Raw genomic sequence first — 57,671 nt, 5'->3', positions numbered from 1 at the left:
CCAACGGGGTGCGGAGGGCGACCAAGTCGATCCCGCTGAGGCCCAACGCTGTCGATCCCATCACCCGCGAGAACAGCGGCGACAATCTCGGGCTGGGCATGCCCATAATCCATTACATGCCGACCGACGACGAGTTCACCGAGATCACCGTCCTCCCGAAAGGGGCCGGCTCGGAGAACATGACCCGCCTGGCGATGCTGAACCCCTCCGATGGGATCGAAGGCGTGAAAAGATTCGTCATCGACGCCGTTCTCGACGCGGGCGGAAGGCCCTGCCCCCCGACCATAGTCGGAGTCGGCATAGGCGGGACATCCGACAGATGCGTGGAGATGGCCAAGGAGGCTCTTCTCGCTCCGATAGATTCGGAGAATCCAGACCCGGATCTGGCGAAGCTGGAGGAGGATCTGTTCACGGCGCTCAATTCCTCCGGTCTCGGGCCGATGGGATTGGGCGGATCGACGACGTCGTTCGCGGTGAAGGCGAAGAAAGCTTACTGCCACACGGCCAGCCTTCCAGTTGCCGTCAACATCGGATGCTGGGCGACCCGCCGCGCCTCCGCCAGGATAACAGAGAACGGTGTCCACTATTCTCAGGGGGCCATATTATGAGGTCGTTCACCGCCCCTCTCACAGAAACTGATGCAAGATCGCTGAAGCTCGGGGACACCGTGTATCTCTTCGGTTCCGTCATAACCGGCCGCGACGAGATGCACATCCGCGCCCTGGAATACGCAAAGGAAGGCAAGCCTCTGCCTCAGGGGTTGGAAGGCGCCACCCTGTTCCATTGCGGTCCGATAATGGCCAAGAACGACGCCGGAGAATGGAAGGTCTTGGCAGCAGGGCCCACCACCTCCGCCAGGATGAACAAGCTGGAGCCCGAGATGATCCGCAGATTCCATATCCGCGCCATCATAGGCAAGGGCGGGATGTCAGACGGGGTCGCAGAAGCCATGAAGGAAGTCGGCTGCGTATATCTGGCTGCCACCGGCGGGGTAGCGATATCGTACGCGGAAGGGCTCAAAAGATGCTCCGGCGTGGAATGGCTCGACTTAGGGATGGCGGAAGCCATGTGGCGCTTCGAAACGGATAGGTTCGGCCCTCTCATCGTCGCCATGGACGCGGAAGGGAACAGCCTTTACAAGAGGGTCTCGGAGTCCCTGGTCAGGGGTAATTGATCCCGTTCTTGACGTATTCGTCCCCATCCTCTTCGCCATAGCCGATGTCGTCCGAGTCTTCGGTGCTGCCTTTCTCTTCGGGTAAGGGCCCGATGACCGTGGCGGCATTGGCTCTCTTTCTCTTGCATATCAGGAATACGGCCATGCCGACGCCGACGATGATGAGAAGGATGACTATCCCAAGGACCTGCAGGGCGTGCGGGGTATCCATGCCCCAGATCGCTTCGCTGCTTCTCATGTCGAGGGTGACATAAAGCGGAGGCCCGCCTGCGGAGACATTCCCGAAATCCACTTGCTTGAACCCCTTGCATTCCACCGAAATTGAATATTCTCCTTTTGGGCATGGGAGGCTGAAGAAGCCTTTGGAATCGGTGGTGGACCTGTATATGGTTCCGTTGCTGCTTACAGCGGTTATCTCGGCGTTTTTGAGGAAGGTATTCTCCCCTTTGATGTCGCTGGAGACGTATCCCTCGATGAAAGTGGCGCTTTCTCCGCCGCCTTCGGCAAAAGATGCGAACGGCAAGAGCGCCGCCAAAACCACGATCGCAACGGTCGCAGCGGGAAACGCCAAGTGTCTCATGCCACCTTGCATGGTATGGAAATCTAATACGTTTTCGGAGGATTTACGGTTAATTGTGAGCAATCAATAATGTTTATATTGCATCCAATCATAGGCTATGCGATTGTGGTCGGATGATCGAGAGAATAGACAGGGCCTATACCAAAGGTGAAGTCATGGGTATGATGGAGCCTTTGATCTCAACGTGGTTCAACGAGAAGTTCGATGATCTCACGATACCGCAGGCAAAGGCGATACCGGTCATTCATCAGCGCCGCAACGTTCTCGTCTCGTCACCGACCGGCTCGGGAAAGACTCTCACGGCATTCACGAGCATCATCAACGAACTCACCCGCTACGCCAGGGAAGGGACCCTGGAAGAGCGCGTGTATTGCATCTACATATCCCCGCTCAAAGCCCTCGCCAACGACGTCAACCGCAATCTCAACACCCCTCTGGCGGAGATGAGGGAAGTCGCCGCCGCCCACGGCATGAACGTGCCGGACATCAGGGTGGCCGTAAGATCCGGCGACACCAGCCAGACCGACAGGCAGAAGATGGTCCGCCATCCGCCCCACATTCTGATAACTACCCCGGAAAGCATGGCGCTGATTCTCGCGGCCCCGAAGTTCAGGGAATCGTTCAAGAAAGTCGAATGGGTCATTCTGGATGAGATCCACGACATATGCGATTCCAAGAGAGGCGCGTTCCTTTCCCTCACGCTGGAGCGTCTGAGAGCACATTGCGACGGCGAGTTCACACGCATAGGCCTGTCCGCCACTTTGGCTCCGATAGAGGAGATAGCAGGATATCTGGTCGGAAGCAATCCGGACGGCACCTCCAGGGATGCTGTGCTCATAGAGTCCGGCTCCAAGAAGGAGCTGGATTTGAAGGTCATATGCCCTGCGAACGATATGACCGCTCTATCTTCGGACATCGTGAATTCCATGATGTACGACGCTCTGAAGGAGCTCATAGACCAGCACGAAACGACTCTGGTCTTTACGAACACCCGCTCAGGCGCGGAGAGCGTCGTATACAAGCTGAAGGAGAGGGGACTGGACAACATCGAGGTCCACCACAGCTCCTTGGGGAAGGAGATAAGGCTGGACGTCGAGGAGCGCCTCAAGCGCGGGGAGATCAAATGCGTGGTTTCCTCCACTTCTCTGGAGCTCGGGATAGACATAGGTTCCGTGGATCTGGTGTGCCAGATCGGGTCCCCGAAATCCGTCGCGAAAGGGCTGCAAAGAATCGGAAGGAGCGGGCACAGCTTCGGCAAGATCGCGAAAGGCCGTCTTCTGGTGTTCGATCCTGACGATCTGGTGGAATGCGCCGTGCTGTGCCGCGCCGCCCATCGCAGCGACGTGGACCGCGTGGGCATACCGGAGAATTGCCTGGATGTGCTGTCGCAGACCGTCGTGGGAATGAGCCTGGACAAGAGGTGGGATACCGATGAGGCCTACAACCTTGTGAAAGGCTCCTACTGCTATCGCAACCTTCCCCGGGAGAAATTCGACAGCGTCCTCAGATACCTGGGGAGCAAGGACGACTTTGAAGGCGTCTATTCCAAGATATGGTATGACGAGGAAGAAAAGCAGTTCGGGAAGAAGAAAGGCTCCCGCATGATCTACTTTATGAACTTGGGGACGATCCCCGAGGAAGCGAATTACAGGGTCATCACAAGCCACGGGACCATGGCCGGGGAGCTGTCCGAGAAATTCGTTGAGAGGCTGTCGCCCAGGGATGTCTTCGTTCTGGGAGGCCGCTCGTTCGAGTTCGTCCGCTCCAAAGGCATGACGGCCTACGTCAAAGAGGCCAACGGAAGGAAGCCCACCGTGCCTTCCTGGGCGGGCGAGATGCTTCCCCGCAGCTTCGATCTGTCAATGGACATAGCCATGTTCAGGAAGGAGATGGCGTCCCGCATCAAGGATCCCGATTCCAAGGCTGTGAAATCGATCTCTGAGGAGTTCGACGTCAACGCAGGTTCCGCCCGTTCGATCCTATCTTATTTCAGGGAGCAGGAGGCCGTCGCGGGTTTCATCCCGGATTGCGACTGCCTCGCCGTGGAGGAGTACATAGACCCTTCCGGCAACCAGAAGCTGGTCTTCCATTTCCCATTCGGCCGCAGGGTGAACGACGCTCTGTCCCGCGCATATGCGTACAGGATGACCGCCATGATCGGCGCCAACGTCTCGGTGACGATATCCGACGACAGCTTCATGCTCGGCTGCCCCAGGAAATTCGACATGGGACTGATTCCGGGGCTGATAAGGTCGTCGGAGCTGGAGCAGGTGCTCAGGAAATCCCTCAAAGACTCCGAGATATTCAAGCTGAGGTTCAGGCACACCGCCGCCCGCAGCTTCATGATCCTCCGCAATTACAGGGGGAAGCCCATATCCGTCAACAGGCAGCAGGTCCGGTCCAGCTATCTCCTCGAGATGCTGGAGGATATGGAGGACGTCCCTGTCATCGAGGAGACTTACCGCGAGGTGATGGAGGACGATATGGACATCAGGAACGCGGAATACGTTCTGAATCTCCTGGATTCCGGCAGGATGGGTCTGAGGCTGATCCACTATGGAGGGACGCCTTCTCCGTTCGCCCATTCCGCCATCCTCTCAGGTTTCTCCGATATAGTCCTGATGGAGGACCGTTCCGCACTTCTCAGGGAGCTCCACCGCAAAGTCCTGTATCGCGCGCTGGGCGACTCCGTGAGCGAGTTCGAGTTCACTGAGGACCAGATAATCCCGTATTTCGCGCAGAAAGCGCCCCGCATCTCTTCCAAGGATGACATCCCGAAGCTTCTGATGAGGACCGGCCCTCTCCAAGCCATCCGCGAGCGCGGGCGCAACGTATACACTTACACCGACGAAGACAAGAAAGTCGTGGACGGCTGGGTGAGGGAGCTTCTCAGAGACGGATCCATCGGCACAGTATACATGGACGACGTCCACATCATGGTCGCATCCGAGATCCCATACTATGCGGCAGCCACCCGCAAGGAGCGCCGCCTGACGGATATGGACGAGGACGTTCTGGCCAGGGTCGGCGAAGGCTCTTCCATATCAGAGATCGCGGAGGCGCTGGAGGCCAGCGAAGACGCCGTCCTGAGGAGCCTGAGAAAGCTGGAGTCCATGTACAAAGTCCGCCGCACAGACGTGGACGGACGCGGGAAATGGACTTTCGCTCTCGCCGAATATCCTGAGGTGGAGGTCAAAGCCGCCGTGGACCGCATAATGCTGAGGTATCTGGATTGCTTCTCGCCGGCGACCGTTCAGGAAGCCGCGTTCGCGCTTTCGCTTCCGGACGACGAGGCCTTCGCTTCCCTGGAATCGCTGGTGGCTTCAGGAGAAGTCTCCAAGGGCCGCTTCCTGATCTCCGAGAACGACCAGTACATGCTGAAGCTGGACCACATGAGGCTCCGCTCCGGCAAGAAGAACGTGTTCGATTACGACACCGTGGAGCGTTATAGGCTCTCCAAAGGAAACGATTTCCCGGACATACGCTCGTATTTCGATTTCTACGGCAGCGCCGGAAGCGAGATGGACGTGTACAACAGAGTGAGGGGCTTCGACCTGAACGAATGGCATTCCATGAGGAAATCCGGGGAGCTCCTTCTGGGCAGGTTCGTCAGGGGAAGGGTAAGGTACGTGCTGAAGGAGGAAGGCGACAAGTACGCCGCTCTGAGGCGCGAGGAGATCCAGCCCGGTGACCTGGCCGTCCTGAACATGATCGACGGCATGGGAAGGGCCACGATGAGGCAGCTGTCCGCCGCTCTGGGCGCGGACAAAGGCGAGGTGAAGGACGCCGTCATGCGTCTGGACCGTTCACTGCTGGTCATACGCGATTTCGACGAGAGGGAGGATTGGGGAACCGAGAACGTATATGCCGTGTACCGCCCGTCAGAGGTATCCGGCGATCCCACGCGGGACCTTCTGGGGAGGGCGATCAAAGCATACGGCCCGATCCCCGTCAGCTCGCTGAGATATCTGGTGGATGTGCCTTTGGATACTATAGAGGCGCTGATTCCGGAGCTCGGCGCGGAGATAATCACCGTGGGCGAGGGGCAGTCCCAGATGGCGATTATGTCGTCCGAGATACCAAACCTCGAAAGGATGCCGATGCCCGAACTCCCGCTGAAAGTCATCGCCCTTTCCGATCCGGACATCGGGTCTAAATGGGCGGAGATAGCTTCGCGCTACGGGGACAGATGGGTGTATCCCATAGTGAGGGGCAACGCAGTATGCGGCGCCGTCGAGATGTGGGAGATGTCCGGGTGCGTGGAGATCCGCGCCATGGATCTGAATTCCCCAGACCTGCTCCCTGAGGCTCTGGCCGCGTTGGAGCATATGATGGGATACTTCCGCATGAAAGGCTGCGACATCCTCCGCATCAGAGAGATCCTGGGTGTCGACGCCGCGGAATTGGATAAGGAAAAACGCTCTGCTCTCAAAGAGGCCGGCTACAGCTTCGTCAACGGGTTCTGGGCGATGGGAGATTTCGTCCCCTGGACCATAAGCATGCAGGATATGCTTGGCTACATATTCCGCAAGCAGCGCATCGCCAAGGCCGACAGATTCCGCACGGCCGCGGAGGCGATGGACGCCCGCGGATACATCCGCAACGACCAGGAGCTCACCCCACGCGTCATTGACAAGACCGGCATGAAGAGGCTTTTGGAAAGGGGCGACGTCGTGAAGATGACTCTTTCGCCATCTTTCCTAGGCTTCACCACTCTGAAGTGCGCCCCAATCTTCCGCGCGGAGAAAGCGGCCAAGATCGAAGGCCCGGCCTCGGACATTTTCAGGCTGATCAAGGACAGGCAGCCCGTGTCGAAGAGGGAGATAGTCGACCGCTCCCAATACTCCATAGACATAACATCCGAAGCCCTGAATTTCCTGTCGAAATCGTCGGTGCTTTATCAGGACGGGGATTCCCTGTACAATCTGGTCCCCAACAACGGCATGAGCCAGTACGAAGCGGCCAAAGAGATTGCGAAGATGCATTTCAGGTTCTTCGGCGTATTCTCGGCGGAGGAGCTGTCGTCGTTCATGGCGGTCAGGATGCCGACGGTCAGGGCCGCCCTCAGAAGCCTCGAGGACGAGGGATTCCTAAAAAAAGGGTTCTTCCTGGAGGGGGATCCCGCGCTGAGGTGGATGATCGCCGAGGACGTCGGCAAAGATCCGGAGCCGTTCACGGATACGTTCCTCCTCAATACCCAGGACAATCTGCACATCTACCTCAGGTCCCTTTTGAAGGGGGAGGTCACATCCGGAAAATGCCTGATATTCAGCGGGACCCGCCCCGTGGGATCGTTCAAGGGCAAGGTCTGCCCGACCGGCGTCAAAGTCGAGGAATTCGAAGGCTCCGACCGCGCCATGGCGATCCTCAAGAGCGTCGCGGAGATATCCGGCGTGAGCCTGGAGACCGAGAGGCAGCGCGAGGATGACGATTGGAGCGTGTCGGAATCATACATCAAGTTCAATCCCGGCGCCTGAGCGGTGTTAAATATCGGTTGGCAGGTTCATTTGACGATGAAGATACCATGCGAACTCATCGTATGGCATGCCTTGCCGATGATACGCCGCGAGCTGGCGGTGGAGCTCGTAGGATCCCACGGCATGAGCCAGGCGGACGTCGCCAGAAAGTTCGGCATGAGCGACGCTGCTGTGTCCCAATACATCGGGAAGAAGAGGGGGACCAGGCCGGAGTTCGATCCCGAGGATCCGGCAGGCATCATTTTCATGGAAGCCATCCGGGAATCGGCCCGCAGAATCGCGGAGGAAAACGCCGATCCCTCAGTCGAGATGTGCAAGCTGTGCGGGACATTCAGGAAAACGGGGCTTCTTGACAGGGAATTCCTGGCGCAGACAGGCTCTCCGCCTCCCAAATGCTCCTGCTATCCCGGGACGGATCAACGGACGGGCCGATCGTTCCGCGGAATGGCAACGGATGCGAAACTGCGGCGCTGATGCCCCGGCAGACCGTGTTCCGTTATGTATCTTCAAAAGCGATGGCAATGCAATAATGGCCGATCCCAATCCGGCGGACGCGACGACAGGCTGTAAATGCCGGGGCCAGATAAGGTGCACCGCAAACTTTGCAAAGAGGCTGAGGCCACATCGCCGTCATGGTGCTGACCGTGTGCGAAGGCGTGGAAACCATCCGCGTGAGCGTGTTTGCGTACTGCTCCCGTCCGGAGCACGTCGAGATTGTTACGTCCGTGTCGAAGATCGGCGGCAACGCGTTCTACTAGATTGCCTTCCATGATGCCATCGGCGCCAAGGCCAAGAATACGGCCGCGGACCTGGTCAGGAAGGTCTTTGAGGCTGGTTCCGGGTTCCATTATTTGGTCCCCTGATGCCGGCAAAACCGGGGGCAGGCCGTCCGCCCCGATTTTCCTTTCGACTTCCAATGAAATACTATGTTGAAGCGCAATATGATTCCTTGCCCCTGTTTTATATGGATAGCGCATTAAGGAAGCGCATGAGATTCGGGCCCGCAGGATATCCGTCGGCTGGGAAGACGCCGGAGAAGTCGTTGGAATACACCAGAAGCATAGGTTTGGACGCATTGGAGGTGGAGTTCGTCCGCGGGGCACGCATCAGGCCCGAGAGAGCCGATGAAATAGGCGCCAAAGCCAAGGAACTGGATATAAGGCTAAGCTGCCACGCGCCGTATTTCATAAGCTTCAATTCCGAGAACCCTGAGACCAGGGAGAAGAGCGTGGACTACGTCACCAGCACCGCTAGGGCTGCCCACCATCTCGGAGCATATCTGATAGTGATACACGCCGCTTCTTATGGGAAATCGCCCGAGACGGCCCTCCCGTCGGTCATAGAGGGCCTGTCCAAGTGCAAGGACATCCTTGACGACGAGGGGATCAAAGACGTCATCCTCGGCGTGGAGACCATGGGAAAATTGGGGCAGTTCGGGACCCTTGAAGAAATCGGCAAGATCATGGATTCCGTCGATGGCGTGAGGCCGGTGCTGGATGTGGCGCATGTGCACGCCCGCGGGCGCGGATGCCTGAAGACGGAGGCCGACATGCGCGATCTGATAGGGCAATTCTTCCCACTGTGCGGAGATATCGCGCATTTCCATATCAGCTGCATAAAATACGGCGAAAAAGGGGATATATCCCATCTGCCGCTGGAAACGAAGGAACCTGACCTTCAGATTCTGGCCGACATCCTCCAGGATTCCAAGCAGGAATGCACGTTCATCTGCGAGTCGCCGCTGATAGAGAAGGATGCGGTAGTATTCAGGGAAATGTTCCCAGCATATCGCCTATGATGGACATGCAACACGGTTTTTATAGTATCATTCTTTGCAGTAGCTGAGGCCACTGTGGCTTAGGGGTATAGCGGCGGTTTCGTAAACCGCAGGCCGGGGGTTCGATCCCCTCCAGTGGCTCCATTTTCTGCATTCCCAACCGTATTGCGGTCCAGGCTTGTCTGCCCTCAGTTTCCGCCCTTTTTCATGTAGGTGTCCACGATCTTTATGGCGCAGATGTCTCCGCACATGGAGCATCCTTCGCTCTCCTCGGTGCACCCGCGGCATCTGTACCTTCTGGCCTTCTCCTCGTCGATGCAGATGTCGAACATCGCGTTCCAATCCAGCGCTTTCCTGGCCTTCGCCATCTTGGTGTCGCGCTCCCTTCCGATGCCCCTGCAGAGGTCCCCGACGTGGGCCGCGATCTTCGAGGCTATGACGCCCTCTTTGACGTCGTCGGCATCCGGCAGGGACAGGTGCTCCGCCGGCGTCAGGTAGCACAGGAAATCGGCTCCGTTCTGGGTGGCGACCGCTCCGCCTATGGCTCCGACTATGTGGTCGTATCCGGGCGCTATGTCGGTCACCAGCGGCCCCAGCACGTAAAACGGGGCGTCATGGCACATCCTCTTCTCCAGGCGCATGTTCATGGCCACCTGGTCCAGCGGAACGTGCCCAGGGCCTTCCACCATGCTCTGCACACCAGCCTCTCTGGCCCTTACAACCAGGTGGCCGAGAGTCATCAGCTCAGAGATCTGCGCCTGGTCGGAGGCGTCGTCTATGCATCCGGGCCTGAATCCGTCTCCGAGGGACAGCGTGAACTCGTATTCCCTCGCGAGATCGAGAAGATAATCGAAATTCTTGTAGAGGGGGTTCTCTTCCCCGTTGTGAAGGATCCATGCGGTGAGGAACGATCCCCCTCTGGACACAACGTCCGTCGTTCTGCCGCTTTTGCTGAGCCACCCCACGCTTTCCTTGGTTATCCCGCAATGGACCGTCATGAAGTCCATCCCGTCTTTGGCGTGCTTCTCGATGCCGTTGAATATGTCGTCCTCGGTCATCTCGACTATCGCCTTTTTTCTGGCGGCCATCACTCCGGTCTGATATATGGGGACGGACCCCATCATCACGGGGCATTCGGAGATGATCTTCCTCCTTATCGCGTCTATGTCCCCTCCGGTGCTCAGGTCCATCACCGCGTCCGCCCCGTATTTCATGGCGACCTTCAGCTTCTTCAATTCGGCGTCAAGGTCGGCCATGTCGCGGGACGTACCAAGGTTTACGTTCACTTTGATGGACAGCCCTTCGCCGATTGCGGCAGGTTTGGCGTCATGCACGGGGTTGTGCGGCGCGCAGATGCGTCCCGATGCTATCCCGTTCCTTATGAATTCGGCGCTGACCCCTTCGTTCTCCGCGATCTTTCTCATCAGAGGCGTGATCTCGCCTCTGCAGGCTTCTTCCATGATGGTGCTCATTGCCGATGGAATGGCGAGCGCAAAATAATACTATGCCTGCGACCAGCCAGAGCGATGGGCGCATCTGTGGCGAGGTCTGCGGATCAGTCCACATGTCACTTATAATTTGCGCGCACGCGCACGCGTATATTTATTATAGTATCGACGCTTACCATCGAGGGATACAATGGGCGACGAGAACAGCGCTGGCGCTTCCGAAGAGTACAATGCGGACAGCATAGTGGCATTGAAGGGGCTGGAAGCGGTCAGGAAGAGGCCTGGAATGTACATAGGCTCCACGGATTCGCGCGGCCTGCATCACATGGTCTATGAGGTCGTGGACAACGGCATTGACGAGGTCATGGCGGGGTTCGCTACCGAAGTGGACGTTGTCATCAACGAAGATGGGTCCATCACCGTCACCGATGACGGCAGAGGCATCCCGACCGGAATCAACCACAAGGAAGGCAAATCCGCGCTGGAGCTGTGCCTCACGGATCTCCATGCCGGAGGGAAGTTCAACCAGAACAGCTACAAGGTCTCCGGAGGTCTGCACGGAGTCGGTGTTTCCGTGGTCAACGCGCTGTCGTCCAAGCTCATTGCGACCGTTTACCGCGAGGGCAAGATATTCAGGCAGTCCTACAAGATAGGCGTGCCGGACGGTCCCGTGGAGACGATCGGAGAATCCGACAGGCACGGGACGGAGATAAGGTTCTGGCCGGACGCCGAGATGTTCGAGACGGTAGAGTTCGATTACACCACGCTTCAGAACAGGTTCCGCAACCAGGCTTTCCTCAACAGCGAGGCTACCGTGAATTTCGAGGACAAGCGCACCGGCAGGAAGGAGAGGTTCCATTACGATGGCGGGGTCTCCGAGTTCGTCCAGTACCTCAACAGATCAAAGACTCCGATCCATCCGGTCCCGATGCGTTTCGCCGGCGAGAGGAACGGGGTCAACATCGACATCGCCCTGCAATACACAGACGGATACAACGAGGAGATCGACTCGTTCGTGAACACGATCTACACGCCGGAGGGAGGGACCCATCTCACCGGATTCAGGACCGCGCTGACGAAGTGCATCAACGACTACGGCAAGACCAACGGGATCCTCAAGGACATCACGCTGGAAGGGTCGGACGTCCGCGAAGGACTCACGGCGATAGTCAGCATCAAGATGGCCGAGCCCCAGTTCGAAGGGCAGACAAAGGCCAAGCTGGGCAGCAGCGTCGCTCAGGGGGCCGTCATAGGCCTGATGACCGAGAAGCTGACCGAGTATCTTCTGGAGAACCCTCCCGTGGCTCAGATCGTGCTGAAGAAGGCCATATCAGCCTATGAGGGCAGGGAGGCCGCCAGGAAGGCCAGGGACGCCACCAGAAGGAAGAGCGTCCTGGAGACCACCAGCCTTCCCGGGAAGCTTGCGGATTGCTCCGAAAGGGACCCTTCCAAATGCGAGCTGTACATCGTGGAGGGAGATTCCGCAGGCGGGAGCGCCAAACAGGGCAGGGACCGCGCGTTCCAAGCCATCCTTCCCATAAGGGGGAAGATTCTGAACGTGGAGAAGACGAGGCCGGACAAGCTTCTGGACCACGAGGAGATCAAGAACCTTGCCATAGCCATCGGAGGCGGGATAGGGAAGGATTTCGACGTCTCCAAGATCCGCTACCACAACGTCGTCATAATGACCGATGCGGATGTGGACGGGGCGCACATATGCACGCTCCTGCTGACGCTCTTCTACAGGCAGATGAGGCCTCTGATAGACGGCGGGCACGTATACATCGCCATGCCGCCTCTGTACAGGGTATACAAGGGCAAGAAGCAGATCTACGCCTATAACGACGAGGAAATGGCCGCGGCAATGGCCGAGCTGGGATCCGGATGCAACGTGTCGAGGTACAAGGGTCTGGGAGAGATGAACCCCCAGCAGCTGTGGGACACCACCATGGACCCGGACACCAGGATGATGAAGAAAGTCACGGTCGAAGACAGCATGATCGCCGATCAGCTGTTCTCCGTCCTCATGGGAGACGACGTCGAGCCCAGAAGGGAATTCATCGTCGAGCATGCCCACGAGGTCATGAACTTGGATGTGTGATATCATGGACGGCGAGAAGAAAGTCATAATCCAGCCGGTCGAGAAGGAGATGCAGCGCTCTTACATCGACTACTCCATGAGCGTCATAGTCGGCAGGGCGCTGCCTGACGTCCGCGACGGGCTGAAGCCGGTGCACAGGAAGATCCTGTTCGCCATGGACAACCTAGGCCTGACCTACAACCGCCCGCACAAGAAGTCCGCGACCGTGGTGGGAGAGGTCCTCGGTAAATACCATCCCCACGGAGACTTCGCGGCCTACGAGGCCATGGTGAGGATGGCGCAGCCGTTCTCTCTGAGATACCCTCTGGTCGACGGGCAGGGAAACTTCGGATCTGTCGACGGGGATTCCGCGGCCGCGATGCGTTACACCGAAGCCAGGATGTCCAAGATGGCCAGCGATCTTCTGGCCGACATCGACAAAGAGACCGTGGACATGGTGGACAATTACGACGGCTCGCTCAAGGAGCCCTCTGTATTGCCATCCAAATTCCCGAATCTTCTGGTGAACGGGTCGGACGGCATAGCGGTGGGGATGGCCACGAAGATGCCGCCCCACAACCTCGGCGAGGTCTGCGACGCGATATCATACACCATCGACAATCCCGAGGCGTCCATGGACGAGCTCATGCAGTTCGTCAGAGGCCCCGACTTCCCGACAGGAGGCACGATCTACGGTGTGGGAGGCATCCGCTCTGCCTACGAGACCGGGCGCGGAAGGATGAAGGTCAGAGCCAACACCCACATCGAAGATATGGGCAACGGCAAGGAGCGCATCATCGTCGACGAGATACCTTACCAGGTGAACAAATCGGCGCTGATCGAGCAGATTGCCGACCGCGTCAAGAACAAGGAGATCGAAGGGATCACGGACCTCCGCGACGAATCCGACAGGCACGGGATGAGGATTGTTGTAGAGCTCCACAAAGACGCCCTTTCCGCGGTGGTCCTGGAGAATCTGTTCAAGAAGACGAACATGGAGGTCACCTACGGCATCATCAACATCGCTCTCGTCAACAACAAGCCCTCGGTCCTCTCGCTGAAGGAGCTGATAATGCAGTACATCTCCCACAGGAGGTCCGTGGTCCGCCGCAGAACCGAATACGATCTGAAGCAGGCGGCCAAGAGGTACCACATCCTGGAAGGGCTGATGGCTGCTATAGACATGCTTGACGAGACTATCGCTCTGATAAGGGCCTCAGAAAGCACGGAGGCGGCCAACGCCGGGCTGCAGACCCTGCTCTCGATAGACGAGGACCAGGCGAAGGCCATTCTCGACATGAGGCTGCAGAAACTCACAGGATTGGAGCTGGATTCGATAAGGGCCGAGTACGTGGATCTGGGGCTGAAGATGGCAGACCTGCGCGACATCCTGGCGAACGAATCCAGGATATCCGCCATAATCAAGGACGAGCTGAAGGAGATGAAGGACGCATACGGCGACGAGCGCCGCACCGTCATCGACCCCAACCCTCTGGACAGCGACGAGGAGGATCTCATCCCCAGGCAGAAGGTCGTCATCACCATCTCCCGCGACGATTACGTCAAGAGAATTCCCTTAAGCACATACAGGCAGCAGAGGCGCGGCGGCACCGGGCTGACCGGGATGCAGACCAAGGAGGAGGACCATGTCGATTCGATGTTCGTGATGTCTTCCCACGATTACATCCTGTTCATAACCGACCGCGGGCGCATGCATTGGCTCAAGGGATACCGCGTCCCGGAGGGCAGCAGGCAGTCCAAGGGCAAGCCTCTCGTCAATCTCATACCGGATCTGGAGGAAGGTGAGACAGTCGTCAGCACCGTCTGCACCGCCGACTTCCCCGACGACAGGTTCATAGTGTTCTGCACGAAGAAGGGCAGGGTCAAGAAGACCGCGCTCTCGGCGTACAAGAACGTCAGGTCCAGAGGGATCAAGGCCATAGTGCTGAAGACCTCCGAGGATTCGGAGTCCGAGGACGACGAGCTCGTGGAAGCGGCTATCTGCGGCCCGGACGACGACATCATAATGGCGTCCAAGAACGGCCAGGCCATCAGATTCTCCAACTCCGACGCCCGCCCCATGGGCAGGACCGCGACCGGGGTCATAGGCATGAGGCTGGACGAGGGCGACGAGGTCGTCTCCATGGAGGCCGTGACGTCGGGGGACAGGCTGCTTTCCGTCAGCGAGAACGGATACGGCAAGGTCACCGACGTGGACGCGTACACCAGGCACCACCGCGGCGGCAAGGGCGTGATCACCATGGTCTGCAGCGAGCGCAACGGCAGCGTCCTGAGCGTCAGGAAGGTCTCCCCGGGCGACCAGCTCATGCTGACCTCCAGATCCGGCAAGATGATCCGCATCGACGCCGACACCGTCCGCCAGACCGGGAGGAACGCCCAGGGCGTGAAGCTCATGGACCTCCGGGACGACGACAAGGTGGTTGCGGTGCAGCCGATCATGTCCGATCCCGAGGACGAAGAGATCGAAGCGATAACCGAGGCCTTCTCGGAGGCCGGCGGAGAGGATCTCTGATTTTTTTCCGGGCGGGAGGGGCTCTCCCTTCCCGCCGCACCAATCCGTCCGCATAATTTTTTTTGCGATGTCAGGCTTGGTATTGCCGCACACGTTCTCTGTGAACCATTCGGTGCAGGCCATACGCGGGAAGCCGGAGGCACCGTTCCCGAGGACGAACAGCCAGATGCTCTGCAAGATGCTTCCGGAGAACGCATCCGTCGGCAAGATACGCCTTATTGCGGTGTCGGATTCGCTGCCAGAGCCCGCCGGAACCGGGCGTGTGGGCATATACGGTTCCAACGTCCGCCGTCTCTTCAGGGCCGCCGACATGGCGCCTGATTTCCACTTCAACGCCGTTGAATACTGCCTCATGGAGGCGATTTCCGGCAGGGATTCCGTCCTATATTGCGACGAATGCGTCAAAGGCGCGGTATTGGGCCGCATCGATGCCATGAAAGAGTTCGGCAAATCTGTGGAGGTGGTCATGTGAGCGTGATCGAGACCGAAAGCATCACTTACTATTACGAAGGCTCGAAGACGCCCTCCATGAAAGGGGTCAGCATATCCATCAAGAAAGGCGTCAAGACCGTCATACTGGGCGCAAACGGCGCCGGGAAATCTACCCTCTTCTACCATTTCAACGGCGTCGTGAAGCCCAAGGAAGGCGTCGTAAGGGTCATGGGGGAGCCTGTGAGCTACAGGAAGAAAGGTCTGAAGGCGCTGCGCTCCAAGGTTGCCGTGGTACTTCAGAATCCCGACGATCAGGTGTTCGGGCAGACCGTGGAAGCGGATATTGCCTACGGTCCCAGGAACATGAAGCTCCCTGAGGAAGAGGTCAAGCAGAGGGTCGAGGAGGCCCTTTTCCAGACCGGTCTCGGGGATCTCAGGAGCAAGAACACGCTCCAGCTCTCGTACGGGCAGAGGAAGAGGCTGGCTTTGGCCGGGGCCCTGGCTATGAGGCCGGAGGTCCTGATAATGGACGAGCCTACCGCCGGCCTCGACCCGCAGATGGCTTTGGAGCTTATGGAGCTCGCGGAGCAGCTGCACCACAAGGGTACGACCATAGTGATATCCACCCACGACGTCGATCTGGCATACGCGTGGGCGGACGAGATCCATGTGCTCAGGAAAGGAGAGCTCATATTCTCCGGGAGTTCCGAAGATTTCTATTGCGATCCCTTAGCGGTCCATTCAACCGGCGTCATGCAGCCCTCGATGTTCATCATCAACGGCAATCTCGCCGCATTGCGCGGGGAAGATCCCGCACCATATCCCAGGACGGAGTCTCAATTGGTATCCAAGATGGCATCCGGGCCGAAAGGCAGGATGACGGTGGTCCCGACAGACGCGGATTCGGACGCCGCGGCTCTCGGGAAGATTCTGGCCGGAAGAGGCGATTCCAAGGTGGGAGTGTTCGGGACGTCATCCCGCAGGATGATGTACGGGGCTTCGCTGCCGGCGGATTACGTTTTCAACGGGTTCGAGTCGTGCATGGGAGAATGCCTGATGGGCAGGGACTCCATGCTGGTGTGCGACAGCGATTCGCTCCCTCTGATCGAATCCAAGATCCTGCATCTGAAGGACTTCGGCACCGATGTGGAGTTCGAGACTATCCGGCTGGGATGCTGAGGAAGAGGGGTTGCGGACACCCAGATCGATAATCCCGCATCGCAAACCGTTTGGATGGCCAACAACTTTATAGACAAGTTATCCATTCAGACCAATTACGCCGTGGTAACTCAGTTGGGAGAGTGCAAGACTGAAGATCTTGAAGTCGCTGGTTCGAGCCCGGCTCACGGCACCATGATTTCTCTCCGATTAGCGATGGTGGTCTCATTGGAGCCTGACAGGATTTTCATCGACATCCGCACATGCGAGCTGAGGATGTCGCAGCTGATGGAAGAGATCAGGCGCATCCAGGAGGAGAATCCCGATTATGAGGTGTTCCTGGATGGGGACGCTTATGCCATCGTCGGCCGCAAGAGGGATGCGCGATGTCCCGCGGAAGGCTGACCATAGGCCTGTACAATTCTTACGACCAGAATTTCAGGGAGCCCCACAGACGCGTGATAGCACGCGCGGGAGATCTGGCGATGGCTTTCGACATGAATCTCGCCCTCTTCGGATTCCCGATCCCGGAGGAGACCCGCACACCGGTGGAGGTGGCGGAATGGATCGCCAACACCACCAGCATAGGTCATCACGGCGATTACTTCGTCGATCTGGCCGAGAAAGGGCGCTTCCAAAAGTTTCCGTATCCGTCCAAAGGCTTCCCGCCCCAGCTGGGGATCCCGGTGCTTACCACATGCAGGCCCGAGCCGTCCAAAAAGATAGACGTGGCACAGGCGGCGTCGATGGTCAGAGGTGGCCAGAGCCTTCTTCTGGTGTTCGGGATAGGCCCGCATGGAGTCCCCAAGGATGTCATGAAAATCCCGAAATACAATCTGGACATAACGCCCGGAGGATTCTCGCTGGAGACCTGCGCCGCTTTGGGCTCCGTCTGCGGCGCATTCCACGCGATGCTCGATTTCCGAGGTCAGTCGCAGCCTTCGAATTGGCTGTCGTAAAGCGTCCTGAAGAACCCGTTTGCAGAAAGAAGCTCCTTGAAGGTTCCCTTCTCCTCTATGCGGCCGTCCTTCACAACCAATATCACGTCGGCGTCTTTGATCGTGGACAGGCGATGGGCGATTATGAACGATGCTTTGTCTTCCTTCAGCCGGTCCATGGCCGCTTCGACCTTCTTTTCCAGGTTGGTGTCCACAGAGCTGGTGGCTTCGTCTAGTATCAGCAGAGGCGCATCCCTTACCATCGCCCTGGCGATCATCAGCAGCTGCTTCTGCCCGGCGGACAGCTGCACCGATTCGTTCAGCACGGTGTCGTAGCCTTCGTCCAGCGTCTCTATGAATTGGTCCGCGCCTATCGCCTCGCAGACCTCTTTGATGCGTTCGTCGCTGACGTCTTTCTTCCCCAAGGATATGTTCTCCTTGATGGACGCTCCGAAGGTCCAGGATTCCTGCGGGACCATGCAGAACAGGCTTCTGAGTGTCTCCCTGGTCATCTCGGATATGTCGACGCCCTCTATCGTTATCTTGCCGGAGTCCAGCTCGTAGAATCTCATTAGGATGTTGGCTATGGTGCTCTTCCCGGCGCCGGTCGGGCCCACGATGGCCACTTTCTCGCCCGGATGCACGTCCAAACACAGGTCTTGGATGACCGGGGTCCCCTTATCATACGAGAAGCAGACGTGATCGAATGACACATGCCCCTCAACCGAAGGCGCTTCCCTGGTCTTGCGGGACTCGTCCTCCATCTCTTCAGTTCCCAGCAGCTCGAACACCCTTTCCGCGGAGGCGGCGACGGATTGCATCGAAGCCAAGGTATCGGACAGGCGGAGGAGAGGGTCGGTGAACTGTTTCACATAGACTATGAATGCCACCAGGACGCCGAAGCCGATCTTCCCGTCCAGGATCATGGCGGACCCGAACACGCACACCACCACGTATCCCAGATTCGAGAGGAAATCCATCATGCGGGGCATGAGGCTGGAGACGAACCTCGTGGTGAACGCGCTCTTGTAGAGGCTGTCGTTTATCTCGTCGAATATTTCCATCGCGTGGTCGCCGTCGTTGTACGTGTTGACGATGTCCATGCCGTAGTACATCTCCTCGACCAGGGAGTTCATGCGGCCGAGGTTTTTGGCCTGGGCGACGAAATATTTCTGGGACTTCTTTATGATCGCCAGCATCAGACCGAACCCTATTAGGACGGGGATCAGCGACACGACGGCCAGATTCGAATCGGTGATCAGCATCATGATCGCGGATCCGACCATCATGCTCAGGGCGGTGACCAGGTCGCATATGCATTCCGCCGACTGGGTGCGTATGGTGTCGGTGTCGTTCGTGAACCTGCTCATCACGTCCCCGGCGCTCATGCGGTCCAGGATCCTGAGCGGGATGCGGAACAGCTTCGCCGAGAGGTCCTTCCGCATTATGTTTCCGTTGCGTTCCGACGCGCATGGGACGACATAGCTCTCCATGGTCCGGAAGGCCATGTTCAATAGGTAGAGGACCACCAGGACGATCCCGGCGGCCGCGATGGGACCGAAATCCATGCCGCCGCTTTCGATGCCGGAGGAGATTCCGTCGGTCATGTCGGCGAGATATTGCGGCGCCAGCAGGAGCGTGACAGACGACAGCAGGGAGAATACGATCCCGGCGATTATGTGCCACTTGAATTCTCCGATGTACTTCAGCAGGATCCAAAGCGTCTTCCAAAGCGATTTGGGCTTCTCGGCGCTTGCCCAAGGCGGTCCTCCCGGCGGCATCGGCGCTCCTCCATCTGCGCTATGGCCGTGTCGCGGTATATCGGGCAGCTTTCCATAAGGCTCTCGTGGGTCCCTATGCCCATGACCTCCCCCTCGTCCAGGACGATGATGAGGTCCGCGTCCATGACCGTCCCCACCCTCTGGGCCACTATGACCTTGGTGGTTCCCGCCATGTCCCTTTTGAGGCAGCCGCGGAGGGCGCTGTCCGTTTTGAAATCCAAGGCGGAGAACGAATCGTCCAGGAGAAGGGCTTCCGGATCTTTGCATATGGCGCGGGCAATCGTTATCCTCTGTTTCTGCCCCCCGGAGACGTTCTTCCCGTATTGGGACAGGACGGTTTCTGTGCCCTCGGGAAGCTTGGATACGAACTCCTCGGCCTGCGCGATCCTGAGGGCGCGGAGGATGTCTTCGCGGCTCCTGAACGGGGATGTCTCGCCGAAGTTGACGTTGCGCTCCACGGAGCCGGTGAATATTATGGGGGTCTGCGGCACATACCCGAGGCGGGAATAGAGGGCTTTGCGCGTGTAATCCTTCGCGTCTCTGCCATCTATCATCACCCTTCCCGAATCGGGGTCGTATTGCCTCAGTATGAGCTTTATCAGCGTGCTTTTCCCGCTTCCCGTGGATCCGAGCACCGCCAAGGTCTGCCCCTTTCCGATCTTGAAGCTCACGTCGCTCAGCGCCGGCTTTTTCCTTCCGGGATAAGTGAATGTGACATTTTCGAACTCTATCGTCCCGGTTTCGGGCGTCTCGCCGTCGAAAGAGCCTTCGGGGACGCTCCTCTCCCTCTCTATGACTTCGGTCATCCTTCCGTAGGACACCTTCGCGCCCGGGAAGCCGCGGATTATGCCTGTGAGCATCATGAACGCCGACATAACCTGCAGAGCGTACGACGAGAAGACCACCATGTCCGAGAACAGACGGAATTTGGTGTCCTGGTCCGCGGCGTCCGCGATCAGCAAAGCTCCGACCCAGTAGATCGATATGGTCATGATGTTGACGACCGCGCTCGACATGCTGCCCATGGGCGCCATCCAGGTGAATATCTTCACGTTGTTGTCGAGGAGCGCCTCGCTGGCATCGTCGAATTTGGATTTGCGGTATTCTTCGGCGTTATACGCGCGTATGACCTTGGATCCCGTCAGGTTCTCGCGGACTTCGCGGTTGACGTCGTCTTTCAGCCACTGGATGCGTTTGAAATACTTTATGACGCACCACATGACCACCGAGATGGTGGTGACGATGATCAGCACCCCGGCCAAGGTTATCGCAGTCCAATGCCAGTCTGACCCGGAGATCTTCAGGATGGCCCAGGATGCCAGTATAGGCGATTTGACGATGACCTGCAGGCTTCTTCCGAGGAAGTTCTGCAGCTGGTAAGGATCGTTGGTGCTTCTCGTCACCAAGGATGCGGCTGATATCTCCGAGATGTCCTGGGAAGACAGCTCCTGCACCTTCGAGAACATTCTTTTGCGGAGGGTGCGGGTGTAAGAGGCCGCGAATTTTGCGGCGAAGAATCCGGCGCACACGGAGGCCGCCAAGCTCAGCAGGGCGCACGCCACCATCCTATACCCGTCTTGCTGAACTATGTCCGAGGCATGTCCGGTTTGGATGGCATACGTGATGCCGTTCATGTATTCGGGTATCTTCAGATCTAGGTACACCTGGAACACTATGAATATTGTGCATAGGGCTACGAAAACCCAATCTTTTTTGGTGAAATATCTGAAGAACATCGTATTATGCCGTTAACTCTGAACAATGTATTCAGTATGGTTAGAAAATCTTGTCCCCTGATTTCGGTGTCATTAAGCAGTATTTTGGACGCATGATAGAGAACATAGGAACGAATGAAACGCATTCGCTAAGAGGCAATTATGCGCGCGAACGGCACAGCCATAGTTTCAGCATCAGCAGTAATCAGTTATGTGAACTGATGAATTTTAGCGAAATTTAAGTGATTTTTATTTTGAAAGAGCAGGGGCTATGTTGCCAGTTGCGGTGAGGAAATTTGGAAACGGAAACAAGGTCGGCCGCTAAAATTCCTCTTTTTTGGTGAAGCATCTGAAGAGCAGTAATCATCCCGTTAAATTCCGAACAATGTGTTCAGTTAGTTTAGATAATAATATCTTCCAGTTTTTATATTATTAAATAATATTTTGGATATATTATTAAGTGTTAACTCTTTCTCCGAAATATAAATCATAAAAGGGTCAAGAATCTAAATTTGATATAATTCATTGTTTAATGTAATTAAAATGATTATGGATTATACATACAAATAAACGTATTACTGGGTTAATCAATCAGCCCATAATTTGGATTTGGGCGGTGTTTCACATGGAAAAGAACAAACTCATAGCCCTTATTGCCGCTGCGATAATCATTATCGCCGCAATAGCGGCCGCAGTGGTTCTGACATCCGGAAATGGAAACAAGGATGTTAGCGTTAGTAAAGTTACATTGGATAAAACATCCTTAACATTGGATGTTGGCTCGTCATACACGCTTACGCCTACCGTGTCTCCCTCCGATGCCACGAACAAGAACGTCACCTGGAAATCCAGCAACACGTCTGTCGCCACGGTTTCGAACGGCGTCGTGATCGGCGTTTCCGCCGGAAATGCGACCATAACGGTGACCACGGTGGACGGTTCCAAGACTGCCACGTGCAGCGTCACGGTAAAAGCGGTCTCCACCGTCGTCAATGTCACGGGAGTCTCCCTCGACAACACCACTCTGGAAGTCGTGAAAGGATCGTCGGCTGTGCTCACCGCGAACGTAGCTCCCTCCAACGCTACTAACAAGAACGTCACCTGGAAATCCAGCGACAGCTCAGTCGCCACCGTATCCAACGGCGTAGTTACCGGAGTCTCCAACGGTACCGCAACCATAACTGTGACCACCGTCGACGGTTCCAAGACCGCCACCTGCGCAGTGACCGTGAAAACCGCGATGAACTCATACGCTTACGATTTCAAGTACACCCAGAGCGTCAGGCTTGCGGTGTTCGGAAACGTCAACGGAGACGACGACATCGACCAGAAAGACATGGTCGCTCTGATGAACATTCTCGAAGGCAAGGCCCTTTTCGACCAGAACATGAACGCGTATGCGGATGTCAACGCCGACGGAGTCATCGATTCCGCAGATATCGCCGCTCTCCAGAAGATACTGGACAAGGAAGAGACCACCCTGTACTACTGGGATGTCGAACCCAAGATCGCCAGCATCAAGTGGCCCATCGACAAGTCCAACCTCAAGATCGCCACCCACCACATCTATCCAATCGATGCGCTGATCATTCTCGGCGAGTATGACAAGATCATCGGAACTACCAACCAGTCCTTCGGCAATTCCATCACCGCCGAAGACAGGTATCCCGGCGTCGGCGATAAGATCAAGAACATCGGAGAGCCCAACAAGGGAGCCCCCGAGACCCTCGCCGCATCCGGCGCGAACCTCTTCATCGCTCCTTGGTACAACGACTATTCCAAGCTGGAGACCTTGATCGCCAACGGTCTGGACATGCAGATCATCATGCTGCCGATCACCAAGTGCTCAGCCGATTATGTGGACCAGTACGGATCCCTCCTGATCCTCGGTTTCATCCTCGACGACATGGAGCAGGCCCACAAGTACCTCGACTGGGCCGACGGCATCGAGAAGAAGGTTGCGGACGGAGTCGCAAGGCTCGACAAGACCTACACTTTCATCTCGCCCTTCCTGTCCATCAGCGACAGCGAGACCACCATCTCCTTGGACTCGCCCTACACCAACGGCTCCGCGCCCGGTGACGTCTACACTCTGAGCAAACTCCCGATGAGGAGCGTGAACCTCGTAGTGGATTCCGGATGCCCCAAGGTCAGTCTCGAGTGGGTATACACTGTGAACCCCGATGTCATATTCATCATCCAGTTCCAGAACGGTTCCCACTCCGTCGAAGCGGTCGAGGAAGACTTCAACAACAAAGCTGAAGTCTTCAAGTACACCGACGCCTACGCCAACAAGCAGATCTACGGCGTCAACTACTACAACATCGCCAATTACTTCGGAATACCCCAGCTTCTCCTGATGGCCTCGTACATCTGGCCCGACATCTTCAGCGAGGAGGAAGGATGGGAGGCGATGCAGTACTGCTACGACAACTTCTCGATGTACAGCAACCCTGACGTCAAGAACATGGGCAACGCCCAACCCTACAAGATGGCCTGAAACCAGAAAACAAGGGCGGGCCCGGATCCCCGCCCATCTTTCCGATAACATGTCCTCAGACATCGTATCCGACGATCCGCTCATAAAGGACGTCGTCAGGAAATCGTTGGGCATCTGGGACGCCCCCGCCGAGGATAACAGGGACGACACCACCAATTCGATCGTGGACAAATACAAGAAGTATGTCCACAGAAAATGGGTGTTCATTGTCGTATGTATAGTCGCCACTTTCGCGGTGCTTCTGTTGGCGCTGACCGTCGGCGACTATCCGCTGTCAGTCGGGAGATGCTATGAGATCATATTCCAGCAGATCACAGGCTATCAGTTCCCGCAGGGCAGGGAGTCTTTGGAAGCCAGCATAATATTCGACATTAGATTGCCGAGGGTCTATCTCGGCATATTGGCAGGCGTCGGTCTCGCGGCGGCAGGTGTCGCCATGCAGAGCACTTTGATGAACCCGCTTGCCGATCCTTACACCACAGGAGTGTCGTCCGGAGCAAGTTTCGGAGCGACCATAGGCATAGTGCTTGGGATATCGATCTTCGGGGTCCCCGCGCAGTACACCACCGTCATCAACGCGTTCGTGTTCTCGCTGATCCCCATGTTCGTGATCATCATCCTGTCGAAGCTGCGGAACGGCTCTCCCACGACGATGATCATGGCGGGTATCGCCATCATGTACATATTCAACGCCTTCACGACGCTGATATCTCTGATGGCCGAGCCGGAGAAGCTGCAGCAGCTGTACCGCTGGACCGTAGGATCTTTGGCGATGGCCGGATCCTCCGACGTAGTCGTGATGGCTGTGTTCGTCATCCCAGGCGTGATAGCGCTCCAGTTCCTGACCAGCAAGCTGAACATCCTCTCTACCGGAGACGACACCGCGAAATCGCTCGGAGTCGACGCGGACCGCATGAGGAGATTGATCCTTCTCATAGTGGCGCTCATCGCCGCCGCCGTTGTCAGTTTCACCGGGCTCATCGGATTCGTCGGTCTGGTGGCCCCGCACATCGTGAGGATATTCGTCGGTCCAGACAACAGGTTCCTGCTTCCGGCTTCCGCCGCTTTCGGAGCTTTGCTGCTGGTCGTCGCGGATCTCATCGGACGCACGATAATCGCTCCCGCCCAGTTGGAGGTGGGTGTGGTCACCGCGTTCATGGGCGGACCGCTGTTCCTCTGGCTGATTGTCAGGAAGAACAGCAAGGTATGGGGATGATCGGATGAACCTGAGCTTAAAGAGAGGGGGTTCCGATTCGGAGCTGACCCGCCACGGGCAGGGGGAGGCATTCGGTCTTCCTGAGGGCGGCCAGATGACCGTCGAACTTCAGGACGTCGCTTTCTCATACCACGGCACGGACAACCCGGTCATAAGCGGGATCAACCTCACGCTGGACCATCCCGGCCTGTATTGCATCGTCGGGCCGAACGGGGTGGGGAAGTCCACGCTCATAAAGTGCATAAACAAGCTGAACAAGCCCACCGCAGGCAGGGTTCTGATAAACGGGTGGGACACGAGAGAGCTGAGCCTCAAGGACGTGGCCAAATACATCGGTTACGTCCCGGTGACGACGTTCGATGTGTTCTCGATGCCGGTGATAGACGCCATCCTGCTGGGAGCGAAATCCGAATCCAAATGGAAGACCACCGACAGCGATCTGGAGATGGCGACGCGCGTGATGAAGATGCTCGGCATAGAGGATCTTGCGATGCGCGGGTTCAATCAGCTTTCGGCCGGGCAGCACCAGAAGGTTGCCATCTGCCGCGGGCTGATCCAGAAGCCTAAGATGCTGATACTGGATGAGCCGACCGCTAATCTGGATGTCAAGCATCAGGTCTATGTGACCGAGCTGCTGAGAGGTCTGGCCGAGACGTCCGGGATGATCGTCCTGATGATCAGCCATGACCTCAACGTGGCCGCGAAGTACGCCCATCAGATAATCGTGATGTCCCCTCCCGGAGTGATAACCAAAGTGGGCCCGCCGGAGGAGATCATCACTGAGGAACTGATATCCGAGCTCTATGACATAGAATGCAAGGTAACCCTCGACGAGGGCAGGCCGCACGTCGTGCTGGGCTCGGCCAAATCCATCTGAAACATATTCGCCGGGGGATTCCCCGGCATCATTGAACAGGTTTTGGAAAGGAGTTTCGCGGTCAGTAGTGATCGTAGAGTATGTTCCCGGGCTCCAGAAGAACCCCGTCGCCTTTCTCCACGCGGCCGACGACATCCGCGTTCGGATATTCTTTGGCGATGGCTTCAGCTTCATCGGCAGGCGCTATGATGGTGAATCCCATGCTCATGTTCAGGGTCTGATAGATCTCTTTGTCCTCGATCTGCCCCAGCTCCTGAAGTTTCCGGAATATCGGGGCCGGTTTCACGGGGTCGCTGATGACGTATCTCAGTCCTTTCCTCATTCTGAGGATGTTTCTGAGGCCTCCGCCGGTGATGTCTACGAGGCCGTGCACCTCATGCTCCGAGGTGATCTTCAGGACCTGCCTGACATAGATTTCCGTGGGGGTCAGGAGCTCCTCTCCGATGCTCTTGGAGAGCCCGGACACTTTGTCGGTGTATTTCAGGCCGGCGGATTCCACCACTTTCCTCGCAAGTGTCAGGCCGTTGGAGTGGATTCCTGAGGACTTCAGTGAAACGATCAGGTCGCCCTCGGCGCAGCTTTCCCCGGTGATTATCCTGTCTTTCTCGACGTATCCGAGGCAGGTCCCGGAGAGGTCCACGCCGTTGATTATCTCCGGCAGGACGGCGATCTCCCCGCCCACGATCTCCATGTTGGACAGTTCGGCCCCTTTCTGAAGGCCTATGCCTATGTCGCGGGTGATGTCTTCGTTCGGCTTGTCTATCGCTATGTAATCGACGAATGAGGTGGGCTCGGCGTTTACGCAGATCGTATCGTTGACGTTCATGGCGATGCAATCGATCCCGACGGTGTCCCATTTCCCGAGGGCCTCCGCGATCATGAGCTTGGATCCGACCCCGTCAGTTGCCAGGGTGATGTATCTGTCGCCGAAGTCGATCAGGCTGGCGAAGAGTCCGGGGAGGCGGACGTTCTGGCCGATGCCATCCCTCCGGTATCCTATCTCATCTACCAGCGCTTTGATGGCGCTGGATTTCTGGTCGATGTTGACCCCAGATTTGGCGTATGTCCATCCGCTCATGCTTATCTGACACCCTTTATGCCGTCAAAGGTTATTATGTTGCCCGGTTCCGGCCTTTCCCAGCGCTTTTGCCCATTTGTCCATGGTAAGGAATGAGGAGCCCGCGTTCGACTCCATTCTCTTCCACAGGGAATACGGCGCGGCGAACGAGAATTTGTCCGGATCTATGAATCTCCTGGCGTACAGGTCGGTCATGCCGAGTATGGCGTGGGGATCGTCGGAGTCCCCTTCGGCCTTCGGTATGATGTAGATTTCCTGGCAGGCGTGCGAGTGCAATATCTTCACGGCGGATCCCGGGGTTCTCTTGTCGTAGCCGGCGAGGATGATCAGGGCCGAGAGGCGGGTGGGGTCGGCGAGAAGGGCGACAACCTCTATCGGGGCGCCTTTGGCTTCCGCGACATCCAGAGGCTCGAAAACAATGGCGTCGTCTTCCCCGGGATAATCCTTTATCTCGGACATCTGGGCGAGGGCCGCCCCGCAATCGGCGTATTCCCTCTGGCCTCCGCTGCCGGCGTGGCGCATATCCGCCCTGACTTCCTCCGGCACCACGGACATGGACCACGCTGAGCGCTGCCTGCTCTGGATAGGTCCGAATCCCAGGCCGCTGACGGCCCCGTGGCAGAATATGTGGGCCCTATCCGCCGCGCATGTCTTCCTATTTTTCGCCGCCATGAGGAACAGCGGAGGTATGCTGCAGTGCCCCTCGGGGACGTGCGCGCCTTCCGGGATGTTTTTCGCGCGGTATATTGCGACCGGGCTCGTGTCTAGATCTATGAGTTGGGCTATGGGCATCTCTATCGCATGCGAATGGAAGCATGAGCCATTATATTATCGGGAGATTTTTTGCCACCGCACCATCGCAATCGCCCATCAGAGCCTGCAGATGCCGCTGCGGTGCGGGCTTCATTTTTTCTAATCGATTTTTTCCAAAGTTTTTTGAATAATTTCGAATATTATTCATTTCACTTTGATGCGGTGGTCTGATATCATGGATTTTCCGAGGGAAACGTACGTCCGCAAACTTTCCGAGCGGATCGGCAACGGCTTGATCAAAGTCATAACAGGCTCTAGAAGGGTTGGAAAATCCTTTCTGATGAACGAGCTGTTCTACTGTCACCTCCTCGGTTCCGGCATTGACGAATCGGAGATACTGCGTTTTGCTTTCGATTCGGATGACGATTCGGATATATTGGACGGATATTTTCCTGAAGAAGATACGAAGATAATGCAGAAAGATGGCAGTTATCTCGTCAATTCCAGGAAGTTTCGGGCATTCGCGAAAGAGTGGGCAGGAGGGAGGGAACGCCTATTCTTCCTCCTCGACGAAGTGCAATTGCTTGAGGGATTCGTCGGCACTCTGAACGGTCTGCAAAGGCACAGAGGGTATGAGCTATATGTGACCGGGTCCAACTCAAAGTTTCTGTCATCGGATATAGCAACCGAATTCAGGGGAAGGGGGACGGTGCTGCATGTTTTTCCGCTTTCATTCTCGGAATACGTGGGCGGGACGGGGCTGTCTCCCGAGTCGGCATGGAAAGAATACGTCGAGACCGGCGGCATACCTCTGATTGCGACCATGAAAAGCAGGGAAGAGAGGAGAGGCTATTTGCAGACCCTTTGCGAAGAGACCTATCTAAAGGATGTTGTCTCCCGCAACCATGTCCGCAATGCGGCGGCTTTGTCGGATGTTTTCGACGTTTCCGCGTCGATGATAGGCTCCATGATAAACCCCCGCAAGATATCGGATACGTTTCGCACAGCGTTGGGGAAGAGTATCGCCGATGACACGGTATCCGAGTACATCGGGTATTTGGAGGATGCATTTCTGATATCCAGAGCCAGGAGATTCGACGTCAAGGGGCGCAAATACATAGGGACGCCCTATAAACTTTACTTTGAGGACATAGGGGTCCGCAACGCCAGGTTGAATTTCCGCCAGATGGAGGAGACCCACTTAATGGAGAACATTCTCTATAACGATCTGAGATATCGTGGGTTCAACGTAGACGTAGGCGTCGTCCGCAAGTATGAGAAGACAGACAGGATCGACGTGAACGGGCATCCGATCTATGCCACAAAATCTTTGGAAGTCGATTTCGTAGCCACATCAGGGGACAGGAAATACTACATCCAATCCGCGCTGTCCTTGGATCCTGATAAGGAGGCCAGAGAGAAGAGGTCATTGGTGTCTATCGACGATTCTTTTGTCAAAATCGTCGTAACAAAGAACGGCCTCAACATTTTGAGAGATGAAAAGGGCATCATCACGATGGATCTGTTCGATTTCCTTCTGAATCCGGATGTTCTAGGGCATTGAGTGAATAATGCTAATCGATTTTTTCCAAAGTTTTTTGAATAATATCGAATAGGAGAAATCGCAAGCCAATGGCCAGATGGCGGTCATGCTGGGAATCCTGTCGGTTCGAAGCCCTGAAGAAGAGGAAAACGAAACTGATGGTGCGAGAGGGCGAGGGTTGCCGCAACTCAATTCTTTCTCGCTTTTCCATTGCGGCGGGCGTACGTTTTGCGTTCTGGATCGGGCTGCCACTCGTCTCTGATCCAATTCCTGGCAAACGAAAGGCTTGGGTCGCGATCGGAACCCATTGTTTTCCCGTGCGAATCTTCCATGAGGACGTCGTCCGCCGTCAGAGAGAATTCGGACAGCCCCTCGTCCGTGTCGGCAAGGAACCCGATCTCGTATTTCCCGTCCGAGAAGCCTATCTCCGTGTAAAGGCCGCCGAAGCGGTCCGGGAGTGTCCCTTCCACTACGGACGCGTTAAGGAACGTCGCTTTCGATGGGCCTCCGAGCCCGCCCCTGAACGTCATGGCGACGTCTTTGCCGTCCCAGGTGACCTCAGCCAACGCATCATGGAGCCCGAAGTTCCTCCAGACTCTCGGGCCAGCTATGGCCATCCCCTTTTTTTCGTACTCCTCGCAGGCTGCGATGCGCTCTTTGAACAGCGAATCCCAAGGCCTGGAATAATCGGATATGATGTCGTATTGGCTCTGCGACACCAGATACATTGAGAACAGGATGGGGTCCTCCACGCGCAACGAAGGCATTCTTTTTTGGTAGTCTGCGACCATGTCTTTGGCATAGGAGCGGATTTCCGCCAGCACATCAGCCTTCGTCGGTATGTCTTCAAACCACCCGTGTGCGCACGCAAGACGGTAATACGCCCTCCAGAAAAGGTCGGGGAACCTCTCGTTCCGGAGGCTCACCGGATCCGCGGCTACTCTTTCGTCTATGGTGAAGAGTTCCTCAGCGCCTCTCCGCTGCATAGCTTCGTACCATTTCGCGTCCAGAAATCTCATCTCCGGCGCCTCCTGACCTCGAATCCGGTGAATCTTGCCTCGTGCTCGATGCCGTCGGAGAGCATAGTGAACATCGTCCAGATGTCATTTTCCTTATAAAGTTCGATCATGCCGCCTATTTTATTAGGAACCTTTCCGACGAAGCTGCAATCGTGCAGGACTGTCTCATATAGGGCGTCCCACAATCTGACGTCACTGCCGTCGACATGGACGTCATGGGGCCCATTCCTGATTATGGCTGTTAGGTCCTCGGCGTCCTTGCCAAGGAGAGGGATCTCCTCCATGAAATGCCATGCCCATCTGCCGTACAGCCTGTCCGATTCGGATGAGAGCTCTCTCCTGATTCTCTCGCAATGATCATGGACTTCGGGCGACATGACCCCAAGCACGAACACTCTTGGGTCCGCAATCATGCAGCGCACGTCTTCGGGGACATCCAGTGCGGCGCATTTCTTCTGTACTTCCTGCTCGGAGAACAGGGTGATATCCTCTCTGGTGGGGCAGACCGTCTTGCGCTCTTCGCGCATCTTCGAGACGTATTCCGCATGGAATTCTGGGAAGTGGGATGTTAGAATCTCCTCATACAGAGATTCGTTGAAGGCCGAGGCGCGAGGGTCAACCGAATGGAATGGGAAGCTGTACGATTGCGCTCTATCGTTCAAGCGATATATCTCCGGGGATGCGAATCTCATGGCGTCCATATTGACGTTCCGAACGTATTTTTGCTTGTCGTCGATGGCTATGAGGCGTTATATTTAAATTGAATGCGCGATGCAATGGCCATGGCAGACCTGCATGACCGCTGGGTGGCGGAGAGGAGGAACGAGCACTACTACAAGCTGGCGAAGAAGCTCAACTACCGTTCCAGAGCATCCTTCAAGCTGATCCAGATCGACGAAAGGTTTGGCATATTCAAGGAGGGCGACTCGGTCGTCGATCTCGGGGCGTGTCCAGGGGGATGGCTGCAGGTCGCTAAGGAGCGCACATGGCCGGACGGGAAGGTCATCGGTGTGGATCTGAGATACATCAAGCCGTTGGAAGGGGTTGAGACGATAATCGGGGACATCACCGAGGACAGCACCATGGCCGAGCTCTTGGAGAGGTTCGGCGGCAAGGCCGATGTGGTTCTTTCCGACATGGCCCCGAACATAGCCGGCCATTATTGCATGGATCATGCCAGGTCCATCGACCTTTGCATGTATGCGGTGAACGTCTGCGACCGCATCCTGAAGAAAGGCGGCAAATTGGTGATGAAAGTGTTCATGGGGGACATGTTCCCGTCGCTTCAGAGAGCGTTGGAGAAGAGGTTCCAATCGGTCAAGGTCCATTCTCCCGATGCATCCAGGCCCACTTCATCCGAAGTCTACGTCATCTGCAAGGGGTTCTATGGCACTACAGTGAAACTGGAGAATCTCGATTCGGCCGAGAAGAAGCCAGAGTTCAAAGCTAAAGGCGGATTCATATGAGGCCGGGCAAGATAGTCTGCATTGGGTGGAACTATAGTTCTCACATCAAAGAACTCGAGTCAGAGCTGCCGAAGGTGCCGACGGTGTTCCTCAAGCCCTCGTCTTGCATCATCGGGGATGGTGACACTATAGTGATTCCAGATGGCGTGACCAACGTCCAGCACGAAGTCGAGCTTGCTTTGGTGTTCGGGAAGAGGGCCAAAAACGTCTCTGAAGCTGAGGCTTTGTCTTACGTATCCCATCTGGCTGTTTTCAACGATGTATCGGCCAGAGACATGCAGAAGGAAGCCCGCGCATCCGGGAATTCGTGGGATCTCAGCAAAGGCATGGACACTTTCGGCCCGATGTCGGAGCCGGTCCCGATAGGGGATACCGACGTTAAGAATCTGGATCTCAGTCTGACCGTCAATGGCGAGCTAAGGCAGTCCGGGAACACGCGCGATATGATATTCCCGATTCCGTTCCTTATCTCGTACATATCCCGCTACATGGCTCTGGAGGAGGGAGACATCCTTATTACCGGCACTCCGGAGGGGGTATCCGAGATCAGGCCCGGAGATGTGGTATGCGCCAAGGTGGAAGGCATAGGGTTGGTAACCAATCCTGTGGCCGGCCAGAGTAAGAGGCGATCATCGGATTCATTGAGGTCTTCTCGATTTCAGCCTTATCTTCTGGCGCGGGCTGAACGCATTCTCTTCCGTATATCCCAGAGTGCCGTCTGAGGCCATTGAGGATATGATGCTTCTTAACGAAGGGGCAATGCCTTTCTTGGATTGTCATAGATTATAGCACTGCTAATCAGGGATTTTGAATAGCCACTCTGATTGATTGGATAAGTGGCCGTAGATGATCGGCTCTTGGGTCCCTCCGTCTTTGCCGTGACATGAAGTTTTGTGTACTCCTAGCATAGCCATGATATATTTAGGGCCAAGATGGGCAGCCGCCAGGGAGGGAGTCCGGCACATAGGGCTCCCTTTGCGCCGGTCCCCGACCTGAGTAATCGAAAAGGAGGTGAAAATCCTGGACGAGAAAAAGGACCAGGGACACACTGCAAAACTAACCCTGGTCCTCGAAGCGATTCGGCTGATTGTCGAGTTGCTTAGAGACGTCTTCATTTGAAGACAATGAAACCCCTTACGGCCCTTCGGGGCCGGTTCCGAGTCTTATGCAATGCATCGCTCTGCTGAGATTTAATCCCATCGTTTCGCCGCACTAACGCATGGCAAAGGCGATGCTTGTTCGGACTTGAGTGCCATTATACGGACTATAGTTCTATCGATTGAGCGTCCAAAACAGTTACCAATTCCAATTAGCACTATAGTTTATGCATTTGACAAGCAGGCCTGATGTCAATTTCCGTTTTCAATGAAGTCTGTGAGCGGCAGGCTGCTGAGGTATCCGTCGATCATCTCGTTCAGCTTCTTCCAAAGAGGGAGCGTCCTGCACGTGTCCGCACGCGGGCATTCGAAGTCTCCGCTGAGGCATGCGACCGAAGATATGGGGCCTTCCGCGGCCCTGAGAACTTCGCCTATGGTGTATGTCTCTGCAGGCCTGGCCAATTTGTATCCGCCGTTCTTCCCGTGGGCAGCTTCGACCAGGCCTGCTTTGACCAATCCGGGCATTATGGCCTCCATGTACTTCAGCGAGATGTCCTGCCTATTCGATACGTCTTTGAGGGGCATGTACCCATCAGATCCGTTCTCTGCCAGATCCAGCATCACGCGCAGGGCGTACCTTCCTTTCGTGGAGACCATATAGCTCATTTCATTCCTCGTACAGCGCCGTGGAAAGATATCTTTCCCCATTGTCGGCGAATATCGCTACGATGTTCTTGCCGGCGTTGGCAGGGTCTTTTGCCAGCTCCAGAGCCGCGGACAGCGCCGCTCCGGCGGAGATGCCGACGAGGAAACCCTCCTTTTTGCCGACGTATCTTGCGCATTCGAAGGCGTCCTCGTTCTCGACGGCGATTATCCTGTCGTATATCCCGGTATCCAGAGTTTCGGGGATGAATCCGGCTCCGATGCCTTGGATTTTGTGGGGCCCAGCTCTTCCTTCGGAGAGGAGGGGCGAACCTTTGGGTTCGACGGCGACCACTTTGACGTCCGGCTTCCTCTCTTTGAGGTATTTCCCGGTACCAGAGAGGGTTCCGCCGGTCCCCACTCCCGCGACCAGTATGTCCACTTCGCCTTCCAGGTCGTTGTATATTTCGGGTCCAGTGGTGTAATAGTGGGCTCTGGGGTTCGCCTGGTTGGTGAATTGGCCGGGTATGACCGAATTGGGGATCTCTTTGGCCAGCTCCTCCGCCTTTTCGACCGCGCCCTTCATCCCTTTGGCCCCTTCGGTAAGGATGAGCTCGGCTCCGTAGGCTTTGATGAGTTTGCGGCGCTCGGCGGACATGGTCTCGGGCATGACGATTTTGATCTTGTATCCCCTGGCGGCCGCGATGGATGCCAGCGCTATGCCGGTGTTCCCGGAGGTGGGCTCGATCAGGACCGTGTCCTTGTTTATTTTGCCCTCAGCTTCCAGGGTATCCAGGATGGCTTTCGCAATCCTGTCCTTGACCGACCCGGCAGGGTTGTAGAACTCAAGCTTGCCGAACAATCTCGCTTTCAGCCCGAGATCTTTCTCGATGTTGGTGAGCTCTACCAACGGCGTGTTCCCTATAGTTCTATCTACCGATTTGTACAATGCCATTCGAATCACTCCCTGACGGCCTCGAAGCCGCGTTTCAGATCCTCAATTATATCGTCTATGTGCTCCGTCCCAATAGACAGGCGAATCGTGTTCGGCTTTATTCCGCACTGGAGGAGCTCCTCCTCGCTCAGCTGGGAGTGGGTGGTGGAAGCGGGGTGTATCACCAGGGATTTCACGTCCGCCACGTTGGCCAGAAGCGAGAATAATCCGAGGGATTCCGTGAATTTCTTGGCCGTCTCAGCTCCGCCTTTGATCTCGAAAGTGAATATGGATCCGGCCCCGTGCGGGAAGTATCTGTCGTAAAGCTCCTTCTTCTTCCCGGTCTCCAAGGAGGGGTGGTTCACCTTCTCCACCTGCGGATGGTTCCTTAGGAACTCCACGACTTTGAGGGCATTTTCGATGTGCCTCTCGGTGCGCAGGGAAAGCGTCTCGAGCCCGAGGAGCAGGAGGAACGAGTTGAACGGGGAGATGACGGCGCCCTGGTCTCTCATGAGCGTGGTGCGTATCTTCGTCACGAATGCGGCTTTCCCGGCGGCATCGGTGAAGACGACGCCATGGTATGATGGATTCGGCTTGGAAAGCCCGGGGAATTTGTCGTTCTGGGCCCAATCGAATTTTCCGCCGTCTATTATGATGCCTCCCATGGCTACTCCGTGGCCTCCGATGAATTTGGTGGCGGAATGAACCACGATGTCCGCGCCGTGCTCCAGCGGCCTGAACACCGAGGGCGGGCTGAAGGTGCTGTCCACAATGAGGGGGATGCCGTGCCTGTGGGCTATCTCAGAGATTGCCTCGATGTCCGCGACGTCGGAATTCGGGTTGCCCAGGATTTCGGTGTAGAGCAGCTTGGTGTTTCCCTTTATCGCTTTCTCGAAGTTCTTAGGGTCAGAAGGGTCCACGAAGCTCGTCTCTATTCCCTGCTCGCGGATGGTGTTGGCGAAGAAGTTGTAAGTCCCGCCATAGACGTTGGCGGAAGATACGATGTGGTCGCCGGAGAGGGCGATGTTCTGCACCGCATAGCTTATCGCGGAGGCTCCGGAGGATGTCGCGAGGGCGGCGATCCCTCCTTCCAAAGCGGCCATCCTCTCTTCGAACACCGACGATGTGGGGTTCATCAGCCTGGTGTAGATGTTTCCCGGCTCAGCGAGCGCGAAGCGTCCGGCGGCCTGCGCGGAATCCTTGAAGACGTAGGACGTGGTCATGTATATCGGGACCGCGCGGGCGTCGGTGGTCGGGTCGGGGGTCTCCTGACCGGCATGGATCTGAAGAGTTTCCAATCTGTATTTCGGCTTGTCAGCCATCAATTCACCTTGTTGATGCATGGTTGTGCGATATTTATATTTACCTACTAAATAGGTAGGTAATTTCTAAATATGCGGTTATGCATATTGCCGTCGGTAAAAAATGCCAATCAACATTCCCGACAGCCTTCCCGCGTTCTCAGCGCTCGAAAGCGAGAACATATTCGTCATGAAAGAGACGAGGGCGAGGACCCAAGACATAAGGCCTCTTAAGATAGCGATACTGAATCTGATGCCGACCAAGGTGGAGACCGAGATACAGCTCATGAGGCTTCTGAGCAACACTCCTCTGCAGATCGACATAACCCTCGCCGTCCCCGCCACGCATGAGTCCAAGAACACATCCAACGAGTATCTCTCAAAATTCTACAGGAAGTTCTCGGACATAGAGGACGAGAATTTCGACGGGATGATCATAACGGGGGCACCGCTGGAGAGGAAGGATTTCGGGGAGGTGGATTACTGGGATGAGATGTGCCACATCATGGATTGGTGCCGCACCCACGCGACCACTTCGATGTACATCTGCTGGGCGGCTCTGGCCGGGCTGAACTATCTGTACGGGATAGAGAAGCATCTGCTTCCGTCGAAAAAGAGCGGCATATACCAATACAGGAACATGATGCCCAGCGAGCCTCTGATGAGAGGGATGGACAGCGTGTTCAGGATGCCCCAGTCCAGGCACGCGGAAGTGTTGTCCAAGGATATAGTCCGCTGCCCCAGGCTGAGCATAGCGGCTCTCGGCGACGGGGAAGATCCCGGGATAATCCTGTCCGACAGCAACGAGATTTTCATAACCGGCCATCTGGAGTATGATGCGAATACGCTGGCATACGAATATCAGAGGGATCTCGACAGGGGAATGGACCCCAGATTGCCGGAGAACTATTTCCCTGAGGGGGATCCCAGCTATGACCCGATCCTGAGCTGGAGGAGCTACGCCACATTGCTGTACTCCAACTGGCTGAACTATTACGTCTATCAGGAGACGCCTTACGACCTGAGCAAATTGGATCGCGGCAAGAGGCGACGTTATCAGTCCCAGAACTGCTTGTTTCTGGCGTAAAGAATCTCGGCGTTCAGTATCCCGCGGAGGAAGCCGTCTTCGTCGATGTACATGGCGCGGAGTATGCGCGAGGCCGTGTCCGGTCCGATGCCTCTCCCTGCCAGGACAAGAGCGGCGCGGTTCCCGTATGCGTTGACCAGGTTAGCGATTCTGTTGAGTTTCTTTAGATCCTTTACCTCCTCGGGGCTCGGATCCTTTTTCCCGATCAGGCGCGCGAGATCCCTGTCGTATTCCTTCAGGACTGCGACCATGCATCCCCCGCACTTCTCGCATCCGAACCTTTTGGGGGCATCTGCGACGCGGAATCTCCTCTGGCTCCCGCAGTTGATGCAGGTGGCGAACATGACCTCGTTCTCAAGCCTCCTTTTGAGGGCCATCAGAATCGCGTGGTCGGCACGGAGAGGCTGCATAAGCTCTTTGGATCTGGTGATGCCTTCCAGCCCTATGGGCGACGGCGAGTCCGGGACGACTTCGATCTCCCCGGAAGCCATCATGGAGGCAACCTTCTCCGTGTTCGGTATGTCCAGGTCTTCCCACAGCACTTTGTTCACGGCCTCTTTGAACGCCGGGGTGCCTTCGTGGATCTCGAACAGCTTCTTGAAATTGATGAAGCGGTGGTCCGCCGTCTTCTCTATTATCCCGAACTTCTTCGCGACGAACGCGAACCTCCATTTGAGGAAGGTGGAGTTGAGTATGACCATCCTGGCGAGCGCTTCCACGGTTCCGGGTTTCACCGAGCGCACGGTCTCCATCAGCATGTCCCGGCTGACGTGGCGGGGAAGCTCCAGTATGACTCTGTATGGGTCTGCGGTGACCCCAACGCTCTCCCCCAGCCTGGCGGACAGCAGGGCGCCGTATATTTTTCCTAAAGTCTCGTTCACGCGGGTCCCGAAGCAGCAGTTGATGATCGCAACGCCGTCGCCCAATTCCGCCGTTATCGTCCGGTCGGTGGGCATCGGGTGGTCGGAATCCTGCTTGGCGAAGAATCCCTCCAGGACGCGGCGGCAATTGGCGTCTCCGGGGTAGGAGCCGAAGTCGCGTTCGCGGCGCATCTTCCCCACCTCCTGTGCGACTCCGAACGGTACGGGGATGTCCGATCCGACCCAGCTCGGGACGGCGCCCATGTCGCGCGTCTCTTCGACCAGGATCTCGTCGTCCCTCATCTCCACGACGCGCCAGGTGCGGCCTTTCGCGATGAAGAGCGCGTGGGTTTCCTCGAAGGTGGCGACGAAGCTCTCATCTAAAGTTCCGATTATCGCTCTGGTGCCTATGTCGCGTATCCTGTAGTTCCTCTCGTCCGGGATCATGGATATGTTGCTGTAGAAGTAATCCATGCCTTTGCGGGAGCGCTTGAACTTCTCCCCATCGTCGAAGACCAGCTTTATCGATCCCAATTGGGCCAGGACGGCGTCCATATCCTCTCTCTTCAGCGTTCTGAAGCAGTATGAGCCGTAGAACATCGAATAGGCGAAATCTTTCTCAACCGGTCCGGTCATGGCCATGGCCACCAGCTGGTTCGCCACGACGCTAAGCGGGGACGGCCTTCCCTCTCTGCTCTCGATCTCTTTGGAGGAGCACTTCCTCGCGATCACCAGCGCTTCGGCCACTTCGTCCGGGGCGGTGGCGAGGACGGTCGCCCTGATCTTCTCCCCGACGCGATGTCCGGCCCTCCCGGCGCGCTGTATCATGCGGGAGACCCTTCTCGGAGAATTGTACTGGACGACCATGTCCGTGGTGCCCACGTCGATCCCCAATTCCAGAGACGACGTGCATATCAGCGCTTTGATGTCTCCCCTTTTGAAGCGGTCCTCCATGTCGGTCCTGTTCTCCCTGGAGAGGGACCCGTGGTGCACATCGACGGAAATGCTCTCGTCCCAGGCGTGGTAGCGGGCGGCTAGCCATTCGGCCGTCTCCCTGGTGTTCACGAAGAACAGGACGGACCTGCTGCCGTCTATTATCTCCCTCGCCCTCTCCATGACCCCGACGATCTCCGGGTCCCCCTGGAGCCTGTCCAAGAGGCTTGTATTGTCGTTCTCCGGGTCCGGGCTCTCGACAGATATCTCGAACTCGCGGTAGGTGTCGTGGATCCTTACGGAAACTCTCCTGCCTCTGCCGCCCAGGAACATGGCTGTCGACATCGGGTCGCCCACAGTGGCGGAAAGGCCTATCCTCTGGTAATTCCCGGCTATGGCGCTGAGCCTTTCCATGGCGACGCTGAGCTGCGCTCCCCTTTCTGTGTCCGCGAGCTCGTGTATCTCGTCTATGATGACGCATTCCACCGCCGAGAGATGCTTGGACAGGTTCTTCCCTATGAACAGCAGCTGCAGGGTCTCAGGGGTGGTTATGAGGACTTCCGGAGGGTCTTCGGATTGCTTGGACCTCTCGTACTGGGTGGTATCCCCGTGCCTCACTCCGACCCTTATGCCGAGCGCACCGCCGTATTCCACCATCCTCCTCAGCATGTCCCTGTTCAGGGCGCGGAGCGGCGTGATGTAGATGCATCTGAATCCCTTCTTCCCGGGGGAGCGATGGATCTTCTCCAAAGCGGGGAGCACCGCCGCTTCGGTCTTGCCGATCCCGGTGGGCGCCACGATGAGTATGTGCTCCCCTCTGAGGATGCGGGGTATGGCGTCCTCCTGCGGCGGGGTGGGAGACGTTATCCCTTTGCGCGACAGGATCGAGACGAGCTCGGGCGACAGAAGTTCGAATGACATAAAAAAAACCGGGGTTTCCCCCGGGAAATGGTTCTCACTCCTTCGGAGCTTCCTTGGGGGCGGTGACTTCGAGGAGCACCTGGGCCAGATCCAAGACTTTGATGTTGGATCCGATTTTCTTGGCGCCCTGGGTCAGGTTCAGCACGCAGAACGGGCAGCAGGTGATGAGCACGTCGGCTCCGGTGGCTTCCGCATCCCTGATCCTGTCCGCGGCGATGTTGACCGCGAAGTCGTTGAACTGGCTCTTGTAGCCTCCTCCGGCCCCGCAGCATCTGGAGTTCTCCCTGGACCTCTCCATCTCGACGAACTCGACGCCCTTGATCTTCTTGATGACGTTCCTGGGGGCGTCGTAGACTCCGGAGTGCCTTCCGAGGTGGCAGGGGTCGTGGTAGGTGACCTTGTGGTTGTACTCGTTGTTCAGAGGCAGTTTCCTCTCGTTGATGAGCCTCTCGACGTACTGGGAGAAGTGGTAGACGTTCTGTCCGACCTTGGCGTAATAGTTGCCGAAGTTGCTGGAGACGGTCTTGTAGCAGCCGGAGCAGGTCATGACCATGTCTTTGGCTCCCATTCCGTCGGCTTTCTCGACGACGACCTCGGAGGCCTCGAGGCTCAGGGTGTCGTTTCCGGTCCTCAGGAGGGGCGATGTGCAGCAGTACTCTTTGTCGCCGAGGCAGTTCATCTTGACGCCGGCGCGGCTCAGAACGATGACTCCTGCCTGGGGGACTCCCTGCATCCTGTAGGAACCGGTGCATCCCGCGAAGAATATGACGTCTGGAGGGTTGGACTTGGGGACGTCTTTGGGCCACCATGCGTCCCTCTTGGCGGGGGATTCGCCGAAGGAGTTGTGGTATTTCGAGATCTTCTCCGCGATTCCTTTGTGCGCGGAGAGAGGGGCCACGCCGTTCCTGACGAGCCAGGCTCTCATGTCCTCCCAGAGGTCCACGAGTTTGATCTGAGCGTGGCAGACGACCTCGCAGTTCCCGCATCCGGTGCACTTGTACATCGCGTCGACGAAATCGGGGGCGAGCTCGACCTTCCTGCCGAGCATCTTGTCGACGGTGCCTATCCCGTTGGTGTCGATGGTTTTGATGTAGTAGATTTTCCCTCTGGGGGTGACGGATTCCCAAGGGGTCTGCCTGTGGGCTTCGCACACGTCGATGCAATAGCCGCACTGAAGGCACTGGGCCATGGCCCTCTGAACGCGGGGAAGGTTGTATCTGGTCAGAAGGCTCGAGTCGACTTGAATGGGCTTGTCTGGCATTTTGAGTTTCATTTGTTTACCTCCGGAACCAGCGGTTTCCGGTAATGTCAATCCCATTTTTTGTCGGTATATAATGGTTATATGGGAAAATCGTCGATGGATGCCCTTTTAGGAAATAAAAATGAGAATAAATGAGATTAATGCGAACAGTTATCAGGATGCATGGGCGGCATTGGGACGTATGATGATTGGACCGGGAACGTGATGCCGGATGCAGACCTCAGGAGCCTTGACCCGGAGGCGGTGAGGGCTCTGAGGGCGAAATATGCGCTGGCATTCCCGGATCGCGCGGACGAATCCAAGGATTGGGACGACGGGGTTTTCCTGACCAAAGCTGGCGTCCTGAAGAGGGGAAAGGTAACAGTCGCGGCGGCCATCCTTCTAGGGAAGCGGTCGGAGCGTCTCATCCCGCCGTCGGTGCGCATACGCTGGAGGCTGGCCGATCCCGGCGGGGGGCATTCGGACGAGAGGACATTCAGCGGTCCGATCGTTCTCGCTGCGATCCAAGCTGCTTCCGCGATAAGGAACTGGTCGGCAGATATAGGCGGAGAGAGCCCCAGGGCGGTCAGCGCATACCGCATAGCCAGCCTGGAGGAGGCGATACTGAACGCGTTCGCCCATCAGGATTATTCCCTCGGGGGGACGGTGGAAATAACCGAGAGGGACGGGGAGTCCGTTTCGGTCCGCAGCAGGGGGACTTTCTTCGGCGACCCGGAATCCTTCGCCGAAGGCAGGTCCGTCCCATCGCCGGTGCGCAACCGCTATCTCAGGGAGGCGATGGCCAAGTCGGGGATGGTCTCCGGGAAAGGGACCGGGATACGCGGTATGTACCTGAGCCAGGCCCACAGGCATTTCCCGCTGCCTTCGTATCGCATCGACGATGATTATGTGTCGGTGACATTCCATGGGATCCGTTACGGCGATCTGCCGAGGGTCATGGATTCCGTTTCCGGTCTGGACATAGGGACGCTGATCGACTTGGACCGCATATACACCGGCCGTCTGGTCCCGGAGAGGAGGATGAAATCTCTGATCGAAAGGGGTCTGGCGGACACGGAGGGAGGGATATCGAGGGTGATTCCGGGCGGATCCCGCGGGATGAGCGACCGCGATGCCGTCCTTGAATTGATGGCTTCAGGCCCGGTATCCCGTGCGGACGTGGCGGAATTGCTCAGGTCCAGGGCGTCCAAGCCTCTCACCGCAGAGCAGATCGGGGTGAAAGCGACCAATCTGCTCCAATCCATGAGGAAAGAGGGGCTCATCGCCAAGAGCGGAGGGAGCACGAAGATGGCAACTTATTGGTTCCCAGAGGGCAGCCGGAACGGAGTGCGAGAGGGAGCATCCAGATGGCAGCGGCAGCCGGAGCTCTGTAACGCGATTGTATAATATCACAGAATTTTGGATGTTGACCATATTGTATTACAAGTTTACTGTCAAAGAATAGATATACAGGCCCAATAATTTGACTGTCGGATATATTATCCAAGTGATTTGATGGATAAGAAAGTAGCAATTATAGCTGTGGTTGTTATTGCCATCATCATAGCGGCAGCGGCCGCATTGGCTTTGACATCCAATAAAAGCAACGAGAGGTCCTACAATCTGGACGATATCAAGGATGCCCCTCAGAACGCCTCGATCAACGGCAAAGCGGAATGCTATGACAAATTCGAGGTTTCGGGATGCAACCTTCTGATCTTCGGGAACGTCAACAACGACATGGACATCAATTCCGACGACGTTTTCATCCTGAAAAACATCATCAATACTGGCGTCTGGGACAAGACCAAATATCCTCTCGCCGACGTCAACTGCGACAAAAAGGTCAACAACGACGACCTCGTCGCTCTGAACAAGATCATCAACAAGGAGAAGACTCTTCTCTACTACGTCAACGACAACGGATACCCCGAGTACATCCACTATCCGATCACCGGAAACCTCGGCATCAACTATGACTACGGCTACATGGCCGCCCAGATCATCGGCATCTGGGACCGCGTCACCGCCGGTATCGACAGATGGGTCGGAGACCGTGTGACCGACACTCTGTATCCCGGAGTCCACGAACTGTACAATATGGGTACCGAGCAGACCGTCGAAGCCGACCTCGCCGCTTACCAGGCCGCTGGCGTCACAGTCATCACCGGATCCAGGAACCTCGATGTCAACAACGCTCTCCACGAAGCCGGCTGGGGAATCGATTACATCAACGTCAGGCTTGACCAATGCAAGTACATCGCCAACGTGGAGCCCATCGACAGATTCCTGACCTTCTCCTTCATGTTCGACAAGCTGGAAAAGGGAAAGGAGTTCTACAACTACTGGACCGGACTCGACAACAAGATACAGACCATCTTCGACAACGCGGGAATCGAGGAGAAGACTTTCATCATCCCGTACAACACCAACCAGGCCGTCGAGACCAGCGTCGACGACGCCCTTGCAACCGGAAGGACCATGGGAGACTACACCAACGTCGCTTCAAACCTCCCTCTGACCGCCAAGCTGGAGCCTTCCACCGTCGCGACCAGCCCCTGCTACACGACAACCATCGAGTACCTGTTCACCCAGAACCCCGACGTCCTGATCATCAGCCTGTGGGGGAAGCTGACCAACGAGACTTCCTACTCCGACGCTTACGCCGCGTTCAAGGAGAAGGCGGATTACTACAGCAAATTCGACGCGTACAAGAACGGAGACGTGTACGGAGTGTGCTACGAGACCTTCGGAACCTTCGCCGGAGTCGCCGTCCTGTATCTCCTGTGCTCCTACATCTATCCTGAGTACTTCAGCGAGGCGGACGGATGGAATTACGTCAACGAGTACTTCCACAACTACACCCTCATCGACAAGAACAAGGACATCAAGGAGTGCGGCGGACTTATCGTCTTCAAGCTCGGCAAGACCTCCCCATGAGCATAAACCGGCCCGTTCCCGCTTTGGGGCGGGCTCCCTTCGTTTTCTTATTCTTATACGGTGGCAGGACAGATGGATGAAAACATTTCAGACCTCAAACAAGACCCTCTCATCAGTAAGAAGGTGCTGAGGGCGCTCAGCAAATGGACCGACGAACGCGAGCAGACCAAGGAGGACGAGGAATCCTACCACCAGTATGACACGTACATCTGGCGCAAATGGGTCTTCATGGCCGCATGCATAGTGGTCATGGTGGTCACGGCTGGTCTCGCCACCACAATCGGCCCCATGGACATAACCTTCATCGAAACCTACGAAACGATGTGGAACCACATCACCGGGAACATCACCAACGACGCTTTCGACTACGCCATATGCACGCTGCGCATGCCCCGCGTGGTCATGGGAGTGGTTGCCGGAGCCGGCCTGGCCATATGCGGAGCCGCCATGCAGAGCACTCTGATGAACCCTCTGGCGGACCCTTATACAACCGGAGTCTCTTCCGGCGCATCCTTCGGCGCGACTCTCGCCATGCTTGCGGGATTCAGCATTTTCGGCGGGAGATACGATGTCATAGGCAACGCGTTCGTTTTCTCTCTCATACCCACCGCGCTGATCGTCGGCCTGGCCAGAGTAAAGAAATCCTCCCCCACGACGATGATCATGGCCGGAATCGCGGTCATGTACATATTCAACGCGTTCACGACCGTCATGATGCTCATGGCGGACCCCAACGACCTGGAAGCCGTGTACCAGTGGCAGGTCGGGTCCCTGGCCAAAGCCAGCTGGGACGACATCGTGGTGTCCCTCGGCATAACCGCCGTAGGCGCGGTGATAATCATGTTCCTGTCGAAGAAGCTCAACGTGCTGTCGACTGGGGACGACATGGCGAACTCCCTGGGAGTGAACGCCGCCCAGCTCAGGACCATAATGATGGTCTTGGTGGCGCTGATAACCGCCGGAATCGTCAGCTTTACCGGCCTGATCGGTTTCGTCGGATTGGTGGCGCCCCACGTCGTCAGGCTGTTCATCGGAGCCGACAACAGATACTTGGTCCCGGCGGCGGCGCTGTTCGGAGGCGCTCTGCTGGTCGTCTCGGATCTGGTCGGAAGGGTCATCATCCAGCCCGCGGTGCTCCAGGTGGGAGTGATAACCGCGTTCCTCGGAGGACCGATGTTCCTGTGGCTGCTCCTGAGGAAGAACTCCAACGTGTGGTGATCCGATGGAATACGAAGTCAGGAATCTGAGTTTCGGCTACAAGACCCATCACGTTCTCTCGGATATCAACCTCAAGTTCGACAAGCCGGGGCTGGTATGCATAATAGGCCCCAACGGGGTCGGGAAGTCCACCCTCGTGAAGTGCATGAACCGCATCAACAAGGGATACACGGGAGAGGTCCTGATAGACGGCGTCGACATCAAGGAGATGACGATGAAGGACATCTCCATGAAAGTCGGCTTCGTGCCGGCTGGGACGCAGGACATCTTCGCCATGACCGTGATGGACACCGTCCTCATCGGGAGGCACAATATCCAGGGGTGGAGAACCACCCATAAAGACCTGGAGATCGTCAGGAGGGCGCTGGAGATGCTTTCGCTGGAGGACCTTTCAATGAGGAATTTCAACGAGCTCTCCGCCGGGCAGCACCAGAGGGTGGCTTTGGCCAGAGGGCTTGTCCAGGAGACTCCGTGTCTGATCCTGGATGAGCCGACTTCCAACCTGGATGTGAAGCATCAGGTGTTCGTCGCCGAGATGCTGCGCGCACTGGCGGTAGTGGACAACAAGCTTGTTATCATGATCTGCCACGACCTGAACATCGCGGCCCGGTATTCCCATGAGATAATAGTCATGAAGGAGCCGGGGATCATATACAAGGTAGGCAAGCCGCTGGATGTCATCACGCCGGAGCTTGTGAGAGATGTTTACGGCATCAACTGCGACGTGATAGAGGTGGACGGAAGCCCGCACGTCATCCTGAAAGAAACGTTCGACGAAGAGGACGAATGACCAAACAAGGCATGGGCTTCGCGCCTGTGCCGCTTTTTCCTTTCGGTTTCTCATTATTTCGTGTATCTGTTTAAGGAGGACCGCCACATCTCTGCCTTTATCGGTCAGGTCGACCCATTTCGTGTTGTAGCTGAAGCTGTCGGCCCTTGTTTTTATGAGCCCGCTGCTTTCGAGAGAGTCCATCCTGTTCTGCATCGAGGAGGATTTGGAGACCAGCCTCATGAGCGTCGTTTTCTTCTGCTCACCGCATTCCAACAGGACTATCAGTATTGTCTGGGCATTCTTTTCTTCCAGTGGATTGTCCGGCTGGGATGCGGGGGACACGCTCATGAGTTGGTTTAGAGGGTTCCAGCGGATAATCTCATCTTTCGGTTTTCGAAAATAGAAACAATTAAACTGATAGGATATTGGTTATATCATCCAAATATACAATATATGGTGCTGTCCTGAGCCGCGTCTCGATTTGATAGCTTTCATGTGACGTAATGTCTGTAGGCTATTTCTAGGGATTGGCTGCAATAATTCGCAATTATTTTGGGTCGTTTATTATGATTCAGATTTGATACGGCAATAATCTTTGGTCTTAACAATCAAAGTTGTAACATCATAGTGCAACTCCATACCGGTATTTTTTTTTGTTTTGGGGGCGTTTATTTCTCTTGTATTATGGATTTTCGTTTTTCGGTTTTCGAAAGTAATAAATCCTGTCTCTGTGATAATCGGCGTATGGCAGACTCGGCCTATGTGCTAGCAGTAAGTGCAGAGGTAGGAGAGAGATGGTCGAAGCTGGTTCTTGCAATCAGAGAATCGGCCGATCTGCTATGGAGCGCATGCGCCTTTCAATCAGGTGGGTACGCTCGGCCTATCCAATCTAATGGTAGGAGGTGCTGAATGAAAACAGAAATAAAAGTGCTGATAGCATTGCTGTCGGTTTGCTGCTTGTTCAATGGCGTAATTGCATTGGATGACACTGATGGAAGCGAGGATCTTCCTGATTATCCTCCGAAAAATATATCCGATGTCATTCATGGCGATTATATGTTTTATTATAAGGCATTAATAGGCTATGATGGAGCTAAGTTCTTTAATGCAATTATAGACCTAGGTGGCATCAGCGATAGCACAAAAGAAATCAGTTTGGAAATAAAAGATATAGACTACATAAGTGTTGCAGGCGAGACCGCAATTAACGAGCAAGGTGAGCGGTGCACATGCAAAGTACTATCTGTGAACCCAACCGATCCAGGAGCACCTGTAGTAATAACCTTAACTGGACTACAGTATAACGAGAAAACCCATCTTCTCGAAACAAATGCAAAAGTTACCGTTGCTGTAAATGTTGAGATTACGGACAACGGATCTAGTTTTGTCGTTTATATTCCTACGATCGATCTACCTGTGACAATACGTATCGGTACTATAATTACTGCCGGTAAATTGGTTTACAATGGTATTGAACAATCCATAGTCGAAATGGATTCATCTGGAAATCGTAAGTATTTACACATTGACAATGATGCCTTAGAGGAGGTATCAAAACTTCCTGGATTCGAGTTAGTTTTTTACGAAAAGGATTCTGCCACAAATGCTGGTAAATATTCTTTGAAGTGGGCTATTAAATTAGGCGAAAATATAGAAATTCCAGGAACGCCTATAGAGTGGACTATAACGAAAAAGAGCCTTCAGGATGTTCTCAAAGAAGACCGCAAAATATCAATTGAACCTATTCATTACCAGCAATTAGTATACACTGGGAAGAGTCATGGTCCCGCGATAGAATATCTTTCTTTTATCGATGGGGATAACAACAGAAAAGATGTTGAATGGGCTCAAATACAGGACAGAGTAAACATCAGTGGCGATACGGAAAAAACCGAAACTAATGTCGATGGTGCTCCTTATATAATGGCCATTGATTTAGGAGAGGAAAGTGAAGAGAAAACTTATGGAGAGTGGGGTATAAATTTCTATGATTGTTTCGATCTAGAATGGCACATTTATAAGGCCACCATTTCAGATAATGATGTTAAGCCTGGTCCCTCTTACAAGTATTCCTTCAAATCCGCCCCTGTAGACTATAAAGTTGCATCGAAAATAACCATAAAAAAGAATGGCGAAGTTCTTGTAGAAAATGGCATTACCAAGAATGAAAATGCAACTTTTACTGTGGAACTCGTGAATAATACGTTTGTTGTCTACTATGAAGATGAGAACTACGTAACTGGGTCCTACGAGAATTTCAAAATAGTTGTTGTTAAAGATAATGGGCGGTTCAAATGCGTTGAGTACAGTGGGTTCAAACCTGTAGATATTGTTCGCACATTTGAAGTTAACATTGTCACACTTGACGGAATGCTTCTTGTCAATACTATCAAGTTGAACGGCCCTATAACCAAAGAGACGTTTGACAACAAGGTGTTCATCTATGCCCTCGGGTATGTACTTGAACCCGAAGATTATACTCTGAGCGTCAATGACGGATGGGGCAGAACCATACTTGTCGATGACGAACCTGGAGAGATCAACACCACTTCCAGCGAGCTGAACCATATTGTACTCAAAGGAAACGAGAACAGAGGATATACCGGAACCCTCGAAGGCTGGTTCAGAGTCACTCCTGATGTTGGCTATGAGTTCTCCCAGGGCGGTCTCGTTTATAAGGTGACCTCGCTCAGCAGCAAGACACTCTCCGTCATTGGCTATGAAGATGGTATTACCGACGTGAAGATCCCCGCCACGGTGGACAACCCCATAGGCGACAACGGATTCAAGGTCACCAGGATTGCCGACAAGGCATTCTACACCTGCACCGATCTCCAGTCCATAGACCTTGGACCTGTGACCAACGTTGGTCTCAAAGCATTTGCGAACTGCGTCTCCATTGAGTCTGCCGACCTTTCCTCTGTGAAATACATCGGAGCGTACTCTTTCTTCAGATGCACCGGACTGACTTCCGTGTCTTTCTCTGACGGTCTCAAATCCATCGGCAAGAGCGCTTTCTCAGGCGTGTCTTTCGATGGAAAGAGCGCGGCAGTTGGAGATCTGGCCGGAAAGAAATTCGTCGGAGCCGACGGCAAACTGAAGCTCGACAACAAGGGAATCGTCAATGGGACCGAATTCTCTGTGGATTCTCTTGTTTATACTGTGACCGATGCTAAGAAGAAGATGGCTGCCGTAAGCGGATATGAGGGCGAAATAATCGCTGTTGCCGTTCCTGCTACCGTCGAATACGATGGAGCGACATTTGCAGTCAAATCCATAGCTGATAATGCGTTCAAGGGCTGCAAGACCCTGAAGAGCATCGATGTCAGCAACGTGGAGTCCATCGGATTCAAGGCTTTCGCAAATTGTGACAGCCTTCAGTACATCGACCTTGTGGGAGAAGTCAAGTACATCGGCGCTTACGCATTCTTCGGATGCAGCGCGTTGAAGATGGTCGATTTCGGCGACGGCCTCAAATCCATCGGTACGGGTGCTTTCGGAGGCATCACATTTGTTGACGCTTCCGGAAAGACTATCAGCCAGAGTGTTTCCAAACTCAAAGGACACATCTTCGCGGGATCCGAAAAGGTCCTCAAGCTTGTTGCCTGATTTTAAACGAGGGGCTTCGGCCTCTCACCTTTTCATCATTTCAAATGACGCGATTTTGTCAGTAATTTCAATTACAATACTGATCTTGTTGAACATTTTTGTTAACAATGACGCCATTTTAGACGGAGGTATTAAAACGATTTTCTGATTCGAATAACTAAACTTTTCATCATCAGCGAAGATTTCTCCGCGACAATTCTTCGATCATCCCAGGGAATTCGGGGCTACCGGCTGAATCATTTCTCGTTTGAAGCAGAACGCGGCTCTCATTGACCAATACTTGATGTATTCTTTCGAGGAGAATTTGGGCGGTCTCCCCTAGAAAGTCTGCAAAAAAGCGAATAAACGAGAAGAAGCGGCTCTATTCGTTCAGGGACGCTGTCAAAGCGGCATCAGAGGAGAGGGGTTGTCTTCTAAACACAAGGGTGCTACAACGTTGCGGACCATGAGTTTCTCAGGGTGGAGTTCGAGATGATTGTTTTCGAATCCGGACCTCGACGCCTCCTGCGAAACCATGGGGTCAGCTATCTTGTCTGGGATGGGATCCCTTCATTTTTTGGGTGGAGCAATTTCTGGAATAGTTTTGTATAAGTCCGGTTAAAAGTGAAATATCGTTCGGTCAGATATCGGCAACCCATTCCGGAATTCCCTTAAGAATATATGAGTCAATAATAGATTTTCTGGAATAATATTAAAAAATTCTATAAATATTATTTTTATAGATGATTACTGATTATTCTCCATGGATAGATATCTTGTCAGGGAAAGATATCTCGAGCGCCTCCGCGCCGGCCGCGGGGATACGGGGATCGTGAAAGTCATAACGGGCATGCGCCGCGTCGGCAAGTCGGTTTTGATGGAGCTTTACATTGAAGATCTCATCAGTTCCGGCGTCCCCGAGGGAGACATAGTGCATATTGATTTTGAGAGCATAGAAGGCCAGGGGATAACCGACGCATCGAAGCTGAACGCGTTCATCCAAGAGAGGGTCCCGAAGGATCGCATCGCATACGTCCTCCTCGATGAGATCCAGAATGTCGAAGGCTGGGAGATGTCAGTCTCCGCGCTGAACCATATGAAGAACGTCGACGTATATCTGACCGGATCCAATTCCGATATGCTTTCGTCCGATCTGGCCACCCATATCGCCGGCCGGCATGTGGAGGTGGAAGTGCATCCGCTGTCTCTGCGCGAGTTCATGGCCATGCACGGTTACGTCTCCGCCGAGGAGGCATTCTCGGATTATCTGAGGTTCGGCGGATTGCCGGCGGTATGCCCGTCCAGGGGCATCAGGTACGCGAAGGACTATCTTCAAGGGGTATTTAGCACTATAGTGATAAAAGATGTGATAGGGCATGCCGGGGCGGTCAGCGCCCAGAAGGTTGATGCCATAGCCCGCTTCCTATTCTCCAACATCGGGAACATTACCAGCGTCTCTTCCATATCCAAGGCCGTGGGGCTCGGGCCCAACACCGCGGAGACGTACGTGGCCGCGATGACAGACGCGTTTCTGTTCTCCCATTGCCAGCGTTATGATATGGTCGGGAAGAAGCTTCTAAAAACCAACGGCAAATATTACGCTATGGACATCGGGCTCAGAAACGCCGTGCTCGGAATGGCGGCAGGCACGGATATCAGCAGGCCGCTGGAGAATGTCGTCTATGCGGAGCTTCTCAGGCGGGGGTATGATGTCAGATGCGGCAGCTACCAGGATTCGGAGGTGGATTTCGTGGCTGTAAGGCACGATTCCGTCGAATATTACCAGGTGTGCCAGACGCTGATGTCCGAAGGCACGCGCGAGCGGGAGAGGAAGTCGCTTCTCAGGCAGAGGGACAATTACCCTAAGACCATACTGACTTTGGACAGGTTCGGCTTGGGGGATGAGCTGGGGATCAAGATCAAGAATGTAGTGGATTGGCTTCTGGAGGTGCGACGGCCGATGCCGCCGCGTGAAATCGACCGTTTTTGTCCTTCTGCCAAAAATTCTCGGCATATCCTCTGCGAGAATACCGGATAACGGGCTTCCCATCGGACTCCGCGGAGGGTGCATGGCCAATTCTCGGCTTAAGAATGTCCGGCGGATGCGGATGTGCAGACACTTCGCCGCCGCCATTGCGGCACCGACCTGCATTTCGCTGATAAAAAACGATAAATCCATTCCTGTGTGGGAAAATAGTCCCGATATTGTGTTTCAGCGGTCCGATCTGCCATACCATTTATTTGATGCGCTGGCAATGAAGTCAGATGATTGGAATAGATTTCGAGCAGCAGCCCTGTGACCAGCTCCCTGACAAGGTCACTTTTGCGGCCCATATCGTCTTCCTGCTGCAGCTTATACAGCGCATAGCAGTAAGCCATCGACACATCGCTCATCGCGAACTGGATGTTGCCTTCGGAGTACCTGCCCATCAGGGTTTGGAGGATCATGTCCGTATGCTCCCCATAGCGGCTGAGCTTGAAATCGTCTATCAGCACGACTACGGCCACAGACAGTATGCGCTTCGTTTCGGAGGAGATGTCGCAGCAGCTTGTCCACGGACGGGCGATGTTCCCGCATCCCGCCATCCTTTCTCCATCGTAGGAATCGCTTGTTCTGCGCGAGCTTCCCAAGATGTATACGTTCAGCAGCAATCCATTGAACTTCTGCCCCTAGTTCATGCCCCTGTAGCAGGCTGAAAGGCAATCGTGGAATACGACCATCAATCCCGCATCGTCCCTGTACGAGGATGACGTTATTTTGGTATCGCCATCTATGAACGTAGCTGTTTCGACCGATTCCGACGAATCGGAATCAAATTGCATAGGCTACAAAGGCTTGGGGATTTTCGTATTATCCTTCCGTGTTTTGCCTTACCTAAATATTATGGTGATGTTCCGACAACGGCATAAATGAAATTATGGGACCATTTATCCATCATGTATTTATGGTCCCATAATTTCATTTACTCTATGTTTTTTCTATTTTAGTTAAATAGTTAGTGATGGGTCTATTGCTGGATTATACGTACAGTGGTATCCATGGACAAAAAAATAATCGCAATAATAGCCGTGGTTGCCGTTGCGGCGGCCGCCATAATAGCGGCTGTCCTTCTCACAAACGGGGGCGGCGAGAAAGAGCCCACCTACGAATATGAGGGAAGGCTGCCGATATTAGGCAACGCTAACAACGACGACTACATCAACGATGACGATGTGAAATACATCCAGGACATCATCGACGGGAAAGTCACAGGCTCCGTGGTCGTCTCTGTTCTGGACAGTTACGACGGCAAGACCATAAACCGCTCATTGGCCGATGCCAACGCGGACGGCGCCGTAGACTCGAAGGATCTGGAGCTGGTCAAGAAGATGGTCAAGCGCGAGCATGGGATCAAAATCAACTACATCAACGTCGACAACGTCCTTTCGACCTGCAACTATCCTCTGACAACCATCGGCCTGGCATATAAGACAATCTACGAGATGGCGGCCGCGGCCGGTCTGACCTCCAACGAAGTCAAATGGGTCTGCGACTCTGTCGGAGACGTCCCCGGCAAGGGAGAGCTGAGGCAGTGGTATCCGCAGTTCAGCGATGCGAAATGCTTCGGGAACAGGGCCACCCCGACTACGAATCCATGACGGGAGACATGCCCAGCTGCATAATCACCGGGACGAAGAGATACTACGTCAAGACCGGCGAAGAGGTTCTCGGACCACGCGGAGTCGACATCATCAGGCTGCCCTCATACGAGGACGGATGGGCCATCCCCGGCATCCTCATGCTCGGATACCTGACCGACAACGAGGCGAACGCCAAGAAGTATGTCGACATGGCAGACGCGGTCTACAAGACGATCGCCAAGCACGTCAAGGACATACCCATGTCGGAACGTCCGTTCGTATTCGCGAGCCACAACGCTTCCGCGGTAGTCGACTACAAGAACGGATACATCGAGCCTGTCGTCCTCGCCGGAGCGTCCACCGCCATCGACCGCGGATATCCCAAGGGAAACGTCGACGCGGAAGCGATCAAAGAGATGAACCCCGATTGGATCCTCCTCCAGCCCTGGCACGGAGTGCTCGAGCAGACAGACGGCTCGGTCATCGACACGTTCAAGTGGGATCTGACCAAGCTCTACGAGGATGACATGAAGAGCATCCAGGCGATCGACCACACCCAGGCTTACGAGAAAGGCAAGGTGCTCATCAATACCCAGGGAGTCCGTCTGGGAGCGGCCTCGTTCATCCTGACCGCGTACATAGCCAACCACATCTACCCCGGAGTCTTCAACTTCGACATCGAAAAGCTGTTCAACGATTACATGAAGGAGTATCATCCCGGAGTGAATGCCAGCGAATGGTTCCAGTACACATATTTCGACCTCAAATTCGCCGACGAGAAATATGAGGAACTGATGAATTGATTTTCCGGGGATCGGCAGGGGGCCGGACCCCTGTCGGTCCGTTTCGGATCGTTCAGTCCCATTCCGTTTCTGAAAAGAGGTTGATAATACGGACCATACGGAAAGCGACCAGATGATGGCGGAGTATCATCGCTATACCCGCAGGAAATTGCTTTTCATTTTAGGCTGCATCATCGGAATGATTTTGGTGATTGGCTATGCCACCACCATAGGCTCCTCGAAGATCTCTTTCATAGAGGTCTACGAAACGATATTCAACCATTTCTTCAACCCCGATGCGCTGGATCCCGATGCGGATTGGGCGATATTCACGATCCGTCTGCCTAGGATAATGGCCGGCATGATCGCCGGAATGTCGCTGGGCGTCGCCGGGGCCGCCATGCAGAGCATGATGAAGAATCCCCTGGCGGATCCGTACACCACGGGAATATCATCGGGTGCATCGTTCGGAGCCACATTGGCTCTGGGGCTCGGGCTCTCTTTCGCCGGATTCGGCGGGAGCGTCAGCCTGGTCCTGTTCGCGTTCGTGTTTTCGCTCATTCCTGCCGCGGTGATCATCCTGGTATCGTCGCTGAGGAGCACATCCGCGGCGACCATGATTCTTGCGGGTATCGCCGTCATGTATCTGTTCAACGCATGCACCACGCTGATCAAGCTCGGATTGTCCGACGCAAGTCTGGCATCCGTGTTCAACTGGTCCGTGGGAGATCTGAGCGGAGTCACGTGGAACGACTGCGGGATAATGATGTGCTTCACCGTGGTCGGATCGATAACGCTCATGCTGATGTCCAAGAAACTCAACATCCTGATCACCGGAGACAAGAACGCCACGGCATTGGGATTGGACGCCCACAAGCTGAGGATCATCCTCCTGCTGCTGATCTCTCTGATGGCCGCATCGGTCGTCTGTTTCACGGGGATCATCGGATTCATCGGACTGGTTTCGCCGCACATCGTCAGGATGTTCCTGGGCTCGGACAACCGCTATCTCATCCCGGCGGCGGCCGTGTTCGGAGGGGTCCTGCTGATGGTCTCGGACCTTATCGCAAGGGTGATACTGGCGCCGACATTCCTGCCTGTGGGTGTGATCACGTCGTTCATCGGCGGGCCGATATTCCTCTATCTGCTGATCAAGCAGAGGAAGAGCGCGTGGTGATCCCATGAAGGTAGAACTGAAAGACCTGGAGTTCGGATACGACCCAAGCAAGCCGGTCTTCTCGGGAGTGAATTACACTTTCGAGAAGCCGGAGTTCATCTGCATATTGGGTCCGAACGGGGTCGGGAAATCAACCTTGGTGCACTGCATCAACAAGATCCTGAAAGCGACCGGCGGGGCAGTCCTGATCGACGGGAAAGACAACAGGGAGATGAAGCTGAAGGAGCTGGCGGCCAACATGGGGTATGTTCCCGCTTCCTCGGAGGACAATTTCCCTCTGACCGTCATCGACACCATCATGGTGGGCCTCCAGAACGACGCCAAGTTCGGCACTAAGAAGGAGGATCTGGAGAAGGTCTACGACGTCCTGAACCTGATGAGCATCCAGCATCTGGCCATGCGCAACTTCAACGAGCTGTCCGCCGGGCAGCATCAGAAGGTGGTTCTGGCAAGGGGATTGGTGAGGATGCCCAACATGGTCATCCTGGACGAGCCCACTTCCAATCTGGATGTGCGCCATCAGCTGGAGGTGACCAGGATCCTCAGCGAGCTGCCGAGGACCAAGAACATGATCATAGTGATGATCAGCCACGACATCAACATCACCGCGAAGTATGCCGACAAGATCATCATGCTTTACGGAGGATCGATCTATGCCGTCGGAACTCCGAAAGAGGTCATCACCAAAGAGAATCTGCGCACCGTGTACGGCGTGGACGCGGACATCATCGAAGTGAATGGCAGGCCCCATGTCATTCTGAACGGTGCCATACGCGAGGAATGAAACCGGGAGGCTTCGGCCTCTCCATTACTTATTGAATAAAGCTATGGGGCGGTATGGCGGAGGAAGTGTGGCTGTTTCTGGCTGTTGGGTCTGCATTGTTCGCCGGCCTGACATCCATCTTAGCGAAATGCGGCCTGCAGAATGTGGACTCGACGGTGGCGACCGCATACCGCACCGCAGTGGCGATGCTGTTCGCATGGGCTATCGTCATGGCCGCAGGCTCATACTCTTCCGTCGGGGACATAGGCGGGGAAACCTGGCTGTTCCTGATACTGTCAGGTCTGGCCACAGGAGCTTCCTGGCTGTGCTATTTCAAAGCGCTGCAGATCGGCAATGTGAACAAGGTCGTCCCGGTCGACAAATCCAGCAATGTCCTGACCATCATTCTCGCCGTGATCCTTCTGGGGGAGACTCTGTCGGCATGGGGGTGCATCGGAGTCGCGCTGATATTGGTCGGCACTATGATGATGATCGAGAAGAAGGATGTCGAAGAGGCCAACGAACGCGCGGGTTGGCTGCTGTTCGCCATAGGCTCGGCGGTGTTCGCTGCGCTTACGTCGATTCTCGGCAAAGTCGGAATGCAGGACATCGATTCCAATCTGGGGACCGCGATCCGCACCGTCGTGGTCCTGATCATGTCCTGGACGATGATCTGTGTGACGAATAAACAGGACAAGCTGAGGGGCATAGGACGGAAGGACATGCTGTTCGTCGTACTGTCTGGGCTTGCCACGGGCGCGTCCTGGATGTGTTTCTTCGGCGCTCTGCAGACCGGTCCCGCAAGCATAATCGTTCCCATCGACAAGCTCAGCATACTGGTCGCGATAGCGTTCTCATTCCTGGTCTTCAAAGAGAAGCTGTCCAAGAAAGGCGCAATCGGATTGGCCGGCATCGTGGCCGGAACTTTGCTGCTTCTGGTCCGAACGCTTAATTCGGATCATCCAAATATTCTTGGAAATCGTCTCTATTATATCTCCGGTAGGCTTCATATCACTGGAGGAGGAATGACATGGATCATGAAGTCTACACCATGAGCGAGATGTACAGGCTTGGCATGGAGTGCCTTGTCGAGAGGTTCGGCATAGTGAACACGGAGATGTTCCTCGCTGCCGTGAAGACTGGTAACTCTGACTACACCAAATGGAGACGGTAGGTGTTCGACGACATGGCTCCCGCCGAGTTCGACGCGGCCGTCGTGGAGTTCGCCGAGTCTGGGAAGAAGAATTCTTCTTGATAGGAGCAAACATCATTCCGGATGCCCCTAATCTTTACATTTGCTTTGATGCGGACATCGTCTTAACCTAAGATGATGTCAAATCTCAGCACTACATTTCGATTCGAGGAATTGCGCTTTGTATTCGTGGACATCCATTTGCCTCTGCAGTTTCACGCCAGCCGTCTTGAAGTATTCCCTGACGTTCCTGCTTGGTTGATCGGCCGACAGGATGCCGTCGCTGTTTATGCTGCAGATCAGAGATCTGCAGCGAGATATCACGGTCGTCAGCGATATCCCGCTCTTCAGGAACGGAGCGCGCATGTGTATGTCGACGACGTGTCGTTCATGGACGGCCACATGATAATCCATGTGGTCCACGTCAAGGGCGAGGGGAGATACGGCGAGCCCAGATCCGTCCTGCTGATGGACGGAGTCGAGGACATAGTCCAGCACTACCTGGACGTCAGGGCCTCGAAGCTCGCCGAGCGCGGGAAGGAGTCGAGGTCGATGTTCCCTCCGCTGAACAACTCCAACGAGTTCTACACCCAGCAGGGCTTCTGCAGGATGAAGGCATGCGTGGAGAAGGAGATCGGGGTCCGCTTCCAGCTGAGGGCCGGGCGCAGGGCGTTCGGCCAGAGGCTCCTGGACAGCGGCAACAGGATAGAGGACGTCTCCGTGGCCATGGGCCATTCCTCGACGAAGACCACCGAGGGATACTACGCCAGGAACAGCGAGAACCAGGTGATCAAGAGGATACTGAGGAATCAGACGAACAACCGCAGATGAAACCATTTACGGCCCAAACGGTTTGGGCTCTCTCCGAGAGCGGGTCCAAACTGCGTGGGCCAACGCCTTTGGAACGGTCGAAAATCCGAAATCATAGGATTTCAAAATGACGATCTGGATAAGGAAATGGTGGGCCCTGCCGGGTTCGAACCGGCGACCACTCGGTTATGAGCCGAGCGCTCTACCTGGCTAAGCTAAGAGCCCAACGTCTCGCCTTATCAAAAGTT

At 55.4% G+C, this 57,671-nt stretch carries 47 protein-coding genes and 3 tRNA genes (1 of these 50 running past the window's edge); 33 read left to right on the top strand and 17 right to left on the bottom strand.

Annotation, left to right across the window (positions count from 1 at the left end; all coding sequences use genetic code 11):
* Positions 1–608: the 3' portion of a fumarate hydratase gene (locus IKP20_00385; protein MBR4503437.1), read on the top strand. It extends 262 nt beyond the left edge of the window; the window shows 608 of its 870 coding nt (coding positions 263–870); its start codon lies off the left edge, out of view; its stop codon occupies positions 606–608.
* The gene (locus IKP20_00380) at positions 605–1,174 is read left to right on the top strand and encodes a fumarate hydratase C-terminal domain-containing protein (protein ID MBR4503436.1); all 570 of its coding nucleotides are present in this window, start codon (positions 605–607) and stop codon (positions 1,172–1,174) included. Before IKP20_00385 ends, IKP20_00380 begins: the two co-directional genes overlap by 4 nt.
* Here IKP20_00380 and IKP20_00375 read toward each other — a convergent pair.
* Positions 1,161–1,754 (bottom strand): carboxypeptidase regulatory-like domain-containing protein, encoded by a 594-nt coding sequence (locus IKP20_00375; protein MBR4503435.1) that lies wholly within the window; start codon positions 1,752–1,754, stop codon positions 1,161–1,163. The two genes, IKP20_00380 and IKP20_00375, sit on opposite strands and share 14 nt — an antisense overlap.
* Before the next feature lie 113 nt (positions 1,755–1,867).
* Here IKP20_00375 and IKP20_00370 point away from each other — a divergent pair, with 113 nt between their 5' ends.
* The 4 genes from IKP20_00370 (at position 1,868) to IKP20_00355 (ending at position 9,152) form a co-directional block, all read left to right on the top strand.
* Positions 1,868–7,231 (top strand): ATP-dependent helicase, encoded by a 5,364-nt coding sequence (locus IKP20_00370; protein ID MBR4503434.1) that lies wholly within the window; start codon positions 1,868–1,870, stop codon positions 7,229–7,231.
* 36 nt (positions 7,232–7,267) lie between these two features.
* Positions 7,268–7,705, top strand: a complete 438-nt coding sequence (locus IKP20_00365; protein ID MBR4503433.1) for a transcriptional regulator — start codon at positions 7,268–7,270, stop codon at positions 7,703–7,705.
* A 514-nt stretch (positions 7,706–8,219) separates the two neighbouring features.
* Complete coding sequence (locus tag IKP20_00360) at positions 8,220–9,029, top strand: TIM barrel protein (GenBank protein MBR4503432.1); 810 nt, start codon at positions 8,220–8,222, stop codon at positions 9,027–9,029.
* A gap of 48 nt (positions 9,030–9,077) precedes the next feature.
* Positions 9,078–9,152 (top strand) — tRNA-Thr (locus IKP20_00355).
* Positions 9,153–9,196: 44 nt separating this feature from the next.
* Here IKP20_00355 and thiC read toward each other — a convergent pair.
* Positions 9,197–10,480, bottom strand: a complete 1,284-nt coding sequence (thiC, locus tag IKP20_00350; protein MBR4503431.1) for a phosphomethylpyrimidine synthase ThiC — start codon at positions 10,478–10,480, stop codon at positions 9,197–9,199.
* A 166-nt stretch (positions 10,481–10,646) separates the two neighbouring features.
* Here thiC and gyrB point away from each other — a divergent pair, with 166 nt between their 5' ends.
* From gyrB to IKP20_00315, 7 genes are all read left to right on the top strand, one after another.
* A complete protein-coding gene (gyrB, locus tag IKP20_00345; GenBank protein MBR4503430.1) occupies positions 10,647–12,557 on the top strand; it encodes a DNA topoisomerase (ATP-hydrolyzing) subunit B in 1,911 nt (636 codons plus the stop codon).
* A gap of 4 nt (positions 12,558–12,561) precedes the next feature.
* Positions 12,562–15,069 carry a DNA gyrase subunit A gene (gene gyrA, locus IKP20_00340; GenBank protein MBR4503429.1) on the top strand — a complete coding sequence of 836 codons (2,508 nt, stop codon included), beginning with the start codon at positions 12,562–12,564 and terminating at the stop codon, positions 15,067–15,069.
* A 67-nt stretch (positions 15,070–15,136) separates the two neighbouring features.
* Complete coding sequence (locus IKP20_00335; protein MBR4503428.1) at positions 15,137–15,541, top strand: hypothetical protein; 405 nt, start codon at positions 15,137–15,139, stop codon at positions 15,539–15,541.
* Entirely contained in the window at positions 15,538–16,680 is a 1,143-nt protein-coding gene (locus IKP20_00330; GenBank protein MBR4503427.1) for an ABC transporter ATP-binding protein, read from the top strand. The genes IKP20_00335 and IKP20_00330 overlap by 4 nt, the downstream gene beginning before the upstream one ends.
* Before the next feature lie 99 nt (positions 16,681–16,779).
* Positions 16,780–16,855: transfer RNA gene (locus IKP20_00325), tRNA-Phe, on the top strand.
* 20 nt (positions 16,856–16,875) lie between these two features.
* The gene (locus IKP20_00320) at positions 16,876–17,064 is read left to right on the top strand and encodes a hypothetical protein (GenBank protein MBR4503426.1); all 189 of its coding nucleotides are present in this window, start codon (positions 16,876–16,878) and stop codon (positions 17,062–17,064) included.
* Positions 17,046–17,618, top strand: a complete 573-nt coding sequence (locus IKP20_00315; GenBank protein MBR4503425.1) for a DUF531 family protein — start codon at positions 17,046–17,048, stop codon at positions 17,616–17,618. Before IKP20_00320 ends, IKP20_00315 begins: the two co-directional genes overlap by 19 nt.
* On the opposite strand, the gene IKP20_00310 is transcribed toward IKP20_00315, so the two are convergent.
* Together IKP20_00310 and IKP20_00305 are read right to left on the bottom strand one after the other, a co-directional pair.
* The gene (locus tag IKP20_00310) at positions 17,588–19,378 is read right to left on the bottom strand and encodes an ABC transporter ATP-binding protein (protein ID MBR4503424.1); all 1,791 of its coding nucleotides are present in this window, start codon (positions 19,376–19,378) and stop codon (positions 17,588–17,590) included. The genes IKP20_00315 and IKP20_00310 overlap by 31 nt on opposite strands.
* A complete protein-coding gene (locus tag IKP20_00305) occupies positions 19,303–21,114 on the bottom strand; it encodes an ABC transporter ATP-binding protein (GenBank protein ID MBR4503423.1) in 1,812 nt (603 codons plus the stop codon). Before IKP20_00305 ends, IKP20_00310 begins: the two co-directional genes overlap by 76 nt.
* A gap of 604 nt (positions 21,115–21,718) precedes the next feature.
* On the opposite strand from IKP20_00305, the gene IKP20_00300 reads away from it, so the two are divergent.
* From IKP20_00300 to IKP20_00290, 3 genes are read left to right on the top strand one after another with little or no spacing between them, the layout of a single operon-like run.
* Positions 21,719–23,593 carry an Ig-like domain-containing protein gene (locus IKP20_00300; GenBank protein ID MBR4503422.1) on the top strand — a complete coding sequence of 625 codons (1,875 nt, stop codon included), beginning with the start codon at positions 21,719–21,721 and terminating at the stop codon, positions 23,591–23,593.
* Between the two features lie 49 nt (positions 23,594–23,642).
* Positions 23,643–24,809: an iron ABC transporter permease gene (locus tag IKP20_00295; protein MBR4503421.1), complete on the top strand. Its 1,167-nt coding sequence runs from the start codon at positions 23,643–23,645 to the stop codon at positions 24,807–24,809.
* A gap of 4 nt (positions 24,810–24,813) precedes the next feature.
* Positions 24,814–25,686 (top strand): ABC transporter ATP-binding protein, encoded by an 873-nt coding sequence (locus IKP20_00290; GenBank protein ID MBR4503420.1) that lies wholly within the window; start codon positions 24,814–24,816, stop codon positions 25,684–25,686.
* Between the two features lie 61 nt (positions 25,687–25,747).
* On the opposite strand, the gene IKP20_00285 is transcribed toward IKP20_00290, so the two are convergent.
* Together IKP20_00285 and IKP20_00280 are read right to left on the bottom strand one after the other, a co-directional pair.
* On the bottom strand, positions 25,748–26,764 hold the full coding sequence (locus tag IKP20_00285; GenBank protein ID MBR4503419.1) for a phosphoribosylformylglycinamidine cyclo-ligase: 1,017 nt from the start codon (positions 26,762–26,764) through the stop codon (positions 25,748–25,750).
* 24 nt (positions 26,765–26,788) lie between these two features.
* Positions 26,789–27,556, bottom strand: a complete 768-nt coding sequence (locus IKP20_00280; protein MBR4503418.1) for a DUF169 domain-containing protein — start codon at positions 27,554–27,556, stop codon at positions 26,789–26,791.
* 196 nt (positions 27,557–27,752) lie between these two features.
* Between IKP20_00280 and IKP20_00275 the strand changes: the two genes are divergently transcribed.
* Complete coding sequence (locus IKP20_00275) at positions 27,753–29,081, top strand: ATP-binding protein (protein MBR4503417.1); 1,329 nt, start codon at positions 27,753–27,755, stop codon at positions 29,079–29,081.
* A 167-nt stretch (positions 29,082–29,248) separates the two neighbouring features.
* Here IKP20_00275 and IKP20_00270 read toward each other — a convergent pair whose 3' ends face one another.
* Both IKP20_00270 and IKP20_00265 read right to left on the bottom strand, forming a co-directional pair.
* Positions 29,249–30,079 carry a hypothetical protein gene (locus tag IKP20_00270; GenBank protein ID MBR4503416.1) on the bottom strand — a complete coding sequence of 277 codons (831 nt, stop codon included), beginning with the start codon at positions 30,077–30,079 and terminating at the stop codon, positions 29,249–29,251.
* Entirely contained in the window at positions 30,076–30,741 is a 666-nt protein-coding gene (locus IKP20_00265) for a hypothetical protein (protein MBR4503415.1), read from the bottom strand. Before IKP20_00265 ends, IKP20_00270 begins: the two co-directional genes overlap by 4 nt.
* 144 nt (positions 30,742–30,885) lie before the next feature.
* Here IKP20_00265 and IKP20_00260 point away from each other — a divergent pair, with 144 nt between their 5' ends.
* Both IKP20_00260 and IKP20_00255 read left to right on the top strand, forming a co-directional pair.
* Positions 30,886–31,545 carry an RlmE family RNA methyltransferase gene (locus IKP20_00260; GenBank protein ID MBR4503414.1) on the top strand — a complete coding sequence of 220 codons (660 nt, stop codon included), beginning with the start codon at positions 30,886–30,888 and terminating at the stop codon, positions 31,543–31,545.
* Positions 31,542–32,267: a fumarylacetoacetate hydrolase family protein gene (locus IKP20_00255; protein ID MBR4503413.1), complete on the top strand. Its 726-nt coding sequence runs from the start codon at positions 31,542–31,544 to the stop codon at positions 32,265–32,267. The genes IKP20_00260 and IKP20_00255 overlap by 4 nt, the downstream gene beginning before the upstream one ends.
* Before the next feature lie 627 nt (positions 32,268–32,894).
* Here the strand turns inward: IKP20_00255 and IKP20_00250 are convergent.
* From IKP20_00250 to IKP20_00240, 3 genes are read right to left on the bottom strand one after another with little or no spacing between them, the layout of a single operon-like run.
* On the bottom strand, positions 32,895–33,308 hold the full coding sequence (locus IKP20_00250) for an RrF2 family transcriptional regulator (GenBank protein ID MBR4503412.1): 414 nt from the start codon (positions 33,306–33,308) through the stop codon (positions 32,895–32,897).
* A gap of 1 nt (position 33,309) precedes the next feature.
* Complete coding sequence (gene cysK, locus IKP20_00245; GenBank protein ID MBR4503411.1) at positions 33,310–34,239, bottom strand: cysteine synthase A; 930 nt, start codon at positions 34,237–34,239, stop codon at positions 33,310–33,312.
* Between the two features lie 5 nt (positions 34,240–34,244).
* A complete protein-coding gene (locus IKP20_00240; protein MBR4503410.1) occupies positions 34,245–35,561 on the bottom strand; it encodes an O-acetylhomoserine aminocarboxypropyltransferase/cysteine synthase in 1,317 nt (438 codons plus the stop codon).
* An 82-nt stretch (positions 35,562–35,643) separates the two neighbouring features.
* Between IKP20_00240 and metA the strand changes: the two genes are divergently transcribed.
* Positions 35,644–36,606: a homoserine O-succinyltransferase gene (metA, locus tag IKP20_00235; GenBank protein MBR4503409.1), complete on the top strand. Its 963-nt coding sequence runs from the start codon at positions 35,644–35,646 to the stop codon at positions 36,604–36,606.
* Here metA and IKP20_00230 read toward each other — a convergent pair.
* Positions 36,576–39,320, bottom strand: a complete 2,745-nt coding sequence (locus IKP20_00230; GenBank protein MBR4503408.1) for a DEAD/DEAH box helicase — start codon at positions 39,318–39,320, stop codon at positions 36,576–36,578. The two genes, metA and IKP20_00230, sit on opposite strands and share 31 nt — an antisense overlap.
* 34 nt (positions 39,321–39,354) lie before the next feature.
* Positions 39,355–40,581, bottom strand: coding sequence for a (Fe-S)-binding protein (locus IKP20_00225; protein ID MBR4503407.1), 1,227 nt, complete (start codon positions 40,579–40,581; stop codon positions 39,355–39,357).
* A gap of 162 nt (positions 40,582–40,743) precedes the next feature.
* Between IKP20_00225 and IKP20_00220 the strand changes: the two genes are divergently transcribed.
* The 6 genes from IKP20_00220 to IKP20_00195 all read left to right on the top strand — a co-directional run bounded on the left by IKP20_00220 (position 40,744) and on the right by IKP20_00195 (position 51,116).
* On the top strand, positions 40,744–41,967 hold the full coding sequence (locus IKP20_00220; GenBank protein ID MBR4503406.1) for a hypothetical protein: 1,224 nt from the start codon (positions 40,744–40,746) through the stop codon (positions 41,965–41,967).
* A 108-nt stretch (positions 41,968–42,075) separates the two neighbouring features.
* Positions 42,076–43,500 carry a hypothetical protein gene (locus tag IKP20_00215; protein ID MBR4503405.1) on the top strand — a complete coding sequence of 475 codons (1,425 nt, stop codon included), beginning with the start codon at positions 42,076–42,078 and terminating at the stop codon, positions 43,498–43,500.
* 72 nt (positions 43,501–43,572) lie between these two features.
* On the top strand, positions 43,573–44,718 hold the full coding sequence (locus IKP20_00210) for an iron ABC transporter permease (protein ID MBR4503404.1): 1,146 nt from the start codon (positions 43,573–43,575) through the stop codon (positions 44,716–44,718).
* Positions 44,719–44,722: 4 nt separating this feature from the next.
* The gene (locus tag IKP20_00205; GenBank protein MBR4503403.1) at positions 44,723–45,508 is read left to right on the top strand and encodes an ABC transporter ATP-binding protein; all 786 of its coding nucleotides are present in this window, start codon (positions 44,723–44,725) and stop codon (positions 45,506–45,508) included.
* Between the two features lie 891 nt (positions 45,509–46,399).
* Positions 46,400–49,099 (top strand): leucine-rich repeat domain-containing protein, encoded by a 2,700-nt coding sequence (locus IKP20_00200; GenBank protein MBR4503402.1) that lies wholly within the window; start codon positions 46,400–46,402, stop codon positions 49,097–49,099.
* Positions 49,100–49,841: 742 nt separating this feature from the next.
* On the top strand, positions 49,842–51,116 hold the full coding sequence (locus IKP20_00195) for an ATP-binding protein (GenBank protein MBR4503401.1): 1,275 nt from the start codon (positions 49,842–49,844) through the stop codon (positions 51,114–51,116).
* 47 nt (positions 51,117–51,163) lie between these two features.
* Here the strand turns inward: IKP20_00195 and IKP20_00190 are convergent, their stop codons facing one another.
* Complete coding sequence (locus IKP20_00190; protein ID MBR4503400.1) at positions 51,164–51,730, bottom strand: hypothetical protein; 567 nt, start codon at positions 51,728–51,730, stop codon at positions 51,164–51,166.
* 18 nt (positions 51,731–51,748) lie between these two features.
* Positions 51,749–51,901, bottom strand: coding sequence for a hypothetical protein (locus IKP20_00185; GenBank protein ID MBR4503399.1), 153 nt, complete (start codon positions 51,899–51,901; stop codon positions 51,749–51,751).
* A gap of 216 nt (positions 51,902–52,117) precedes the next feature.
* On the opposite strand from IKP20_00185, the gene IKP20_00180 reads away from it, so the two are divergent.
* The 6 genes from IKP20_00180 (at position 52,118) to IKP20_00155 (ending at position 56,595) form a co-directional block, all read left to right on the top strand.
* Complete coding sequence (locus IKP20_00180) at positions 52,118–52,717, top strand: hypothetical protein (GenBank protein ID MBR4503398.1); 600 nt, start codon at positions 52,118–52,120, stop codon at positions 52,715–52,717.
* Positions 52,678–53,502 (top strand): ABC transporter substrate-binding protein, encoded by an 825-nt coding sequence (locus tag IKP20_00175; protein ID MBR4503397.1) that lies wholly within the window; start codon positions 52,678–52,680, stop codon positions 53,500–53,502. The genes IKP20_00180 and IKP20_00175 overlap by 40 nt, the downstream gene beginning before the upstream one ends.
* A gap of 112 nt (positions 53,503–53,614) precedes the next feature.
* Complete coding sequence (locus tag IKP20_00170) at positions 53,615–54,658, top strand: iron ABC transporter permease (protein ID MBR4503396.1); 1,044 nt, start codon at positions 53,615–53,617, stop codon at positions 54,656–54,658.
* A 4-nt stretch (positions 54,659–54,662) separates the two neighbouring features.
* Positions 54,663–55,442: an ABC transporter ATP-binding protein gene (locus IKP20_00165; GenBank protein MBR4503395.1), complete on the top strand. Its 780-nt coding sequence runs from the start codon at positions 54,663–54,665 to the stop codon at positions 55,440–55,442.
* Between the two features lie 53 nt (positions 55,443–55,495).
* Entirely contained in the window at positions 55,496–56,476 is a 981-nt protein-coding gene (locus tag IKP20_00160; GenBank protein MBR4503394.1) for an EamA family transporter, read from the top strand.
* Positions 56,452–56,595 carry a hypothetical protein gene (locus tag IKP20_00155; GenBank protein ID MBR4503393.1) on the top strand — a complete coding sequence of 48 codons (144 nt, stop codon included), beginning with the start codon at positions 56,452–56,454 and terminating at the stop codon, positions 56,593–56,595. Before IKP20_00160 ends, IKP20_00155 begins: the two co-directional genes overlap by 25 nt.
* Positions 56,596–56,754: 159 nt before the next feature.
* On the opposite strand, the gene IKP20_00150 is transcribed toward IKP20_00155, so the two are convergent.
* Positions 56,755–56,979: a hypothetical protein gene (locus IKP20_00150; protein ID MBR4503392.1), complete on the bottom strand. Its 225-nt coding sequence runs from the start codon at positions 56,977–56,979 to the stop codon at positions 56,755–56,757.
* Between IKP20_00150 and IKP20_00145 the strand changes: the two genes are divergently transcribed.
* Positions 56,980–57,444, top strand: coding sequence for a site-specific integrase (locus IKP20_00145; protein MBR4503391.1), 465 nt, complete (start codon positions 56,980–56,982; stop codon positions 57,442–57,444).
* Between the two features lie 127 nt (positions 57,445–57,571).
* Here the strand turns inward: IKP20_00145 and IKP20_00140 are convergent.
* Positions 57,572–57,648 (bottom strand) — tRNA-Ile (locus IKP20_00140).
* Positions 57,649–57,671: the final 23 nt, after the last annotated feature.

The organism is Candidatus Methanomethylophilaceae archaeon (assembly GCA_017524805.1).
Classification (GTDB): Archaea; Thermoplasmatota; Thermoplasmata; order Methanomassiliicoccales; family Methanomethylophilaceae; genus Methanoprimaticola.
Note: the sequence above shows the minus strand (reverse complement) of the source record. Positions and strands in the feature narration are given on the sequence as shown.

Excerpts from the sequence above, each read along its gene's own strand:
- IKP20_00380 (MBR4503436.1), top strand. The coding sequence starts at position 605 with ATGAGGTCGTTCACCGCCCCTCTCACAGAAACTGATGCAAGATCGCTG.
- IKP20_00375 (MBR4503435.1), bottom strand. The coding sequence starts at position 1,754 with ATGAGACACTTGGCGTTTCCCGCTGCGACCGTTGCGATCGTGGTTTTG.
- IKP20_00370 (MBR4503434.1), top strand. The coding sequence starts at position 1,868 with ATGATCGAGAGAATAGACAGGGCCTATACCAAAGGTGAAGTCATGGGT.
- IKP20_00365 (MBR4503433.1), top strand. The coding sequence starts at position 7,268 with ATGAAGATACCATGCGAACTCATCGTATGGCATGCCTTGCCGATGATA.
- IKP20_00360 (MBR4503432.1), top strand. The coding sequence starts at position 8,220 with ATGAGATTCGGGCCCGCAGGATATCCGTCGGCTGGGAAGACGCCGGAG.
- thiC (MBR4503431.1), bottom strand. The coding sequence starts at position 10,480 with ATGAGCACCATCATGGAAGAAGCCTGCAGAGGCGAGATCACGCCTCTG.
- gyrB (MBR4503430.1), top strand. The coding sequence starts at position 10,647 with ATGGGCGACGAGAACAGCGCTGGCGCTTCCGAAGAGTACAATGCGGAC.
- gyrA (MBR4503429.1), top strand. The coding sequence starts at position 12,562 with ATGGACGGCGAGAAGAAAGTCATAATCCAGCCGGTCGAGAAGGAGATG.
- IKP20_00335 (MBR4503428.1), top strand. The coding sequence starts at position 15,137 with ATGTCAGGCTTGGTATTGCCGCACACGTTCTCTGTGAACCATTCGGTG.
- IKP20_00320 (MBR4503426.1), top strand. The coding sequence starts at position 16,876 with ATGGTGGTCTCATTGGAGCCTGACAGGATTTTCATCGACATCCGCACA.
- IKP20_00315 (MBR4503425.1), top strand. The coding sequence starts at position 17,046 with ATGTCCCGCGGAAGGCTGACCATAGGCCTGTACAATTCTTACGACCAG.
- IKP20_00310 (MBR4503424.1), bottom strand. The coding sequence starts at position 19,378 with ATGCCGCCGGGAGGACCGCCTTGGGCAAGCGCCGAGAAGCCCAAATCG.
- IKP20_00305 (MBR4503423.1), bottom strand. The coding sequence starts at position 21,114 with ATGTTCTTCAGATATTTCACCAAAAAAGATTGGGTTTTCGTAGCCCTA.
- IKP20_00300 (MBR4503422.1), top strand. The coding sequence starts at position 21,719 with ATGGAAAAGAACAAACTCATAGCCCTTATTGCCGCTGCGATAATCATT.
- IKP20_00295 (MBR4503421.1), top strand. The coding sequence starts at position 23,643 with ATGTCCTCAGACATCGTATCCGACGATCCGCTCATAAAGGACGTCGTC.
- IKP20_00290 (MBR4503420.1), top strand. The coding sequence starts at position 24,814 with ATGAACCTGAGCTTAAAGAGAGGGGGTTCCGATTCGGAGCTGACCCGC.
- IKP20_00285 (MBR4503419.1), bottom strand. The coding sequence starts at position 26,764 with ATGAGCGGATGGACATACGCCAAATCTGGGGTCAACATCGACCAGAAA.
- IKP20_00280 (MBR4503418.1), bottom strand. The coding sequence starts at position 27,556 with ATGCCCATAGCCCAACTCATAGATCTAGACACGAGCCCGGTCGCAATA.
- IKP20_00275 (MBR4503417.1), top strand. The coding sequence starts at position 27,753 with ATGGATTTTCCGAGGGAAACGTACGTCCGCAAACTTTCCGAGCGGATC.
- IKP20_00270 (MBR4503416.1), bottom strand. The coding sequence starts at position 30,079 with ATGAGATTTCTGGACGCGAAATGGTACGAAGCTATGCAGCGGAGAGGC.
- IKP20_00255 (MBR4503413.1), top strand. The coding sequence starts at position 31,542 with ATGAGGCCGGGCAAGATAGTCTGCATTGGGTGGAACTATAGTTCTCAC.
- IKP20_00250 (MBR4503412.1), bottom strand. The coding sequence starts at position 33,308 with ATGAGCTATATGGTCTCCACGAAAGGAAGGTACGCCCTGCGCGTGATG.
- cysK (MBR4503411.1), bottom strand. The coding sequence starts at position 34,239 with ATGGCATTGTACAAATCGGTAGATAGAACTATAGGGAACACGCCGTTG.
- IKP20_00240 (MBR4503410.1), bottom strand. The coding sequence starts at position 35,561 with ATGCATCAACAAGGTGAATTGATGGCTGACAAGCCGAAATACAGATTG.
- metA (MBR4503409.1), top strand. The coding sequence starts at position 35,644 with ATGCCAATCAACATTCCCGACAGCCTTCCCGCGTTCTCAGCGCTCGAA.
- IKP20_00230 (MBR4503408.1), bottom strand. The coding sequence starts at position 39,320 with ATGTCATTCGAACTTCTGTCGCCCGAGCTCGTCTCGATCCTGTCGCGC.
- IKP20_00225 (MBR4503407.1), bottom strand. The coding sequence starts at position 40,581 with ATGCCAGACAAGCCCATTCAAGTCGACTCGAGCCTTCTGACCAGATAC.
- IKP20_00220 (MBR4503406.1), top strand. The coding sequence starts at position 40,744 with ATGGGCGGCATTGGGACGTATGATGATTGGACCGGGAACGTGATGCCG.
- IKP20_00215 (MBR4503405.1), top strand. The coding sequence starts at position 42,076 with ATGGATAAGAAAGTAGCAATTATAGCTGTGGTTGTTATTGCCATCATC.
- IKP20_00210 (MBR4503404.1), top strand. The coding sequence starts at position 43,573 with ATGGATGAAAACATTTCAGACCTCAAACAAGACCCTCTCATCAGTAAG.
- IKP20_00205 (MBR4503403.1), top strand. The coding sequence starts at position 44,723 with ATGGAATACGAAGTCAGGAATCTGAGTTTCGGCTACAAGACCCATCAC.
- IKP20_00200 (MBR4503402.1), top strand. The coding sequence starts at position 46,400 with ATGAAAACAGAAATAAAAGTGCTGATAGCATTGCTGTCGGTTTGCTGC.
- IKP20_00195 (MBR4503401.1), top strand. The coding sequence starts at position 49,842 with ATGGATAGATATCTTGTCAGGGAAAGATATCTCGAGCGCCTCCGCGCC.
- IKP20_00185 (MBR4503399.1), bottom strand. The coding sequence starts at position 51,901 with ATGCAATTTGATTCCGATTCGTCGGAATCGGTCGAAACAGCTACGTTC.
- IKP20_00180 (MBR4503398.1), top strand. The coding sequence starts at position 52,118 with ATGGACAAAAAAATAATCGCAATAATAGCCGTGGTTGCCGTTGCGGCG.
- IKP20_00175 (MBR4503397.1), top strand. The coding sequence starts at position 52,678 with ATGCTTCGGGAACAGGGCCACCCCGACTACGAATCCATGACGGGAGAC.
- IKP20_00170 (MBR4503396.1), top strand. The coding sequence starts at position 53,615 with ATGATGGCGGAGTATCATCGCTATACCCGCAGGAAATTGCTTTTCATT.
- IKP20_00165 (MBR4503395.1), top strand. The coding sequence starts at position 54,663 with ATGAAGGTAGAACTGAAAGACCTGGAGTTCGGATACGACCCAAGCAAG.
- IKP20_00160 (MBR4503394.1), top strand. The coding sequence starts at position 55,496 with ATGGCGGAGGAAGTGTGGCTGTTTCTGGCTGTTGGGTCTGCATTGTTC.
- IKP20_00155 (MBR4503393.1), top strand. The coding sequence starts at position 56,452 with ATGGATCATGAAGTCTACACCATGAGCGAGATGTACAGGCTTGGCATG.
- IKP20_00150 (MBR4503392.1), bottom strand. The coding sequence starts at position 56,979 with ATGCGCGCTCCGTTCCTGAAGAGCGGGATATCGCTGACGACCGTGATA.